The sequence below is a fragment of the Mucilaginibacter sp. A3364 genome (assembly GCF_059690715.1).
Map to the genome: position 1 here is coordinate 575,562 of NZ_JCAWED010000002.1, position 57,671 is coordinate 633,232.

General features: G+C 48.1%; 36 protein-coding genes (2 of these 36 cut by a window edge). 12 read left to right on the top strand and 24 right to left on the bottom strand.

Annotation, left to right across the window (positions count from 1 at the left end; genetic code table 11):
* The 5 genes in view from AC59JT_RS14935 to AC59JT_RS14955 are tightly spaced (at most 35 nt apart) and all read left to right on the top strand, a layout consistent with a single transcriptional unit that may run on beyond the window.
* On the top strand, positions 1-1,034 hold the 3' portion of the coding sequence (locus AC59JT_RS14935) for an ABC transporter permease (RefSeq protein WP_497400314.1). Its footprint begins 154 nt before the window's first position; 1,034 of the gene's 1,188 nt are visible here — the last part of the coding sequence; its start codon lies off the left edge, out of view; its stop codon occupies positions 1,032-1,034.
* A 26-nt stretch (positions 1,035-1,060) separates the two neighbouring features.
* A complete protein-coding gene (locus tag AC59JT_RS14940) occupies positions 1,061-1,456 on the top strand; it encodes a hypothetical protein (RefSeq protein WP_497400316.1) in 396 nt (131 codons plus the stop codon).
* A complete protein-coding gene (locus AC59JT_RS14945; RefSeq protein WP_497400318.1) occupies positions 1,457-2,830 on the top strand; it encodes a sigma-54-dependent transcriptional regulator in 1,374 nt (457 codons plus the stop codon). It abuts the gene before it with no gap.
* The gene (locus AC59JT_RS14950; protein WP_497400320.1) at positions 2,814-4,112 is read left to right on the top strand and encodes a sensor histidine kinase; all 1,299 of its coding nucleotides are present in this window, start codon (positions 2,814-2,816) and stop codon (positions 4,110-4,112) included. Before AC59JT_RS14945 ends, AC59JT_RS14950 begins: the two co-directional genes overlap by 17 nt.
* Before the next feature lie 35 nt (positions 4,113-4,147).
* Positions 4,148-5,473, top strand: a complete 1,326-nt coding sequence (locus tag AC59JT_RS14955) for a flavin monoamine oxidase family protein (protein WP_497401666.1) — start codon at positions 4,148-4,150, stop codon at positions 5,471-5,473.
* A gap of 147 nt (positions 5,474-5,620) precedes the next feature.
* Here the strand turns inward: AC59JT_RS14955 and AC59JT_RS14960 are convergent, their stop codons facing one another.
* The 6 genes from AC59JT_RS14960 to AC59JT_RS14985 form a co-directional block, all read right to left on the bottom strand.
* Positions 5,621-6,199, bottom strand: a complete 579-nt coding sequence (locus AC59JT_RS14960; protein WP_497400322.1) for a YdeI/OmpD-associated family protein — start codon at positions 6,197-6,199, stop codon at positions 5,621-5,623.
* Between the two features lie 110 nt (positions 6,200-6,309).
* Positions 6,310-6,873, bottom strand: a complete 564-nt coding sequence (locus tag AC59JT_RS14965; protein ID WP_497400324.1) for a DUF4256 domain-containing protein — start codon at positions 6,871-6,873, stop codon at positions 6,310-6,312.
* Positions 6,874-6,876: 3 nt separating this feature from the next.
* The gene (locus AC59JT_RS14970; RefSeq protein WP_497400327.1) at positions 6,877-7,248 is read right to left on the bottom strand and encodes a DoxX family protein; all 372 of its coding nucleotides are present in this window, start codon (positions 7,246-7,248) and stop codon (positions 6,877-6,879) included.
* Between the two features lies 1 nt (position 7,249).
* Positions 7,250-7,714, bottom strand: coding sequence for an SRPBCC domain-containing protein (locus AC59JT_RS14975; RefSeq protein WP_497400329.1), 465 nt, complete (start codon positions 7,712-7,714; stop codon positions 7,250-7,252).
* Complete coding sequence (locus AC59JT_RS14980) at positions 7,692-8,039, bottom strand: ArsR/SmtB family transcription factor (protein WP_497400332.1); 348 nt, start codon at positions 8,037-8,039, stop codon at positions 7,692-7,694. Before AC59JT_RS14980 ends, AC59JT_RS14975 begins: the two co-directional genes overlap by 23 nt.
* Before the next feature lie 208 nt (positions 8,040-8,247).
* Positions 8,248-13,782 carry a carboxypeptidase-like regulatory domain-containing protein gene (locus AC59JT_RS14985; RefSeq protein WP_497400334.1) on the bottom strand — a complete coding sequence of 1,845 codons (5,535 nt, stop codon included), beginning with the start codon at positions 13,780-13,782 and terminating at the stop codon, positions 8,248-8,250.
* Positions 13,783-14,204: 422 nt separating this feature from the next.
* Here AC59JT_RS14985 and AC59JT_RS14990 point away from each other — a divergent pair, with 422 nt between their 5' ends.
* Together AC59JT_RS14990 and AC59JT_RS14995 are read left to right on the top strand one after the other, a co-directional pair.
* Positions 14,205-15,752 carry a sulfatase family protein gene (locus AC59JT_RS14990; protein ID WP_497400336.1) on the top strand — a complete coding sequence of 516 codons (1,548 nt, stop codon included), beginning with the start codon at positions 14,205-14,207 and terminating at the stop codon, positions 15,750-15,752.
* Positions 15,753-15,874: 122 nt separating this feature from the next.
* Positions 15,875-18,295, top strand: coding sequence for an alpha-L-arabinofuranosidase family protein (locus AC59JT_RS14995; protein WP_497400338.1), 2,421 nt, complete (start codon positions 15,875-15,877; stop codon positions 18,293-18,295).
* A gap of 60 nt (positions 18,296-18,355) precedes the next feature.
* Here the strand turns inward: AC59JT_RS14995 and AC59JT_RS15000 are convergent, their stop codons facing one another.
* On the bottom strand, positions 18,356-19,948 hold the full coding sequence (locus AC59JT_RS15000; protein WP_497400340.1) for a glycoside hydrolase family 172 protein: 1,593 nt from the start codon (positions 19,946-19,948) through the stop codon (positions 18,356-18,358).
* A gap of 90 nt (positions 19,949-20,038) precedes the next feature.
* On the opposite strand from AC59JT_RS15000, the gene AC59JT_RS15005 reads away from it, so the two are divergent.
* The 3 genes from AC59JT_RS15005 (at position 20,039) to AC59JT_RS15015 (ending at position 24,311) form a co-directional block, all read left to right on the top strand.
* The gene (locus AC59JT_RS15005) at positions 20,039-21,121 is read left to right on the top strand and encodes a hypothetical protein (protein ID WP_497400342.1); all 1,083 of its coding nucleotides are present in this window, start codon (positions 20,039-20,041) and stop codon (positions 21,119-21,121) included.
* Between the two features lie 215 nt (positions 21,122-21,336).
* Positions 21,337-23,373 carry a glycoside hydrolase family 127 protein gene (locus tag AC59JT_RS15010; RefSeq protein ID WP_497400344.1) on the top strand — a complete coding sequence of 679 codons (2,037 nt, stop codon included), beginning with the start codon at positions 21,337-21,339 and terminating at the stop codon, positions 23,371-23,373.
* A 74-nt stretch (positions 23,374-23,447) separates the two neighbouring features.
* On the top strand, positions 23,448-24,311 hold the full coding sequence (locus AC59JT_RS15015; protein WP_497400346.1) for an AraC family transcriptional regulator: 864 nt from the start codon (positions 23,448-23,450) through the stop codon (positions 24,309-24,311).
* 4 nt (positions 24,312-24,315) lie between these two features.
* Here AC59JT_RS15015 and AC59JT_RS15020 read toward each other — a convergent pair whose 3' ends face one another.
* The 17 genes from AC59JT_RS15020 to AC59JT_RS15100 all read right to left on the bottom strand — a co-directional run bounded on the left by AC59JT_RS15020 (position 24,316) and on the right by AC59JT_RS15100 (position 53,701).
* Positions 24,316-25,269, bottom strand: a complete 954-nt coding sequence (locus AC59JT_RS15020; protein WP_497400348.1) for a sugar phosphate isomerase/epimerase family protein — start codon at positions 25,267-25,269, stop codon at positions 24,316-24,318.
* A gap of 75 nt (positions 25,270-25,344) precedes the next feature.
* Entirely contained in the window at positions 25,345-26,892 is a 1,548-nt protein-coding gene (locus AC59JT_RS15025) for a carboxylesterase/lipase family protein (protein ID WP_497400350.1), read from the bottom strand.
* A 27-nt stretch (positions 26,893-26,919) separates the two neighbouring features.
* Positions 26,920-28,302: a glycoside hydrolase family 30 protein gene (locus tag AC59JT_RS15030; RefSeq protein ID WP_497400352.1), complete on the bottom strand. Its 1,383-nt coding sequence runs from the start codon at positions 28,300-28,302 to the stop codon at positions 26,920-26,922.
* A 108-nt stretch (positions 28,303-28,410) separates the two neighbouring features.
* Entirely contained in the window at positions 28,411-31,812 is a 3,402-nt protein-coding gene (locus AC59JT_RS15035; RefSeq protein WP_497400354.1) for a ThuA domain-containing protein, read from the bottom strand.
* Positions 31,813-31,866: 54 nt separating this feature from the next.
* On the bottom strand, positions 31,867-32,616 hold the full coding sequence (locus AC59JT_RS15040) for a ThuA domain-containing protein (protein ID WP_497400356.1): 750 nt from the start codon (positions 32,614-32,616) through the stop codon (positions 31,867-31,869).
* A gap of 1 nt (position 32,617) precedes the next feature.
* Positions 32,618-34,291, bottom strand: a complete 1,674-nt coding sequence (locus AC59JT_RS15045; RefSeq protein WP_497400358.1) for a carboxylesterase/lipase family protein — start codon at positions 34,289-34,291, stop codon at positions 32,618-32,620.
* Positions 34,292-34,300: 9 nt separating this feature from the next.
* The gene (locus tag AC59JT_RS15050; RefSeq protein ID WP_497400360.1) at positions 34,301-35,842 is read right to left on the bottom strand and encodes an FG-GAP-like repeat-containing protein; all 1,542 of its coding nucleotides are present in this window, start codon (positions 35,840-35,842) and stop codon (positions 34,301-34,303) included.
* A gap of 120 nt (positions 35,843-35,962) precedes the next feature.
* Positions 35,963-36,565: a BT_3987 domain-containing protein gene (locus AC59JT_RS15055; RefSeq protein ID WP_497400362.1), complete on the bottom strand. Its 603-nt coding sequence runs from the start codon at positions 36,563-36,565 to the stop codon at positions 35,963-35,965.
* Between the two features lie 20 nt (positions 36,566-36,585).
* Entirely contained in the window at positions 36,586-38,262 is a 1,677-nt protein-coding gene (locus AC59JT_RS15060) for a RagB/SusD family nutrient uptake outer membrane protein (RefSeq protein WP_497400364.1), read from the bottom strand.
* 14 nt (positions 38,263-38,276) lie between these two features.
* Positions 38,277-41,186: a SusC/RagA family TonB-linked outer membrane protein gene (locus AC59JT_RS15065; RefSeq protein ID WP_497400367.1), complete on the bottom strand. Its 2,910-nt coding sequence runs from the start codon at positions 41,184-41,186 to the stop codon at positions 38,277-38,279.
* Positions 41,187-41,223: 37 nt separating this feature from the next.
* The gene (locus AC59JT_RS15070; protein WP_497400369.1) at positions 41,224-43,056 is read right to left on the bottom strand and encodes a RagB/SusD family nutrient uptake outer membrane protein; all 1,833 of its coding nucleotides are present in this window, start codon (positions 43,054-43,056) and stop codon (positions 41,224-41,226) included.
* A gap of 11 nt (positions 43,057-43,067) precedes the next feature.
* Positions 43,068-46,370, bottom strand: a complete 3,303-nt coding sequence (locus tag AC59JT_RS15075; RefSeq protein ID WP_497400371.1) for a SusC/RagA family TonB-linked outer membrane protein — start codon at positions 46,368-46,370, stop codon at positions 43,068-43,070.
* A 580-nt stretch (positions 46,371-46,950) separates the two neighbouring features.
* Positions 46,951-48,153 carry a glycoside hydrolase family 130 protein gene (locus AC59JT_RS15080; RefSeq protein WP_497400373.1) on the bottom strand — a complete coding sequence of 401 codons (1,203 nt, stop codon included), beginning with the start codon at positions 48,151-48,153 and terminating at the stop codon, positions 46,951-46,953.
* A 38-nt stretch (positions 48,154-48,191) separates the two neighbouring features.
* The gene (locus tag AC59JT_RS15085) at positions 48,192-50,018 is read right to left on the bottom strand and encodes a sodium:solute symporter family protein (protein WP_497400375.1); all 1,827 of its coding nucleotides are present in this window, start codon (positions 50,016-50,018) and stop codon (positions 48,192-48,194) included.
* 334 nt (positions 50,019-50,352) lie between these two features.
* The gene (locus tag AC59JT_RS15090; protein WP_497400377.1) at positions 50,353-51,552 is read right to left on the bottom strand and encodes an AGE family epimerase/isomerase; all 1,200 of its coding nucleotides are present in this window, start codon (positions 51,550-51,552) and stop codon (positions 50,353-50,355) included.
* Between the two features lie 3 nt (positions 51,553-51,555).
* Positions 51,556-52,707, bottom strand: coding sequence for an esterase (locus AC59JT_RS15095; RefSeq protein ID WP_497400379.1), 1,152 nt, complete (start codon positions 52,705-52,707; stop codon positions 51,556-51,558).
* Between the two features lies 1 nt (position 52,708).
* The gene (locus tag AC59JT_RS15100; RefSeq protein ID WP_497400381.1) at positions 52,709-53,701 is read right to left on the bottom strand and encodes a glycoside hydrolase family 26 protein; all 993 of its coding nucleotides are present in this window, start codon (positions 53,699-53,701) and stop codon (positions 52,709-52,711) included.
* A 342-nt stretch (positions 53,702-54,043) separates the two neighbouring features.
* On the opposite strand from AC59JT_RS15100, the gene AC59JT_RS15105 reads away from it, so the two are divergent.
* Together AC59JT_RS15105 and AC59JT_RS15110 are read left to right on the top strand one after the other, a co-directional pair.
* A complete protein-coding gene (locus AC59JT_RS15105; RefSeq protein ID WP_497400383.1) occupies positions 54,044-54,913 on the top strand; it encodes an AraC family transcriptional regulator in 870 nt (289 codons plus the stop codon).
* A gap of 1,178 nt (positions 54,914-56,091) precedes the next feature.
* On the top strand, positions 56,092-57,671 hold the 5' portion of the coding sequence (locus tag AC59JT_RS15110) for a DUF5060 domain-containing protein (protein ID WP_497400385.1). It continues 103 nt past the right edge of the window; only the first 1,580 of its 1,683 coding nucleotides appear in the window; its start codon is at positions 56,092-56,094; its stop codon lies beyond the right edge, outside the window.

A 57,671-nucleotide genomic window follows, 5' to 3' on the forward strand; every position in this document is an offset into this window, starting at 1 on the left:
ACGAGAAGGTGTGGGATATCAATATCAGTAACCCTACCCATTTTGACGACGCCGATTCGGCCATTACCTATTACAAGTATGTGCGGAACATCATAAAAGCCATGCCCGAGGTTGTTGAGGTAAGCTATAGCGGCAACAATTCGCCCTTTACCAGCAACGTGCAAAGTACCGGCTATACTTATAAAGGCAAAAAGATCAACTACGTTAATTATTTCAGGGCCGATGAGCATTTTAAAGATGCGTTAAAGCTGCAGTTGCTGCAGGGCCGTTGGTTTATCAAGGCCGATTTTAGCAGCTCGTTTAAACCAATAATTATTAATGAATCTATTCAAAAAGAAGTTTTCGGCACCGCCAACCCGTTAGGTAAATCATTTGACGATTGGGAGGGCAAACCATCTAAAAACCGCATCATAGGCGTAGTGGCTGATATTAAAGATAAAGGCGATTATAGAGCACCGGCCCTGGGCATATTTAATCTGCTTGATTCGGGTTCGTACAAATGGATGAACCGCATTATGATCAAGGTAGCCCCATCTGCCGATGCCGCTTTCGAGGCGCGCCTGTATAAAACCGTAGCCAACCTGATGAAAGAATCAACCATAGACATAAAACACCTCACCCAAATGCGCGACAACATGAACAAGGAGGCCTTAACGCCAACCATCATCATCATGATACTGGCCACTTTTCTCATCATTAACGTGGCGCTGGGTTTATTCGGCGTGCTGTGGTACAACATTAACAAGCGCCGCGGCGAGATTGGTTTGCGCAGAGCCATTGGCGCAACGGGCAACTCCGTATCATGGCAAATAGTGGCCGAATCAATGGTGCTGGCAACCTTATCATTAGCTATCGGGACATTTTTCGCGGCGCAGTTTCCGCTGCTAAACCTGTTCGACCTGGCTGCCGGTGTATACATTACCGCTATAGTTCTATCGGTAATTTTTATTTACCTGCTGGTGCTGCTGTGCTCCCTTTACCCGGGCAAACAGGCGGCAGCGGTTTATCCGGCCGTGGCTTTACACGAAGAATAATTTTATCATAATTAAAACAACCAATCATGAAATTCAGAATATTAATTGCTTTATGTTTATTGATAAACATGGGCTGCGATGCACGCCAAAAAAGCAGAACAGAATCTGTTAGCACCGATGAGATTAAGGTAACTCTTACAGAAAATGACAATGGCTACGAAATGTATGCCAAATTTGATCCGGAAAAAACGGATAAGATCCGAAAGTACATGACGGAAACAATAGCTAAAGGCTCAAGTACCGCGTTTACCAATACTACCGTTGATGCCGATATGCGCCTTGACAATGGCGCGTTCTTCCATGTGGTATTGAAACCCGGAAAATTGGAACTGAAATTAGATAAACGAAAAAATTCTGCCGAGATTTATGCACGCTTCAAAAAGATGTGTGAGGGCATAAAAAACATCATTGGCGAAAAATAAATGATATTAGTTATAGATGACGATATAGCCGTACGTACCTCGCTTTGCTTACTATTGCAAGGCGAGGGCTACGCTGTTACCCAGGCCGAAAAGCCCGTGGAGGCCCTGTCTGTCATCAAAAAAAAGCAACCCGACCTGATCATTCTCGATCTTAATTTTTCGATCGAAACATCGGGCAATGAGGGCATGACCCTGCTGGGCAAGATCAAACAAAACAATCCGCACATACCTGTTATTTTGCTCACCGGCTGGGGCAGCATTGAGCTGGCCGTGCGCGGCATGAAATTGGGGGCCAACGATTTTATTAACAAGCCCTGGAGCAACGACCACCTATTGCAAAGCGTGCGCACATTGCTTGATCTGCAAGATTCCAAAACCGTGCACCACACCCGTAAGCAGTTGGATGCCCAATATAATTTCCAACACATCATAGGGCAGGATGCTAAAATGCTGGATATACTGGAAACTATCGGTCGCGTAGCGGCTACGGATGCTTCGGTGTTGATCATGGGCGAAAGCGGTACGGGCAAGGAGTTAATTGCCGAAGCCATACACCATAATAGCCAGCGCCGTAACCGGGCTTTTATAAAAGTTAACCTGGGTGGGATATCAACCACCTTGTTCGAGAGCGAAATGTTTGGCCACGTGCGCGGGGCTTTTACCGACGCGCGCTTTGATCGTATCGGTCGTTTTGAAATGGCCAACAAGGGCACTATTTTTTTAGATGAGATAGGCGAATTGGATGCCGGCAGCCAAGTAAAATTGCTGCGGGTTTTGCAGGATAGAACCTACGAAGTACTAGGCAGCAGTCGCACCAAAAGTGTGGACGTACGCATTGTGTGCGCCACCAACAAAAACCTGCCCGATATGGTTACGCGCCACACCTTCCGCGAGGACTTGTTGTACCGCATTAACCTCATCACCATATACCTGCCGCCCCTGCGCGAGCGGCCAAAGGATATCCCACTACTGGTTGATTTCTTTTTGGGGAATTTGAAGGAGATCTATAACCGCCCTAAACTTTCGGTAGCGCCGGCGGCGATGAAATGGCTGCAGCAGCTGCCTTTGCCCGGCAATATCCGCCAGTTAAAAAATTTGGTGGAGCGCTCTATTTTGGTGAGTAGAAAAGATGAGTTGAGCATTGATGATTTCCGCTCGCAGTTGGATCTTTCGCCGGTTAAAACGGGCAGTCAGCAGTTGCCCGGTGTGGGCGCGCTTACGCTGGAAGAAATGGAAGTGGGGATGATCAAAAAGGCGTTGGAGCATCATCATAATCACATTGCCAAAACCGCCCGCTCGTTAGGCATAACCCGAAGTGCTTTGTACCGCCGCTTAGAAAAATACCAGATCCCATACGATGAAGCTGCGGACTAAATACCTGTTGTTCGTTATCATCCTGCACGGGCTGGCCCTTGGCCTTAGCTGGGTTATTTTTGAACAGGACCGTATTTATTTCATTATTGCCGAAGCGGTTATCCTTGTTTCGGCAGCCATATCCTGGAGTTTGTACCGCCAATTGCTGATGCCCCTGAAGGCCATGATGCAGGGCATTGATGCCATGAAGGACAAGGACTTTAACGTAAAATTCGTCACCACCGGCAGGCACGAAGTGGATAAGTTAATAGGCGTTTATAACCAAATGATGGACGAGCTGCGTACTGAGCGCACCCGCCAGCAGGAGCAGCATTTTTTCCTGGAGCAGTTGATATTGACCTCTCCCACCGGCATCATTATTTTAGATCACGATGGGCTTATTCAGCAGCTTAACCCCAAGGCTGCCGAGATAATGCAGGTGGACGTAAAAGCGGTGCTGCAGCAATCGGTAACCAATCTGCCTGATACTTTTGGCAATGCCATTGCCCCCCTTAAAACCGGCGACGCCAGGCTTGTTAAACTGCAGGGTGCCGCTACCTACAAAATTCAATGCGCGCATTTTATTGATCGTGGTTTCGCGCGTAATTTTATTATGATAGAGGAGCTGACGGCCGAAATACTAGCGGCCGAGAAGAATGTGTACGGCAAGGTGATCCGCATGATGGCGCACGAAGTGAACAATACCATTGGCCCGGTGAACTCCATCATACAAACCGCGCTTAAAACAGACAAGATCTGGGAGGGCCACGAGCACGATCTGCTGAAAGACGCCATGCGCGTAGCGTCAGACCGTAACCAAAACCTCAACCTTTTCATGCGCAATTTTGCCGACCTGGTAAAACTGCCATCCCCCAACAAAATACAGATAGACCTGTGTAACACGGTTAACAAAGTAGCGCAGCTAATGCACCTGCCAGCCACCGAAAAGCGCGTGGCGATCAACCTTGACCTGCCCGCACAACCACTCTACATCATGGCTGATGAGCAGCAGTTGGAACAAGCGCTCATTAACATTGTAAAGAACGCCATCGAAGCCATTGGCACCGATGGAAGCATTGATATCAGCATCAACACCAAACAACGCAGCCTGAGCATTACCGATAGCGGCAAAGGCATCAGCGCCGAGCAAAGTGCCCAGCTGTTCACACCTTTTTACACCACCAAAGCCGACGGGCAAGGCATCGGTCTGACACTGGTTCGTGAAATTTTAATGAACCATGGTTTTGATTTTTCTTTAAAAACTGTGGCGCCGGGGCAAACGGTTTTCCTCATCAGTTTGTAAATTGCAGTGCCGGGCAAAACCATCGCGTTAGCGCCCTGTTCTACCAACACACAACCATGAAAAACTGCGACGTACTCGTTATAGGCGCCGGCGCTGCCGGGTTAATGGCGGCTTATCAGCTGGCTATCGCCGGCAAACGTGTTATTGTACTAGAAGCGCGTGGGCGCCTGGGTGGCCGTATCCATACCCTTAACAACGAGTTGTTTTTTGAGCATGCCGAGTTAGGTGCCGAGTTTATTCATGGCGATTTGCCCGTAACTTTTGAGTTGCTTAAAACAGCAAACATAGCCATCGAACCCGCCGAAGGCGAAATGTGGCACTATGCCAACGGCGCTTTTGTAACCGATGACGACGCGGGGCCCAACTGGGGCCTGCTCATGGAAAAGCTTCATAACTTGAAACAGGATTGCAGCATAGAAAATTTCTTACAGCTTGAATTTTCGGGCGATGAACATACTGAACTACGCCATGCCGTGCGCCAATTTGCTGCCGGCTACGACACTGCCGATCCGCAGCAGGCCAGCGCGTTCGCACTTCGCAACGAGTGGGAACACGAGGGTGATAACAATCAGCACCGCGTAAAAGGCGGCTATTGCAGCATGATCAATTTTTTGGCCGATGAGTGTAAAAACCGCGGCGGGAAGATCTACCTTAACTCGCCCGTTACTGATATTTATCACGAGCAGGGGTCGGTACAGGCAAGTACTGCCGAGGGCGATGTGTGTACCGCGGATCAAATTATTGTGGCGCTGCCGCTAGGCATTTTGCAGACTACCAAGGGCGAAGGTGCTATAAGTTTTCATCCGCCAATACCACAGCAACGCACCGCGTTTAACGATATTGGTTTTGGTGCCATCATTAAAATATTACTGGAGTTTAACGCCCCGTTTTGGGAGGACGAAGCGATTGCCAAACTCACCGGCAAGGCCCCTAAAAGTATGGGCTTTTTAATATCCGACCAGGCTGTACCCACCTGGTGGGCGCAATACCCTAAGCAAAGCCCGCTGCTTACCGGCTGGCTGGGTGGTCCTGCGGCAGCCGCGCTTAAAGATGCAAGTGCCGAAGAATTGCTAAGCCTGGGCCTGCAATCGCTGGCTGCTATTTTTAATAAGGATGCTGCCGACTTGCGCGATCAGTTGGTGGCCTTTAACTGCGTAAACTGGACGGTTGACCCATACACCCGCGGCTCATATGCCTACGATAAAGTTGCATCGGCAGCGGCACGAAAAATATTGAGTGAGCCGGTAAACCAAACCTTGTTTTTTGCCGGTGAATATTTATATGAGGGCACCGCCATGGGTACTGTTGAAGCGGCCTTAACCAGCGGGCAGCAGGCCGCGGAGCGGATTGTTAACGGCTAATTAACCAATTGTCATTTCGACCAAAGGGAGAAATCTTATGCGAGCGAAAAGTAGCGAGGTGTATAAGATTTTTTCGCTACGCTCAAGAGAGTAGTTCTCCTCGTTCCTCGTCGAAATGACATTTTTTATATTATTCTGTATCGGGTATTAGTCGTTCAATCCCTTACCCGCTAAAATTTGAGGAATATATTTTTCGATGCGGGCCTCGCGGGTCTTCACCTGTTTGGCGGCCGAAAAATGCAGCAGGTAAGCCCTTTGCCTGCCGGGTGTAAGCGCTTCAAAAGCGGCTTTCAACGGCGCAAAGGCATCCAGTTCTTGCTGAAATTCTTCGGGCATGTTAAATTCTTCTGTTTTTTTGAGGGTGACTTTTAGCCCGGATTGCTCTATCGCTATCGCCTCAAAAATATGCGCCTTTAGTCGCTGCTCTTGTTCATCCACCTGGCCGGCGGATGTGAACCTGATTTGGCGGGCGGCCTGTACGTTCTCACTTTGTTGTACCAGGATACCGTATGTATCGGTTAGCAGTGCGCCTTTAAAAAACAGGTAGGCGCAGTATTCTTTAAACGTATGGATGAGCACAACGTTGGCACCATTCCAGGTGTAGCAGGGGCTACCCCATTTCAGCTCCTCGGTCAGGCCACAGGCCAGTGCTATAGTGCGCATTTTGTTGATGGCCTGTTGCCACTGGTCGGCTTTGTTAAAGTAGAAATCGGTTTTTGGATTCATGGTGGTTGATGATTAGCATACGCAGGGTCCCTTTCAGGAGACCGTGCTAAGACTTTCTTTTATTGTCCAAGCAGGGTCTCTCGCAGAGGACCCTGCGATAGGCGATTTACTTACACTTTTAACATCCCCCTAAAAGCCCTCGCTGCATAATATGATTCCGCGCCATTGTGATAGGTAAACACGGTATCGTATCTTCTATCGCAAAATAGCGCACCGCCAAGTTTACGGATAGGGGCCGGGGTAGCTATCCAGCTTGATGTTTTCAAGTCGAACTTACCAAGCGTTTGCAGGTGGCGGTACTGCTCTTCGGTTAATATTCCAATACCCATTTCGGCAGCGGCTGTCAGGGCATCGTTAGCGGGTTTATGTTCCTTGCGGGAATTGAGGGCCTCGCGGTCATAGCAAAAGCTGCGGCGATTTTTAGGGGTTTCGGCAGCGCAATCAACAAAAGTAAAATCGCCTGCGGCCTCATCGCCAAAAACAACTACGTCAGGTTCGCCGCCGGTAACTTCCATTTCATCCAACACCCAAAGTTTTTCGGGGTTGGCTTCCAGCTTGGTTTGCACATCGTCCCAGTTAATGCTCTTATGGCGTTCGGTGTTTTTGTTAAAACGGGCTTTCAGCGTGGCCAGTAGTTCGGCGTTTTGTTCGGGTGATAATATTTTCTTGCTCATGGCTTAAACAGTTTTTCTATCAGCGGGCCTGAAATACCAGGACACCACAGTTAATACAATTAATAACACGGGACCAAATAATTCCATTGCCGCATCATTGACGGCTATGTGCGAATATACAGCGCCCGTCATGGCAAAGACAAAGCCCGCATAGGCCCACTCTTTTACCAACGGAAATTTAGGAATTAAAATAGCAATCACCCCTAAAATTTTCCATATCCCCAACAGGGTTAAAACATACAACGGGTAACCCAGGTGCTGCATTTTTGTTGCTTCCTGTTTCATCTGCATCAGTTGCACCACGCCTGTGGAAGTCATGCCCAAGGCCAGCCACAGCGTGGACACCCAGTAAATAATTTTGTTGCGTTTGCTCATCTTATTTTAGTTTACTAACAATGTCTTCCAAGCGGTTATGTGCCCAGTTAATGCCTTGCACAAATGGCAGCTGCAGTATCTGGTTGCGCACATCAACGCTGCGGTATACTACGTGCATGTTGAGTTTACTGGTGGTTTCGCTCAGCTTTTCAAACTCTAAAAACTCCAGCTGCACACCGAAGGGCGTATTCTCCATCTCAAAGGTGCGGATGATGCGCTGGTTTGGCGTAAACTCGTGAATGGTGCCGCTAAAAGCGTGGATGTTTCCTTTCGAGTCTGTGGTTTCAAACTGGTAGCCGCCTTGCTTTCTATTCTCCAGCTTGAGTACTTTGGTGCCCATCCATTGTTCCACAATGGCAGCATCCTCATAGGCTTTAAAAAGCAGTTCAACCGGCAGGTCAAACTCGCGGGTGATGGTAATTTCCTGTTTGCCGTCAAGGGCGTTAACCTTTGTTTTCAGTTCCATTGGGATTGTTTTTTTGATAGGTTTTCATAATATCTTCCAGCTTGTTAAAACGGTCGTCCCACATCTGGCGGAAGGGTTCAATAAAATCGGCCACTTGTTTCATTTTTTTGGCGTTAATGTGGTAATGAATTTCTCTTCCGCTTTGCTCCTGGGCAAGTAGTTCGCATTCGGTCAATATTTGTAAGTGTTTAGATATGGTTGGCCTGGCCGTATCAAAGTTGGCGGCTATAGCCCCGGCGGTAAGCGATTGCGAGGCAACCAATAACAGTATGGCCCGGCGGGTTGGGTCGGCAATGGCCTGGAAAACATCCCTGCGTAAATTCATATATGTAGCTATTTGACTACAAATATAATATGTAGCTATTTAACTACGCAAATTTATTTTAAAAAAGCTGATGTAATATTTTACATCAGCTTCAAAACAAATGAAAAGGTTAGGTATTAGTATTTTTTCTTCAGGATCAACTCATTGATTTCATCACGCAGGGCTCTTTGTAAGAGACCCCGCTTAGACGAAAACAAAACAAAATATACTATTTCATAGCAGGTAATTTATACTGCAAACTACCTATATCGCCCCCGGTACTTTGCCCCTGCATGTTAACAGTGTAACCCGCAGGTATATCGGCCGAATAGAATGATACTTTGGCTTTGCCATTGGCATCGGTAGTAATATTAGGCTCCCAATAAACGGTAGAGCGGTAATCGGGCATACCGGTAGTTGTGGTTTTTACGGCATAACGCGGACTGTAAAACTGCTGCGGCCTGGTTACCGGTAATGGCCTGTAGCTAGCCGTTGCCGGTTTAGGACCGCCGTCATACCAGCCGGCGCCGCTTATGGTAGTAATAAATACAATGGCGCCCTGGGTTTGAATATCCCGGTAACGCACAGCGGTAAAGTTATTTAATAGTGGATCGAACACAGGGCGTACGGTATAGTCTCCGCTAAATGCAACCTCCAGCCCTTTGATGTTTGAAACCGGGATGTTGCGTAAGGCCTCAATTACGTCATCGATAGTTGGTGTGGTATTGGGCAGATCTAATCTTAAAGGCGCTCCATCCATCCTCATATCGCGTGCGTGTATCATTTTATCGCTTCCAAATTTAAAAACCGGTGTAAATGAGGTTCGGCCTCTTTCTTCCACTTCTACCACATCCCGAACCCATATACCCGGTATTTTCTGTAGCAGCAGGTCCCACAAATTGGTAACTGCCGATACCTTGATATCTTTTTGATCATAAACCAAATCGGCATTACCCGATCCATATATGTTTCGCGAACCCGGTATTATTTTTTTGGCTTTGATGCCAACCTCGCGCAGTAGTTTACCGCTGGCCTTAAAATTAGCATCATCGGCCATTTCGGCTTTGCGTTTTATGTAGTTAAGCTGCACACTATCCGGGTTAACATACCAGGGCATGATCTGGTCGCGCAGGGTTAAAGGCACCGATGGAAATGTTGTACGGTCGACAGTTACGGCGCCAAAACTCATGGCCTTGCCGTTTTTGTTAAGGCCCTGCAAAAAGAAAGCGGTCGAGTCAACCGGGGGTAGTTTATCAAAAACATAGCGACCGTTGGCATCCGTTTGCGCCTTTAGCACAAAATTGGGCTTTTCTGATGATAACAAAACTTCTGCATTCGCTACCGGCTTATTTGATAGGTTGGTGACCAGCCCGGTTAACTTCATGTCCTTTTCAGGTTGAAATTCAATTTTACGCGTGGCGGGATCAAACGCGTCTTTCCAGTCATAAGCTGTCCACCCCTGTGTAAGCAGCAAGTTATTTAAAGCCGCCCAGGCATCTTTATCCTTACGGTCAAGGTAATAGCCGGGTTCTTCAATATGACCTTTTAAATCCGAATTTAGCAGCAGGCCGGCGGCAATATTGTTATTGCCAAGGCTATCCGGCCGCACCTGCGTATCATCAGTGACAGCCAGCGAGAACGTGCCCTGCACCGGCATACCGGTTTTATCTTTCACCTCTATCTCCAAACCAATGCTATCGCGTTTAAGGTGATTACTTTTGTTGGGTTTCATGTTAAAGTTCAGTGCATCCTTACGGTCAATAAACACGATGCGCTCGTTAAGCGGACGCTGGCCCCTGAACAAGGTAAAACGCGCTATGCCCGAAGGGAACAAATTTTTAGGCACTGATACGCCCATCGGGTTCAGGTTCACTTTTTCGGAGTAATAAACTGTGCCGCGCGATGTGCCCACCAGGTAGTAAGCACTATCAATAACCAGAGCATTGCCGGCGCCGTTAACGCTGATACTTAAATGATCATCCTGCTCGTAATTGCTGATTTGCATCACCGTGCCGTCGGTATTTACTTTTGGCAATTCAAACATTTTGGTGGTTGGCTGTATGATCTTTACCGAATAGGTTTCGCCCGCTTTAGGGGTAAAAACAAAGGAACCCATGCCGTTATGAATGGACGCGAAATCGGCCACTTTAATACCTTTGCTGTCGCAGATCTCGCCCATGACGGCTGCGCCCTTGCCATCTTCATTAATAGCTTTAAACCCAACTACCGAGCTAAGCCCTGCCACCAGCTGGCCACCTTCGGGTAAAAACTGCACATCGATTCTTTGTGAGCGGATGATGTTAAGCGGCACCTGCATGGTTCTGTCGCCATCAGCTTTTTCAACACCGACGATCTGTACACGCATGCGCCGGCCGTCGGCTTTGTCTTTTAGCTGCTGGGTAATTTTCAGGCCGCCGTCAATGTCTGTCAGCATTTGCTCTTTGTAGATGTAATGGTGGTCTTCGGGCAGGTTTTTGCGGTGCAGATCTTCGTAAACCCTCACCTCTACCTTGTGCAGCCCCAGTGGTAATTTATCGGGCTTGCTTAGTTTTAAATTTACCTCCAGTTGATCCTTATCGTTGACGGTCTTGATCTCGGATTTCGAATTTACTAACCAGGCATCTGCCACCGGCACACCTAAATAAAAACGCTGGGTAAACACATAGTCTTCGCCAAAATTGCGCATCCAGGTAGTATAAGCCCGCAGGTTTACGCCGCCTTCGTGAAATATGTCTTTAATAAGCGGAATTTGCGCCCAGGCCGCGCCATTCTTTACCGGCACACTTATGCGGCGCACTACATGTCCGCTATCATTAGCCAGCTCAACATATAATAACTTGCTTATGGTTGATGGGGTAAGGTTGGTGCCATTTACCACATAACTTTTAAACCACAGCGTATCGCCAATATTGTAGTAAGGTTTATCGGTATGCAGGTATACCTTTTCAACCGGCAGCTTTTTGCGCAGGGTATCTAATGATGCGCTGATGTTTTTGGCCACCGCGTCGCGGTTGTCGGCCTGTGGCATAAATGAGGTAACGGTGGCTGCTTCCACATTATACCTGAACACCTGGCGGCCCAGTTCGCCATCGGCATTTAAACCTTCTACAGTTACTTTGTAGGTGCCAGGGCCATCGGCATTAAAATAGTTAAAGCTGGTTTGGCCGTTAGCATCGGTTTTTAGGTAGGGGTTCCAGTAAGCGGTGGTGCGCAGGTCGGGTACTAACTCGTCTTGCGGGTTGGTGTACTTTGGCATATAAAACTCGCGCGCTTTATTAAAACCTTTGGGCTTTACGTTAGCAATGTTAAAGTTGTTTTGCTTACGCATGTACGTGTTTTTGGTATAGATCATTAACGATGCGCCGCCCAGGTAACTCATCAGGGGCAGGCTGGTACGTATCACGTCAAGCTTAAGCACATCCTCGGGCTGCACGCCACCGTCTAAAACTTCCGATGCTTCCTCGGGCAGTAATTTCCGGCCGTTCAAAATAATTTGCATGGCACCGTTGTAACGCGGGTCTATCACGCTGGCTAAAGCCCCGGTATTAACCCGTACGGCGGGCAGCGTGGCCTGCAGGTAATGCGCCAGGGTTTGAAAACGCTCGGCTTCTTCGGGTCTGACAACCACGGTCCTGTCTGCCGACGATGAATTGATCCGGTACAAGCCCTGCGGCGCCATATCAACTATTTTAACGCGCTTCTCGTTTATCCGTACCTCGCGCAGGCGCTGCACTTTATCCAGCTGACCAAGCTTTTCGTAAAGGTCGTCCTGCTTTTTGGCATTGGCAATGTAATCCTTCAGCGTAGTGCTCATATTGGTACTTACGTCGGCAATGTTGCGGTTTTTGGCCAGTTTTACTTTGGGTATGCTGTCGATAAATATCAGTGCCTTATCTGTCCCCTTTGCGGTATTGGCCTGTATGGCAAAGTTGATACTGTCGGTAGCGAAGATCTTATCAAACTTAAACCTGCCAAGGCTATCAGCCTTGGTTTGCAGCACAACGTTAGCTTTTACAGCCATTAAGGTTACGTTAGCGCCCGGCATGGGTTTGTTGCCCAACGTGTGTACCTTGCCCGATATGGTGGTACCCAAACCCTCTATATCAAACAGCGGTTTAGCTTCCGTGCCGTTTATAATATCCTTCCATACAAAACGGCGATAACCCTGGGTAAGCATCAGGTTGTCCAGCGCCTTGTCAACTCCTTCGGCGTTGGTAAAGTAATAGTTAGGTTTTTCTATGTAGCCTTTCAGATCAGATGTTAGCAATATGTTGGAGAAGATGGTGTTCTCGGCACTTTCTTCCGCAGGCACCTTGCTCTCGTTAACCACGCTTACCGAAAAATTGCCGAAGGTAGGTTCGCCTTTGCTGTTTTTGGCGTTTAGCAAAACTTGTATCTGTTCCTTGCTTTTGTAGCTGGCTTTGGCGGTTTTAAGGCTTAGCTGTAAATGATCATTGTTTTTAATAAAAGCTATACGTTCGTTCAGCGGTTGGTTATTGCTATCAAACAAAGTGAACTGTGCTATGCCTGTCGGGAAATCTTTTTTAGCCAGCCATATGGATGTAATGCCCTTATCAATTTTAAACGATGTCGCTAACATATTGTCGCCGCCGGTTTGCGCTACCAGGCTTAGTGTTGGCTGGTTTTGCAGCTGTTTGGCCGCTGTGTTTACGCGCACCAAAACACTGTCTTTATTAGGCTGATAGATGCTGAGCACAAAACCATCATCCTGCGCTTTGGGCAGGGCCAGGCTTTTTGTTGAACCATCGGCAAAAGTAATTTTAGCGGTATAGGTTTTACCGGCTTCGGGATGTAAATTGAAGCTACCCATACCTGCATGCATGCTTTGTACCAGGGCAACTTCTTTACCCTCGTTATCGGTAACATTACCTTTGATCTCAACGCCCGCACCATTCACGCCCACGGCCTTAAAGCCTACCCGCGAGTTGATACCATTTACCAGGTTACCACCTTCGGGGAAAAACTGCACATCGCTTTGGGTTAGGTTGGCTACTATCGGGAAGTTTTTGTCCACCCTATCGTTAGCGTTATTACGGATGGTGGTTTTGATATAAGCCCCGCGCAGGTCAACATTATCTTTATTGGCTATACTCACCAGCAAATTTCCTTTATCGTCGGTTTGGGTTGATTTTGTCCAAACCACCTTGCTGTTTACCATAATGCGGTATTCTACATTTTTATTGGCGAGCGGTTTGCCGGCATCGTCTGTATAGGTTAAGGTAGCCTGTAGCTCGGGCTTGCTGCCTTCGGTTAAATACTGATAGTCTACCTTGCCGTTCACCCCTTGGTTAGCTACAGATGCAACGGCAATGGTTCTGTCGAAAAAATAATCCTCACCGGCATTACGCATCCAGCGCGTGTAGGCCCGCAGGCGGTAGCTTCCCTCCGTAAAATCATCCGCCAGTACAAAATCACCCATTACCATACCCGATGTTACCGGCAGTTTTAGCGACCGGATAACCGAGTCCTGCTCGGTAACCAGGTCAACATACAAAGCCCCGCTTAGCGCCGAAAGCTGGTGCTTGCTACCCGCCATTAAATAACCTTTAAACCAAATGGTATCGCCCAGGGCATAATACGGCTTATCGGTATGCAGGTAAATTTTTTCCTGCAGGTTTTTATCCGTCCAGCGTTGCAGGGCAGCAACAATTTTGTCGATCGGGTCATCTGCCTTTGGTTTAAAGGCGGCGAACAACAGTAATGCACAAAGCATTACGGCGCTAATTGGGAGGGCTTTTTTCATAGGTGATATAGGGTAGTTCTATTTAGGTAAAAGCCTTACTGTTGGGTGCGCGGTAAGGTATTAGGTTAATTGTATGATAAAGCTAGATAATAAAAATGAATGTTGCAACAAAAATTTGCAAAGTTGCTGCAACTTTATGCATTTTGTTGCATAAACGTTTAAGCAGGCCCTAAACAATAGTATTTACGCCCGAATAGTGCGAAATGTTAAATGATCCGTTAACAATTTGTAAATGTCAGACACAAAATCGTTGCCTATTTTTGCGCGTAAAACCGCGTTATCGAGAGATAATGTTAAAAATGTGCGACCCTGGCGGGCATCATCGCGAATGAGACGGAACGACGTGTTTTTGATCGGTTCACTGTCAATAAAAATAAATAACTTGTGTAACCCAAATTATAAACAAAATAGCATACTATACCATGAAATTTAAATTTGCTGTCGCGATAGCATTATCCGTTTGTGTTACGGCCCATGCTTCGGCTCAAACCGCGCCTATAAGTCAGCCCGGCGCTTCGCTAAAACTTATTAAAACCGGTACCGGCAAACCGCGTAACATTATATTTATCCTGGCGGATGATCACCGTTATGATGCCCTGGGATTTCTGCATGCGCAGGATTTTATCCAAACCCCCAACCTCGATCGTATGGCCAAAGAAGGCGCTTACCTGCCCAACGCTTTTGTAAATAACTCGTTGTGCTCGCCATCAAGGGCTACTATATTGACCGGCCTGTATTCGCATAAGCATACGGTTATCGATAATAATCACTCGGTACCCGCCAAACTGATATTCTTCCCGCAGTATTTGCAGGCAGCCGGTTACCAAACAGCCATGGTGGGCAAGTGGCACGCCGGTAACGATGGCGACGAACCAAAACGCGGCTTTAACTATTGGGTATCGTTTAAAGGACAAGGATCATACCTGCCCGAGAAGAACGGCCTGAATGTTAACGGCAAGCATGTAAAGCAAAAAGGTTATATCACCGATGAGCTGACCGACTATGCCCTTAACTTTTTAAACACCCGCAAAAAGGATAAACCCTTTATGCTATACCTGGCCCACAAAGGCGTGCATGCCGATTTTGTGCCGCGCGAACAGGACAAAGGCAAAGCCGATCAGTACACCTTTAAACCACCCCTTACTATGGACCCTGCCAACCTGAAAGGTTCGCCGATGTGGGTGCAAAACCAGCGTAACTCGTGGCATGGTGTTGATTTCCCTTATCACAGCGATTTGAACATCGGCGACTACTATAAACGCTATGCCGAAACCCTGTATGGTGTTGATGCCTCGGTTGGCCGTGTGATGGATTATTTGAAAAAAGAAGGCCTGCTGGAATCAACCCTGATCGTTTATATGGGCGATAACGGTTTCCAGTTTGGCGAACATGGTTTGATAGACAAACGCAATGCTTACGAAGCATCTATGCGCGTGCCCTTACTGGCCTATTGCCCGCAAATTATCAAACCGGGAACCGTTGTTAACCAGGTTGTATCAAACATTGACGTGGCCCCAACCTTGCTGGAAGCCGCCGGCCTTAAACAGCCGAAATACATGGATGGCCTGAGCTACCTGCCGCTGCTGCAAGGTAAAACCGTTGCCAAATGGCGCGATGGCCTGTTGTATGAATATTACTGGGAACGCAATTTCCCGCAAACGCCAACCATGCATGCCCTGCGCAACGACCAGTTTAAATACATCCACTACAACGGCATCTGGGATACCGACGAACTGTACGACCTGAAAGCCGATCCGGAAGAAACCACCAACCTGATACGCGACCCGAAATATACCGCCACCGTTAAAAGCATGAACACCCTGCTGTTTAAAATGCTGCAGGAATCGGGCGGTATGTATATGCCACTACAAACAGACGGCGCTGGTCAGCAAAACCTGCGCAGGAAAGCGGGATCGCCGGAGGCAAAATTTCCCGAGTACCTGATGCGTAATAAAAACGCACGCAATTAGCTGGCTGCCCAAAACTTAAGGGCAATGTTGTGATAAAATATATCAAATTTGTACAAGTATGGCGCTATCACAAGCGCCATATTTGTAAGCGATCAATTTATATATCAACCATAAAATCCCGTATGTTAACCAGCTCCCGCATTGCCTTAGCGAGTATAATTGCCATAGGCGCATTACCACTATGCAGCCAGGCCCAGCAAGCCCGCATTACTGTAGATGCCGCCAAAGTAACCAACACCATCCCACGCCTGCTATATGGCTCGTGCATTGAGGATGTTAACCACGAGATATACGGCGGACTGTATGACCAGCGCCTTTATGGCGAAAGCTTTGAGGAGCCAAAACCCGGCTCGCGCTTTACCGGCTGGAAAACCCTTGGCGGCGAGTGGACCAACATCCCCGACGGCGTACGCATAGGCCGCGGCGAGGGTTATAAACTGCTAAGCGATAAAGGCAACGCGGCAAACGGAACCATATCCACACAGATCAAATTCAACACACCTACGGGTACCGCCGGCTTTATTGTACGCGTAAGCAATGAGCGTATAGGTGCTGATAGCTTTAGCGGCTATGAAATTGGCCTTGACCCCGGCAAGCAAACCATGCTACTGGGCAAACACCGCGATAACTGGAACCTGATCAAAGAAGAAAAAGTCAGCTTTAACCGCAGCGAATGGAACACCATTAAAGTGCAATTGGATGGCGCCCATATCCAGATATTTCTGAATAACGATACCAAACCCGTAATTGATTATACCGATCCTCGTCCGTTATTAGAAGGCAAAGTTGGCCTGCGCACTTATGCTGCCGATGCCGATTTTCAAAACGTTACCATCAATGGCGATAAATTAACTTTCCCGGCCTTGCCATCGTTGGATCTGAGCGGTATATGGGATGATATCAATACCACCAAAACCGGCGTGCTTAAAATTGATGGCGCTAATGCCTATACCGGCAAACAATCGCAGATCATTCAGCATATGGGTGGCACGGGTAAAGTGGGCATTGTAAATAAGGGACTAAACCGCTGGGGCATCGGCCTGCGTAAAGGTCAGGTTTTCGCGGGGCGGATATATATTAATCCCGAGCAGGTTGGCGTGCCGGTTACGGTGGCTTTGCAAAATGCGACAGGCACCATTACCTACGGCACGCAAACTCTTCGCGCCGGCAAAAAAGGATGGAACAAATATGTGTTTAACCTAACCAGTAACGCTACCGACCCTAAAGCCCGCTTTGCCATATATCTTACCCAAAAAGGCAAAATATGGGTTGACCAGGCGGTGCTGATGTCTACCGGTAAAGATCAGTTTAAAGGCTATCCGCTACGCGCCGATATTGCTACCAAGATGCAGCAACAGGGCCTTAACTTTTTGCGCTACGGTGGCACGATGGTAAACGCGCCCGAATACCGCTGGAAAAAAATGATTGGCGACCGCGATAAACGCCCGCCATATAAAGGCCATTGGTACCCTTACTCATCAAACGGTTTTGGTATTGAGGAGTTCATACAGCTTTGCGAAGCCGCGGGCTTTGAACCGGCCGTGGCTATCAACATTGAAGAAACGCCGCAGGATATTGCCGATATGGTGGAATACCTAAAAGGCAGCATCAGCACTCCTTGGGGTAAAAAACGCGCGGAGAACGGGCACCCGGCACCATATAAGATCAATCACCTGGAAATAGGCAACGAAGAGATACTATTTAACACGCGCGATGAGGCCCAATACAAACATTATGTAGAGCGCTTTAACCTGCTGCACGATGCTATTAAAAGCAAAGACAAAGGCATCAAACTGATCAACGCGGTTTGGTGGCGCCCGGAATCAAAATTCTCGGAATACATTTTTAAAGAACTAAACGGCAAAGCCGATTACTGGGACCTGCACGTTGGCGGCGACAACCCGCGCACCGGCGAAGAGGTTGATCGCGACCTGACCCAAATGCATAACCTCTGGCTAAAATGGGACCCGAACACCAAAATGAAAGTCGCTATTTTTGAAGAGAACGGCGGCACCCACGGCATGGCCCGCGCGCTGGGCCATGCCTCAACTCTTAACGCGGTACGCAAGCACGGCGAGTTTGTAATAACCTCGTGCCCTGCCAACGCCCTACAGGCCCTGGGCCAAAATGATAACGGCTGGGACCAGGGGCAGATCTTCTTCACGCCATCGCAGGTATGGGGCATGCCCCCTTTCTACTCGCAGCAAATGGCGGCTGCAAATCATTTACCGCTACGTGTTTCCAGCGAAGCTGACAACGGCCTTGATGTAAGCGCCACCCGCAGCGAAGACGGCAAAACGCTCATCCTGCACATTGTAAACGCTGCTGAAAAAGAAGTAAATACATCGGTACAACTAGCCGGGTTTGATAAAGCCAAAACTTCGGTACAGGCAACTACGCTGGCTGCTGGTTTAAGGGAAGTTAATACACCCGAGCAACCTGATAGGATAAGCCCTAAGAAAACGACCGCACAGGTAAGTGGCGGACAGTTAAGTTATACTTTCGCTCCAACATCGTATACTATTTTGAAGTTTGAGCGCTAAGCTTCCATAAACAAAAAGAGCCGCCCGATAAGGCGGCTCTTTTTGTTTATACTATATGGACTACTTAGTTTCTACAGGCAAAGCCGTAGGCGTACTTTTATTGGCAGACGCGCTGCTCTTAGCCCCTGAAGCCCCATACCAATACGTAGTAGCCGCAAAATCGGCATCGCCGTTTTGCCAGCCCAGCATTTCAAGTTTGTAAACAAAGTTTTGTGTAAAGGGCACCGCATCCAAATTACGCGTACGGGTGAAAGTGTTATGGCCGAAGGAATCATTTTTATCAGCCCGCGGCGCGTTGGCAAACGGGGTTTGATACAGCACCACAGGCGCCCACGAGGTGTTATAATAATCTTCGGCACCGGTACCATATTCTGTTGGGAAGGTGGCGCCATCAACCCAAAGCTTTTGGTCGCCTTCGCCGTACCATTTGTGCATGTGGTTGTAAACGGCCAGGGCGTCGCCTACAAAAATGCCTTTGCCGGTTATACTGTTCAGCGTCCATTCTTTGGGGCCTTCTTTTTCTGCGTGTTTAATGGCTACGTTGTTTTCGGCTTTCCAGTCGGCGTGGAAGTAGAGGCTGTTCTTGTCCCATTTCCAGTCGCCGGTTACCAGGGTTATGGCTACGCGTACTTTGGCATCAGAGGGATTATCAACGGTAACCGTCACTTTTTTCTTGTACGGCATAACCCAGCGGCTTATCAACAAACTATCGGCGGTAATGGTTCTGTACCAGCTCTGCAGCGGTTTAGCCCCTACGCCCGCGCCGGCAAAATCGCCCACCGGGCACCAAACAGTTTCTTCGCCATCAAAAGAAATTCGCAATATCATGGAGCGCAGTAATTGCTCATAACCGGCTTGCTTTTCGGGCGTTATTTTTATGGCGAGGTATTTAACTGCACCCGCCGAACCGGCGCGTTCTACCGTTGCACTTGTTCCTTTTTCTAATACAAACGGCGACGGTCTGCCGGTTAAATTTTCGGGGGCCAAAAGTTTGTTATTCACCTTGTCGGCCAGTTCATGCATACTGCTAAAATCAGCCATGGTAAAAGTTTTCACTTTAGTGCCTTTGGCGTAGGTGCGATAATTTACCTGGTAATAGCGGGGCTGAAAGTCGGTATCCTTATCCTCAAAAGTTATTTTGCAGTGTTTGGCGTACGGCATGGGCAGGTATAGCGTGTTGCCGCCTTTTTCTTTAGGCTCGTAGCTGGAGTGTGGTTGCAGCAGCGCCTTGCCCAGGTTAAGGCCGCTTTGCATCAGGTCGTAAGCGGGGATGGTAATTTCGGGTTCGGCATTGCTGTCAAAGTAGATGCGGATGGTACCATTGCGTTTAAAGGTGGTAAGCCAAAACCTTACCACGGCGCCGGGGCCGTCGGCATCCATCATTACCTGCTCTTTGCGGCCGTTGGTGGTTTCGGTGCGAATGTATTGCGAGCGGTCATCATTAGCATACCATCCGGGCTGGTTTTCGTTAACCGATTTACGGTCATAACTGCTGGCCTGGTATTCGCGGTAATCAAACGCAGGCCATTTGGCCACAGCACTAATATCGCCCAGCTCAGTTAATAATGATTGTAGCGTTACGGTATTTTTTTGTGCGAAGCTATTAAACGCGACCGTGCATAAAAGCAGGGCAAGCAGATATGGATTTTTCATAATCGGTTTTCATAAAATTAGTAAAAGGCATTAACAAACCTTACATTTTTTTGCTGCGGATGTTATTGTGTAAATTAGCACAAACCAATTATGACGATGTTGAAACGCCTGCTGCTTTTTACCACTTTACTGATATCCGCACTAAAACTAAGCGCGCAAACCGCCGCATGGATACGCCCGGCGAATGCAAAGAGTCCGGCTGTTTGGGGTATTAAAGGCGGTTTGGTTTTTAGTATCTGGCCTTCGGCGATTGAGGGAGACAATCAAGATGCCGGCGGTCCGCGCGGATTGATAAGGGTGGGGTATGAAAAGGGCGGCAAGGTTTACCTGATCAATTTTTTGGCGATAGAACCCGTGGTTGATGGCAAGATGGAATTTAGCGAAATATCCAACTCGTTAATAGATAACCGCTGGGGTAAGTTGATGTGGGCGGGCGATAACGAAAACCAAAGCGAATACTTTGCCGGCGCCCATACCCGTGGCGTAATTTCGCATCCTGACAATGCGCATCCCGAAGTACAAGAACTATCCATTTACCTGTTCATCGAACGTTTTATGAACGGCGCGCACCCCTACTTTCGCCTGTCTATCCGCAGCGATAAACCGGGCGAACTGGGCATCCAAATTTTTAACCACAAAGGCAGCGCCGTAATGCAACGCTGCGCCATTAGCGCCACCATGGGTAACTATGGCCGCCTGCGTAATTTGTATTTGAAGGACGGCGTGATCAGCTCCAAAGATGTATACAAAGATTTTGAGGGCATAGATTTTATTGAAAAACCGGGCTATCCCGCCACACGCATGCTGCACGACAAAAACGGCAACCTGATAGCCATTGCCGAATCCGATGAAACGCTAACCCAACTAACAAGCTGGCCTCAAACCGAGGCCTACAAGGCTAAAGCAGGCTGGCGCTATCGCCCTAATTTTAAGCTTACGCAATATTGGCGTAAGGATGGCGGTAAGTTTGACCCGTCGCTGCACATACGTGTTAACGGTCGCGCTAAATACTGGGCGGTGGCCAGTCCTAATAAAAACGATTACGTGAACCTTCCAGGCGGACCGGCGTTTGAGAATTTTGAGTTGCGGGAGAATTATTACAGCGGGCAGCAGTTTTATTTTGGGTTGACAGAAATAGGGGTTGAGGGGTTGATGAAAAAGGATATTAAATAAAACATGCTCTTTTTTGCATTAGCGATAGCAGCGGATACCGGCCTCGCGCATAAGGCCTGCAGGCGTATGAGCAGATAGCGCGGGCCGCAGGTAATGCCAAATCAACAACAGCCTCTGTCAACCCTGTGCCAAAAACGGTTAAATTTGTTCAATAAATTACGGCGCTTAAAGTTCAATTTGCGGCATCCGATTTATACAACACATACACCAGCATTATGGCGCGTTTTAACAAATATTTTATCCCTTGTGTGATAGGTTTGCTTGGCTTTTCGGTAAGTGATACCGTAGCCCAAACCACCAAAATTATCAAACCCTTAAGCTTTGAGCAGGTGCGGGTTGACGACGCTTTTTGGAGCCCGAAACTAAAAGTTTGGAGCACCAAAACGGTTTATGATGTGCTGGATAAACTGGAAGGCAAATACGAACCCGACCGCCAGGACATTATCAACGAAAAAGCCAAATGGGGCCGTACGCGCAACGCCTTTTTAAACTTCGATCTGGTGGCGCAGGGTAAAAGTAATACTCAAACGCACGATGGCCCACCATGGTACGATGGTTTGGTGTATGAAACCATACGCGGCGCGGCCGATATTTTGGCCGAATACCCGGATAAGGCGCTGGAAGCTAAAATTGACGGCTATGTTGGCCGCATTGTCGCCGCCCAGGCTGCGGATAAGGACGGCTACATTAACACCTACACCACCATGATGCGCCCTACGCAGCGTTTCGGCACCAATGGCGGCGACGATAACTGGCAGCACGATGTTTATAACGCGGGCATGCTGATAGAAGCGGGTGTGCATTATTACGAAGCCACCGGCAAAACCAAGCTGTTAAATGTGGCTGTGAAGCTGAGCAATTATATGTGCCGTTTTATGGGCCCGGCACCCAAAAAGAACGTGATCCCCGGGCATGCCGGGCCGGAAGAGGCGATTTTGAAACTATCGCAATTGTTTAATGCCGATCCTGCCCTTAAAGCCAAAATGAGCGAACCCGTTAACCCCGATGCTTACTTTGCCTTAGGAAAATTCTGGATTGAAAACCGCGGGCATTACGAGGATATGAACGGCACCACCCGCCAAAACTTCAAAGCTTACGGACAGGATAATAAGCCGATGTTCGACCAAAAAACTATTGAGGGCCATGCCGTGCGTGCCACCTTGTTTGCTACCGGCGTCGCAGCCAATGCTTTGGCAACTAAAGATCAGCGATACATCATCACCGCCAACAACTATTGGGATAATATGATTGGCAAGCGCCTGTTTATTACCGGCGGCGAGGGTGCCATACCACAGGATGAAAAATTTGGCCCGGATTATTTTTTGCCCGAGACAGCTTATGGCGAAACCTGCGCCTCAATAGGCGCGGCCTTCTTTAGCGCGCGCATGAACGAGCTGCAGGCCGATGGCAAATACATGGATGAGTTTGAGCGGGTGTTGTATAATAACCTGCTGTCGGGCGTATCATTATCGGGCGACAAGTATTTTTACGAAAACCCGTTGATCTCGACCAACCACAAACGCTGGGCCTGGCATGACTGCCCTTGCTGCCCGCCCATGATATTGAAAATGATAGGCACTTTCCCTGAATATATTTATGCTACAGGTCCTAATGCAGTTTACGTTAACCTGTTCATCGGCAGCGAAGCGCAGCTGAACGTGGGCAAAATCAAAGTACAGTTAAAACAAGTTACCGGCTACCCTTGGAAGGGCAATAATACCATCACGGTTAACCCGGGTGTTACGGCTAGTTTCGCAGTAGATGTTCGGGTGCCGGGATGGGCGCAGGGTAAAGAAAACCCCTTCGATCTGTATACTTCTAACCTTAAACAAACCGTGAGCTTTAAACTTAACGGCCAAACCATTAAACCAAAAATAACAAACGGCTACGCCACAATCACCCGCACCTGGAAAAAAGGCGACCGCATTGAAATGATCCTACCCGTAGAGCCTCGTTTGGTTGCAGCGCATGATTCGGTGCAGGCCGTTAAGGGTAAGCTCGCTATTGCGGCGGGGCCGGTGGTTTATGGGTTTGAGTCGGTTGATAACCCGGGGTTGAAGGATTATAAGCTGAACGCTACCGCACCTTTAAAAATGGAATATAAAGCAGGTACGTTGAATAATGTAAATGTTATAACCGGCCAGGCTGTTGATGGCAGCGGCAAGCAGGTAAATTTTACCGCCGTGCCTTTTTATTCTTTCGGCAACCGGGAGCTGGGTGCACCTTACCAGGTTTGGATGACCACCAAATAGCTTTTTGTTTTTAGCCGATATATGTATACATTAGATGGCATCCGTGTTAAAGCCGGGTGCCATTTGCATTTAGTATGAGGATCTTCCGCGAAAACATTGTAAACCCCGACAACCTTATTGTAGTTAAGGAGGAGCGTTTTAAATACAATGATTTCCCCTTCCATTTCCACCCCGAGTACGAGATTATCCTGATACTGGAAAGTGCAGGCAGACGTATTGTGGGCGATAGCATTACCGAATATAGCGCCGTTGACCTGTGCATGTTCGGCAGCAATTTGCCGCATACGTTTATAACCCGCGGACTGAGCAATAACGAAGCCGTGCACCAGGTGGTTATCCAGTTTCATGAGAATTTTTTAGGCCCGGGATTTTTTGATCGCAAGGCTTTCCAGGCTATTAAAGAATTACTGCAACGTTCATCGCGCGGTATTGTGTTTGACGGGCTAACGCGACAAAACCTCACCAACCACATCATTAAACTGGCGGAAGCTACCGCGACCGAAAAGATCATCGGCCTACTGGATATTTTAAATACGCTATCCACCACCGCCGAGTACACGCTACTATCAAGCCCCGGCTTTATGCAAAGCCTTAGCATGGATAGCTCCAGCCGCATGAGTGTGGTTTATGATTACATTTTGCAAAACTACAAGCGCGATATTACGCTGGATGAGGTAGCCTCATTGGCCTTTCTTTCGCCTTCGGCTTTTTGCCGCTATTTTAAAAAGTTTACCCGCAAAACCCTATCTGAGTTTATGATCGACCTGCGCATTGGGCACGCCTGCAAACTGCTGCAAAATAACAGCATGGGGATATCGCAGGTAAGTGTGGAAGTGGGTTTTAATAATGTAAGCTACTTTAACCGCAAGTTTAAAGCTATAAAAGGCTTAACGCCGATGGAGTATCAGCGCCAATTTATAGTGCGGAAGGCGCATTAGCATTCTACAACAATTCATGCTTTTTTAAGAGCGATTTCAACACTGCTACATCCTGTTCCATGTGGCCTATAACCTCATTTTGCGCCATACTTAATTTAGTTGCGCCTTGGTCGACACCACCTAATGGGTATTCATAATGTAGCACTAGGGGGCCTTTAATATCGTACTGTTTCAGCAGCGAAAAATATTTGTCGAAATCTACCGCACCTTCGCTCAGCGGTACATTTTGCACCACCCATTTGTCTGCTTTTTTTACCCAGGTAAAATCTTTTATGGTGATGCAATTGATATACTTTTTAATAAGCTCCATATTTAGCGGCCAGGCTTTGGCACCATCAACCGTGGCATGGTTAATATCAAACTGGCAGCCGATGTATTTGGGATCAAGATCTTTCAACACTTCCCAAAGGTCCCATATCGAACCTCCAAACAGATCGGTGTGGTTTTCATAATCGCCATGAATGTTGTACCGGGCATTTAGTTCGGCCAATAGTTTAAAGTCTTTTTTAAACACATCGATATTAGCGACAGGGCTTAGTTTTTTATCGTAGCTATACCAGCCCATGCGGTAGTTTTTAATGCCCAGTTGTACCGCGGTGCTGAGTATATCGTCAGTGTATCTATCATTGGCATGCACAATGCCAGTTGTAAACGTGTGCACATTTAATCCCGCTTTTCTGATAGCTTCCACACAACGCGGCAGGTCTGTTTTCACCCGCTCGGGCAACACATGCCCGCCCGGGCGCACAGTTATGTCTATGCCATCAAAGCCCAACTTAGCCGACAGGGCAGCCATATCCGTATAGTTTAACCATTGTAGGTTTTTAGAGAAAATATTAATGCTGAAGTTTTTGTCGGCGTGCGTAGGCGTCGCAAACAAACTATTTGTAGCGAAGGGTACGGTTAGTAAACCCAGTGCCGATGTTTTAATAAAGTCCTTGCGGGAAATGTCTTCCATTTCACTAAAATTACCGCTAATATCCCAAACAAAAAAGCCCCGCGATAATCGCGGGGCCGGGTATAGCACAATTAACTACTTATTAAAAAACGTATCCATTAACACATAGCGTTTCAAATTCTTCTCCCCTTCCGAGTGGCTGTTGGCGTCGATCACCATCACCTTCGGTATACTGCTTTGCAAGCCGAACCATTTTGGCAGGCCATCGCCGTTGGGGTTGCCGTTCTTCACAAAATTTACAAAATAGTTTTGCATGGTTTCTGAGGCTTTGTAGTCGTCGGCTGTCCAGTTAAAGGCTTTGATGAGCGGCAGGTTGCCCAGCGCGTATTCAATGTCCGAAGCGTGAGTAGCGCCAAGATATTTATCAGTGGTTGCAGGCGCGCCGTTAGGTATCGGGCGTTTCTGCGCAAATAGGTAACGGTAAACCGGGTGACCGTTCGTTTTGCTATGCAAATCAATAAACTTCCAGGTAGCGTAAGCAATAAATCTGTCAGATGCCAGATCGGTAGCCACTTGCTCCACATCGGCTTCGGTGGCCGGGGCGTATGCTTTCAGCATTTCGTCGGCACGGTTGCCGTATAGTTTTTTAACGGCCGCGGTGTAGTTGTCCATGGTCGGCGCGTTCTTGTCCAACAGCGAGTGATAGTTTACTTCGGCGCTGTTCCAACCGGCTAACAACGGTATATCCATTTGTTTGCCGGTGGCGAATATTTGCTGTGGCGATTCGGGCAGGAAATAGCCGTCAACCGCTGTCGGAAAGCCATATGGCGTAGCCAGTTCCAACAATTTTTCAGCCGGAATTTTACGCAGATCAGCCAATGAAGTCGCCCCTATTTTGGCGGCAAACTGGCTGCCGCGTTCTTCCACTTCTTTTAATGGCGAGGGCGACAAATTACCCAACATCGATCCACTCTCACCAATAGCGCCTCTAAATAATCCTTTAGACAATGGTGAAGCCATCTGCGCGCAAACCGACATGGAACCGGCCGACTCGCCCGCTATGGTCACTTTATTCGGGTCGCCGCCAAAGGCCGCTATGTTTTTCTTCACCCAAACCAGCGCCTCATGCTGATCCATCAGTCCGTAATTGCCCGATGCTTTGTTGGGCGATTCTTTCGTCAGTTCGGGGTGCGCCAAAAAGCCGAACACGCCCAAACGGTAATTCACCGTCAGTGTAATAATACCTTTTTTGGCCAACACTTCGCCGTCGTAACGATACTCCGAGCCATCGCCCGCGCGTAGTCCTCCCCCATAAAAATAAACCAGCACCGGTAGTTTTTCGTTAGCGCTTTTGGCGGGTGTCCATACGTTCAGGTACAGGCAATCCTCGCTTTTGCCCGAACTTCTAAACAGCATGTCGGCCCATATAAATGGCTGCATAGCCTGGCCGCCAAATTTATCCGCTTTCTTGACGCCTATCCAGTTTTTAACCGGCTGGGGGGCTTTCCAACGCAGATCGCCAACAGGTGGCTGGGCAAAGGGGATGCCTTTAAACGAGCGCACGCCGCTGGCTTCGGTAACGCCTTGCAGCGTGCCGTTAGTGGTTTTAACCTGCGGCCCCTCGCCCTGCGCAAACGCCGCGAAACCGTTTATCATCAACAGTAAAAAACTGAGTCTTTTCATTATTATCTTTTTACTAAGCTAAAAAAATTACCATACATAAGTCGCTACAGACCTGTTAGGTAGCGTAGCGCTAAACGTTTTGCCGCCGCTGCTCACGTTAAAAGCTTGGTCGGCAGTGCCTTTGTTGGTTACTACCAGTACCGTTTTACCTTGCGGCGTTATAAAGGCCACATTGGCCAGGCCATCGGGCATATTACTTTCTATACGGGTTGAGCCATCGGGCACAAATTTAGAGAAGTGGCCAATGGTATAATAAGCCAGGTTGCGGCTTACATTATTGCCATCAATAGTAATAGCGCCCTGGCACGATCCGCAACCGCCGTTATCAGTATGTGGTTTGTTAAACTGGTCGGCAGCCAGGTTCCATAAAATTACATTGCGGCTCCAGTTGCGGGTGGCGCCTATGGCAATGCGCTCCACCGGGTTGGCAGTGTTAAAATCGTTGCGGCTAACGGCCATCATTTCGGTAAAATATAAACCTTTATCGGGGAAAGCCTCATGCACCTTGCTCAAAGCCGTAATTGGCCCGGCATACAGGTGAAAGCCCGAACCATCAATATATTTACGAGCTTCCGGATCAGTCAAAATAGAGATAGGATACTCAGGTGCGTCGCAGTTATGATCATACAAAATAATTTTGGTTTTGATGCCCGCCGCTTTAAACGCCGGACCTAAATTATCCCTGATAAAACGCATTTCTTCTTTCGCCAAAAATTGCATGCTCGGCGTGTTGCCGTCGTTAAAAGGTTCGTTCTGCACGGTAATGGCATCAATGTTAATGCCGTGCTTTTTCATGCCCTCCACGTACTTTACAAAGTATTTGGCATAGGCCGGATAGTATTCATCCTTTAGCCTGCCACCCTGGATGTTGTTGTTTGATTTCATCCACAAAGGCCCCGACCATGGCGAACCCAATATCTTGATCTTCGGGTTTACGGCCAGTATTTCCTTCATCACCGGTATCACATCCTTCTCATCTTCCGCCAGGCTAAACTTATCCATGTTCACATCGGTTTGCCCTGCGGGGATATCATCGTAAGAGAAAGTATGGTCGTTCAGATCTGACGAACCTATGCTTACCCGCAGGTAATTAATACCAACGCCATTGCCTTCGGTACTAAACAGTTCCTGTATCAATTGCTTGCGTTCGGCCGCGCCCATGCGTATCATATGCTGTGCGCTGCCGCCAGTTAGCGCAAAGCCAAAGCCATCCATGGTTTGGTAGCGTTGTGCCGGGTTTACAGTAATGGTTGCCTTTCCTTCTGCGGTTTTGCCGGTGGCGATGGCGCTTTGCTGTGTTAGCAGGCCCGTTTTATCATTGGTGGTGAGCCACCAGTTTACGGTGCCCTGCGCAAAGCTGCAATAGCCCGGCAACAGGCAAGCCAGGGCCAGTAATGTTTTTAATTTCATGTTGTTTTCGGGTTGATAATTGTATTTACAAATAAAGCCCGGACAAGGCCCGAGCTTTAATGTTTTATTTACATAATATGATGTTTTATTGCTGTAATGTCATTGTTACTATTCAAAACCCAGCCATTTAAATTTAATGAGGCCATCGTTAGGTTTGGTGCGTTTCATGGCATAAAAATATACATCGTGCCTACCGGTGATAAACTGGTTAAGTCTACCTTTAATTTCGGCAACCTTATCAAACGACCCGGTTTTGGCAAAGGCCACCGTGCTGATAACCGGCCCCGCGCGCGAATCCAGTCGCACTTCTATCTCCCCATCATACCTTGCGCCGTATTTATATACAAACTGACTGATACCTGTCAGGTCAATATTCTTCATCAACAAATAAGCTTTATTACTGCCATCAGAAAGCTCATCCCTGAATCGTGAAAAGCCAACATGCGCATCAACAAAAGCAGGGTTCAAACCCGCCTTACGCAAGCTAATAATGCTCGTACTTTTCAGCGGACCAACAACTTTTCCTCCCTTATCGGTATAAGCGGCAATAAAGGTGTATTCGCCCTGCGGCTCGGCCTCGTTATAGCTTAGGTTGATGCTGCCCTTTGCGGGGATATTAACAATGCTACTGGTCTTTTTATCCGTTAACGAAAAGATGTATCGCACGATCTCTTTCGCGTCGCTTACGCTGATCTGCGGGTGCGCGCTCATCACATGATCTTTGCTCCAGTTACCACCGCCGCCGGCGATAATTTTGGCCGCCAGTTTATCAGGCGAAGCCGGATCGGCTTTGTAGCGTGACGCTACCGCCATAAAACTCGGTCCAACAGCCGTAGCATTGAGTTGGTGGCAAGCCTTACAATCGCTGGCTGCCATCAAAGCCTTACCGGGGTAGTTCAATTCCCCAAAACCTGGTTTAACAATATCCTCAGCCGTAATATTTGCCGGGGTAGCGTTGTAAACATAAAAAGCTTTTACCCTGGCGGGATCTATCCGCCTATCTTCCTTATCGCTCACGTTTACCGCGTACTGAAAGGGTTTATCTTTCCAGTAAAACGATTGATTGCCCGGGCTGGTAAACTTGACCACCGGCGCGGTATTACCTACTTTGATGATCAACGTATCGCGACCAGCTAAACCTGCTTTGTCGGTCACTTTTAAAATAGCTTTGTAGATGCCCGGCGTGCGGTAAGTATAGTCGGCAGCCTGTGTTTTGGCGCCCGGTGTTTTACCATCAAAAAACCACTGGTATTTAACATCGTCGTTATCATCCAAATCGGCACTGCCACGGCCCGAAACACTTATTTTTAGAGGTGCCTGTCCGCTGATAGTTTTAAGTTGCGGTACGCCGAAATCGCTGGTTAAATGCGCACGGCGGTTCACCTCGGCTTCCACAGCGGTATCAATTATTGTGGCTTTGGCGATAGGCGCGCGGTTGCCACGATTGTAGGTGATCTTTACCAGCCGCGCATCCTTATTGGCCACACCATAAACCGAGCCATACTCCAACACATACAGAATACCGTCATTACTAAAAGCCATATCTATCGGCCTGCGGAAATCGCCGTTGGCAGCCATGAAAGGTTCGGTGCGGGTATAGTTTTCGTTGGCATCAAAACGCATGGCCATAACCCAATTGCGCATCCAGTCGGCCACAAACAAAGCGCCGTCGTAATAATCGGGGAAACGGCCCGGGTTGGTGCTGTTTTTATTGTAGCTATACACATCGCCACCAATGGCACAACGGCCACCCAAACCCAGCTCAGGGAATTGCGTAGATGCCGCGTAAGGATACCAAACCATAGGCGCTTGTGCCGGCGGCAGCTCATTTAAACCGGTGTTGTTGGGCGAATTATTTACCGGTGCTTTCGGGTCGAAATTAGGACCAGCTTTGCCGGTGGCGAAATCCCATCTCGCATAGGCAAAATTGTTGCCTACAAAATAGGGCCAGCCGTAATTGCCCGGTTTTTTGGCCTGGTTAAACTCATCATAACCACGCGGACCGCGAGGCGAATCATTACCGGCATCCGGACCAACCTCGCCCCAGTAAAGGGTATTGGTACGTTTATTTATGGCGATGCGATACGGGTTACGCGCGCCCATTACATAAATTTCGGGCAGGGTTTTGGCCATGCCTTTGGGGAACAGGTTCCCGTCGGGGATGGTGTAAGATCCATCGGCTTCAGGGTGGATGCGTAAAATCTTTCCTTTCAGATCGTTGGTGTTAGCCGCGCTGCGCTGCGAGTCTTCGCTATAGTATTTGGGGTCGGGGCGCTCATCCATTGGGGAATAACCGTTGGATGGAAATGGTGTTGAACTATCTCCTGTAGACAGGAACAAATTGCCCTTACCATCCCAGGCTAGTGAGCCGCCATGATGCGAACCGCTGTTTTTTTGCACAGGCACTTTTAATAACACTTTTTCGGATGCCAGGTCAAGCACATTGGCCGTGCTCAATTTAAATCGCGACAGCTGAAAATACAGAGGATCTTCGGTTTGGCCTGCCGGCGCATAGTATAAATACACAAAGCCGTTAGTGCTGAAATTAGGATCGAGCGTAAGGCCGATCAAACCGGTACCGCCAATGTTAGTTATCGGGAATTTATGGATCAACTTGCGCTGATTGGTTTTGGTATTGAACACCGAAAATTCGCCAAACAACTGTGTGTAAAATACCCGGCCATCATTTGCAACCGCCAGTTCCATCGGCGAATTGATATCACTGGTGAGTACCGTTTTTACAAAGCGGTTTTGTTCGGGCGTAACTTTCGAATAGGATTTGGAATAGTCTAGCGGTTTACCATCGCCCATGGCGTATTGGATACCGCCTTGCAGATGCTTTAAAAACATGGCTTCGCTATAGCTTTCGTCTGTATGCCCGCAGCCCGTGTAGAATGCCCTGCCGCCGTCATAATCATGATACCAGCTAATAGGGTGGTTGCTGCCATTGGTGCCGCCCTCGTAACTGTTCTCATCCAGATTGGCCAGCACTTTAATGCCTGAGTATAGTGAGCGATAGCTATACCATTCGTCGGTACGTTTCCAATGTTGGGGCAGGCCCGCGGTGGCGGGGTGCTTGTCGTCCACAATATCAACAACCGCTTCACGGATATTGGATGCATGCGGATGGCTTTCAAAATAGCCGCCAACCAGTTTGTTGTACCATGGCCAATCGTACTCGGTATCAGCAGCCGCGTGCACACCCGCATAGCCGCCGCCGGCCTGGATGTAACGCTCGAAAGCGGCCTGTTGCTCGCCGTTAAGTACGTTGCCGGTGGTGCTTAAAAATATCACCGCGCGGTATTGTTTCAGGTTGCTTTCGGTGAAGAGAGCAGCATTGGTTGTGGTATCAACCTTATATCCATTTTCGGCACCTAGTTTTTGGATGGCCGGGATACCCAAAGCGATGGAGTTATGATGATAACCCCTTGTTTTTGAGAACACTAAAATACGCGGGTTATCCACCGTTTTAGGATTACTCACAAACGAACTAAGCAATAAAATTGCCATGGCGGTTAAAAAACCGGCCCTATGATTTTTGAATAACATAAAGGATATATTAGGTTATTTAGTTTTCGCTTTGCTGTAATTTAGTTTGACGTTATTGCCGATGGCGTACAGTATACCCGCCCTTAAATGCTCCACAAAAAGCGGATCGACATAGGCCGCGTAAAAATGGCCAAGCCCGGTGTAAAACGAGCGACCGCCATCATAATCATGCCACCAGGCCAGCGGGTGGTTAGGGCCGTTGTTTCCGCCTTTGTAAGTGCTTTCGTCTGCCTTAAACAACACATGCAGATCGGGCTGGATCTCTTTAAAATTATACCATTCATCGCGCCAGGCCCAGCGGGCCGGGAGGTGTTTAGTAGATGCATGGGTGCGGTCGGTTACGTCAATAGTGCCCGCCTGCGGCTCGGGGTGACCGGTAAAAATAGCGCCCACTAGCTTGGTATACCAAAGCCATTCTTTTTCGGTTGATGAGGCGCAATGAATGCCCACAAAACCACCACCCGCTTCTACAAAGCGTTGCATGGCCAGCTTTTGATCAGGACTAAGCACATTGCCCGAGGTATTGCAGAAGATGATAGCCGCGTACTTTTTCAGGTTATCATCGGTAAAATAAGTGCTATCCGCGGTAGCGTAAATTTTAAAATTGTTCTCGCTGCCTATCTTTTCTACGGCCTTTACAGCCGCGGGTATCGACTCGTGATGATACCTTGCCGTTTTGGTAAATACCAGCACCTGTTTTACCGCCTGCGCGTTGGCACAAACAGCGGCCAGCAGGCAGCATAGCGTAATTAAATATCTTTTCATTTTAGGTTTCCTTGTTATAAAAAATTCGTTGTAAAAGTTTACGCGACTCGCCATCGGGGTCGTTCATCACTTCGCATTTATTGTTGAACACCATCATGGCGCCATTGACATCGCTAAAGGCCGGCCACTTGGGCAGGCCAGAGTGGTTAGGGTTGCCGTTACGCGCAAAGTTGATCCAGGCCTTGGCCACCTTGTCGCCCAGTTTGCGTGCCTCGGCGCTGCCGCCGGTGTAGTTGGCCGTTTTATCCGTATTGGCAAACGCGAACGGGATCTCGCTGCAATGAAACGAACGCGGCCGCCCATCCAACTGCGGCGTATGCCAGCTGAACATATACAGAAACACCGGCGCGGCATTTTGCGCTGCTTTTCTGCTCGCTTTTAAAAACGCCATCGGGTTTTGCGCGCCGATGAAGGATAATATCTCTACCGGTTTCACATCCGTGTGCGACTGACGCAGCACCCGGTAAACTTCCTCCCCTTTTTTGCCGAAGCGCTGGTTTATGCGCTCCTTCAGCATGTCCTCGGTCATATCTTCCGCGGCAGCATTATTGATACTTGCCGAACCTTCGTTACGTGTAGTGCCCACCATAAACGGCACATTAGCCGATTGCCCCGGCGCACCTGGGTCAAACGGATGCGTAGGCAAAACCTTACCATCTACAACAGGCTGCAAGCCCGCGCGACCAACATCCGCAGGTACTTTGCTACCCATCTTGCGTTCGGCGGCGAGGATGGCTTCTACCAGGCGTGCGGGGGTAACCTTACGCAAATCTTCTATTTTTTTAGGTTTTATTTTTAGGTCGTCCAATACCAGTTTGGTGATCTGCCTCGCATAGGCCGGAGTGGATACCTGCACTATGGAATTGCTTTGCGCGATAGCTTTATGAAACAAACCATTCGCCGAAGGCATAGCCATTAAAGTAATAACTTTAGTACCACCACCCGATTGCCCGAAGATGGTCACATTGTTTTTATCGCCGCCGAAGTTTTCGATGTTATCACGCACCCATTCTAATGCGGCAACGATATCCAGCATGCCTACGTTGGCTGATGAAGCATATTTATCCCCGTATTCCGAAAGATCCAAGTGTCCAAAAATATTTAAACGGTGATTGATGGAAACCACCACCACATCACCCAGTGTGGCCAGGTTCTCGCCGTCGTACGACGGATGCTCCTGGCTGGAACCTGTAGTGAAACCGCCGCCATGCATCCAGAACATTACCGGGCGTTTTTTACTATCAAGGGCCGGTGTCCAAACATTCAGGCGTAGGCAGTCTTCATCCTGAAAGCCGTCTATCCATTCGTACAAAAAGCCGTACTCTGCCTGCAGCCAGCCGGTGTTGGTGCGCTGCGGACAAATGGGGCCATAAACCAAACAATCCTTCACATCATTCCAGGCTTTGGGTTTTTGCGGTGGCATAAAACGGCTGTCGCCGCCGGTTGGTGCGCCGTAGGGTATGCCCTTGAAAGTGAATATATCATTGCGGGTATACCCGCGCACCGTGCCCGAGGTGGTTGCCGCAACGGCGGTTTTGGCCGAGGCTTTTACAGTATCTTTTTCGTCGGCATTTGGGGTGGCTGCATTGGCGGTGGCGGGCGCTATGTAAGCCAAACCGGTTGCCGATGCCAGCAAACCTGCCTTCTGTAAAAACCCTCTGCGATCGTTCTTCATGTGGTATTATTATTTAATTGGTTTATTCCGGAGGATTAAAAATAGTGGTTCTTTATGATTTGTGGTGCTATCGCTTGTATAATATCCGTTACCCAACGCCAGGTCGGGGCGACCGTCGCCGTCCAGATCGCCGGCATCTATGGTTATACCCTTTTGAAAAGGCGTACCCGGGGGCAGCGAATATGGCTCAAACTTCATCCCGCCTCGGTTATGCAAAAACACAAAAGCCTCCTCGGGCTGCGCCGATGAAGGATAAAAACTAATAGCCGCTATATCGGGCAAGCCGTCTCCGTCAAAATCGCGGATAATGGCTTTGTTACAGCCGTTGATGGGGTAAAAATATTTCCGCGCGAAATGGTTTTTGTCGTCGTTGATATAGATGTAAACACCGTGATAGGGTTTCAGCACCTGGGTAAAATCGCCGTTATCGCCGCAGGTGTAAATTATGTCGGGGTGGCCGTCGCCGTTCATATCCATCAGCTCAAACCCGGTAGAGCCGTAGGTTGGCGGGAAGCTTAGTAAACGCTGTTCTTCAAACCGCCCTTTACCTGTGTTGGTGTACAAAAATATGGCTTCATCGCCTTGTGCAAACTGAGCGTAAATATCGGGCAGGCCATCGTGATTATAGTCGTAAACTATGGCACCTAAAGCCCCCGGGGCTTTGCGTAATAGATGCTTTTGGTAATTGCCGTCGCCGAGGTTTTCCATCCATGACAGGTCGCCTACCAGGTTGCCAAATTGGGGAATGATGTAGTCGGTTTTGCCATCGTTATTTAAATCCGCAGGGATAGTTTTTACCGGTCGTGCCAGCTTATTGAACAGGGGTTTGCCTGGTAAAACCTCGTTGTTTTTGTTGATGCTGATAGGGATCACCTCGCCATCCATCCTGTTATTAGCTTCAAGATTTTTGCCAATGCTGGTAGCCAGCAAGCCGTCTTTACCGAAGCTTACATCAACAACAGGTCCATTGGTGGCAAAGCCGTTCAGGAAGTTGAGTTGGGTGTCCAGCAAAATAAAACGCTTGTTAATGCCGTCGTTCACCATTATGCGGTGCGGGATAACCGTGGTATCAATTTTTATGTACGAGGTCATGGAGGTAGTGCCATAAAAAAACTTCGACCTCGGCAGTTCTACTGTAAAAAAAAGCAGTTCTTTTTTGATCGCCGCGGGTTTGGTTTGCTCGGGTAATACATCGGGCGCGGCGGTCATAAAGTATTTTACGATATCGCTCCACTCCTGTTCGGTCACTATCGGCTGCGCCGGAAAGTAAGATGTTGATACATCATTAGCCCGGTAATAGGGTTTGCCGTCGTGAGTAACAATCCCCAAAAAAGGCCCCATATGTGGCAGCACGCCTTCGTCCCACATGGCTTTGGGTAAGAGCGCCGGGTCGGGCAGTTGATGGCAGCCGGTGCAATACCGCGCGGCCAGTTGCTTGCCGCGCTGCACGCTTTCTGTTTCCGCTTTGCGGGATGTTACATCAACCAAAATATAGGTACCAATTGCCAGCACTACAGCAGTTACGATTAAGCTTTTTTTGTGTTTTATCAATTGGTTAAACATTGGTTTCGCGTGGCGATATTTTAACAAGATAGGTATTAAAAAATATTGCCGCCGTATTTACACGGCAGCAATACATTCATTATTTACCAAATTTAACCAAACATGATGTTAGGGTAGTTTTAACGCGTCAACATCAATAATGATGATGATCCTGGCGTTGGTGGCGCTCAGCGTATATTTTGTTGGGGCGGCCAGCGCAAAACTCAGGGCTACTTTTTTGCCCGCGTAAGTTTTTAGCGTAGGCATATCAATAACCAGGTTAAAGTTTTGCTGATAACTGCCCTCGGCCACCGAAACCGCGGATGGAATAGTATAAGCCGATGCCGGCAACAACTCCACCGTTTTGGTTGGGTTGGGGTTAACCTTGATCGTCCCGGCGGTTATCATTTTACCAATGGTATCCGGCTTGGCTACTACGTTTACGGTATAACCTTCGGCTTTGGCTTTGCCTGATCGGGCTACGCCTAAAAATACGTTCACCTTGCCGGCGGCTTTATCAATTTTAAAGTTATAAGTGGTCGAGTCCATGCCCGATGGCACCAGGTAATTCTGGTTTACGTTGCCCGATTGGGTAGACTGCGGGATAAATATGGCAGTGTTGCCAAAAGCCTCGTCGCTATCTACCTTGGCGCAGCCAGCTAAAAAGCTGCCCAGGGTAAGCGTTAGCGCTACCGCGCCCGCAAGCTGTTTTATATGTTGTTTAAATTTCATTGTCTATCAGTTTAAATAAATTAATAGCCCGGGTTTTGTACCAGCGTACCGTTTGAGTTGGCAATTTCTGACTGCGCGAACGGATAATAATAGTTAGCCGAAGCTTTGAATACCCGTTGTGCAACCGTTATTGGCGTGTACACATAGTTAGCGCCCGGTTTGGTTACCTGCACACCACGGATAGGTTGGTTTAATACCGTTTCGGCATCTTTCCAGCGTAGCAGATCCCAGTAACGGTGATCCTCAAAGGCCAACTCAATGCGGCGCTCGTGCTTCAGAGCGTTCCTGAAATCGGTAACCGAGGTAGCGGTAACCACAGGCAATAAATTGCTGGCGCGATTACGTACCATGGCCAAGGCCTGGCGGGCCGACATTGGGAAACCTGCCGGCGTTGCATCTGCACCATAGGCTTCATTCATGGCTTCGGCATAGTTTAATAAAATTTCCGCGTAGCGATAAACCACCCATTGGTTTTGCGCCGTACCGCCTTGTACCAGGTTCAGGTTATCGGTCAAAAATTTCTTTAAATAATAACCGGTTTTGCTGGTGTTGGCTTTGGTCATATCATCAACCCCACCTGGTGACATTACAATGGTACGGTTGTTCCAGGTGCTGCCGTTGGTTACTATACTGGCCGCCAAACGAGGGTCGCGGTTTGCATACGGGTTTAATGGGTCGGCTGCGCCGATGTATTCATAGTCTGATACCAGGTTCTCCGACGGAGCTACACCGCTATTACCACCCGGCGTACCGATAGGATAGTTAGCCGTTTCGGGCGTATTATTAGCCGGACGACGAACAACAAATATCGACTCGTTACTAGTGAGCGGATTGGCGCCCTGGAAGTACGCCTGGTACCCCCCTGTTGACAGGGCCAGGTTTAAGCCGGCCTGCGTGATCACATCGCGCGAAGCTGCCGCGGCGGCCTGCCATTTGGCAATATCATTGGTTGGGTTGTTAAGCGGACTAGCGGCATACAACAACACCCTGGCCTTAATAGCCAATGCCGAACCTAACGAAAAACGACCGTCATTACCCGAAAAGCTACTGGTTTTCCAGTTTACCTGCAGGGCGGCTTTGTTGTTATCAATTTCTGATACGATGAAGTTAACCACATCGGCATAACTTGATTTAGGTATGTACAGCGAAGTCGCGTTCTGCATAGTGCTGTTAATTATCGGCACACCACCATAACGTTTGATCAACTCGGCATAGTAGTAGGCCTTAGCCACATGGGCCTCGGCACGTAACCAGCCAAAGTTTTGCAGGTCGTTTTTATAGTTAACCGCGTCAAACAAAGTATCGCGGTTAAGCGATAAAAGGGCGCGGGCGTTTTTAGAATAATCTAAAAAGAAATTCGCGGCGCGGATACCATCGTAGTAGTTTTTATACCAACCGCCATCGGGGTTAATGTTTGGGTTTATACCGCCCTGGTTAAATATCTGCGCGTTTGATACGGGCGCGGTTTGCTGCGCTTCGTCGCTCACGGTAGCAAAAAGGTTATTATCTATAGCGGTAAAACCATATTGCAGCGAGGTGTAAAACGCGTTACCAAACTGGAACAGCGTAGCACGGTCTGTAGCCGCCGCTTCGGGCGTCCGGAAGGTATCTATCTTGGTTTCCAGGAAATCCTTTTTACAGCCGGCAAGGACAATAAAGGCACCAGCCGCAAGCGTAAGTATATATCTGTATTTCATATTCATCAGGTTAATTATTTGAAAGTAGCGGTTATACCAATGTTCACCGATTTAAGCGCCGGGTAACCGTTATACACGCCGTTGTTGGTAGCGCTGTAGCTTTCCGGGTCGATGTTATTATCGGTCATCAGCTTGCTCCAGGTTATAGGGTTAACCGCGTTTGCATAAATGCGCAGTTTTGACAGCATTAGCTTATCGGCCACCGCCGTACCAAAGGTGTAACCCAGTTCGGCATTACGCACACGCAGGAAATCGGCATTCTTGATCCAGAATGAGCTTGGGCGATAGTTATTATTATTGCCTTGGGTAGTCAATCGTGGATAGGTTGCCGTAGCACGGGTATCAATACCCTGGGCCGGGTAATAGGCCCAGGCACCCTGCGCATTGGCATACGCGTTACCGTTATTTACAAAAGCTACTGTTTGCGGGTTAAGCGTGGTGTTTACCGGGCTGCTGTAAAGCGTATTTACCGTAGCGCCGCCGGTACCTTGCAGAAAAACCGACAGGTCAAAACCTTTGTAATTGATGCTACCACCAAATGAATACGTTAGCGTTGGATAAACAGAGTTACCGATCTGGGTAACGTCGGTTTGGTCTATTTTACCGTCGTTGTTCAGGTCCTGGTATTTCAGATCCCCGGGTTGTACTTTGCCAAAGGCGGGTACCGGGTTGCCTGCTTTTAAGCTACCATCCGGATTAAAATCGCCGAGTTGATAAAAACCGTTTGACTGTAAACCTATCTGTGTGCCGTAAGGGCGACCTGTTTGCGCATTGTAAGCATAAGCCGGTGTTACCTCGGCCTGGTAATCAATAGTGTTTTTGTTGTATGATGCCATGCCGGTTAAGTTGTAACCTAAAGCGCCGCTGTTATTGCTGTAGCTGGCGGTTACTTCAAAACCTTTGTTGGTCATTTTACCTACGTTGTTAAAGTAAATGTTGTTACCAAATGATGCAGGGATAGAATTATCCAGCGTGATTATGTTGCTGCGTTTATCCATAAAGGCATCCACTGTAACGTTTAGGGCTTTAAACCAAACCATATCTAAACCCACATTGTATTTAAGGCTTTGTTCGGCAAAAATGTTAGGGTTAGCTATGAACAGTGGTGCCAGAGTACCAGCCTGCGTTGGCGTACCATTACCCTGGTAAAACACACCCGTTGAACCGGTGTAATACTGCTGGTAAAGGAAACGACCGTTTGAACCAAACGTTGACAAGGCATTACCCGACGAGTTTGAATCGGAATTACCGGTTTTACCTGCCGATACACGCAGCTTAAAGTAGTTAAGCGTAGTGTTGTTTTTCAGGAAATCTTCGTTTGATATTACCCACGCGGCAGACAAGGCCGGGTAAAATCCCCAGCGATTACCAGGTGCGTAGGAATCGGTACCGAAGTACGAGAAACCAAACTCGGCAATGTATTTGTTTTTAACGTTGTAGTTGGCTCTACCGGCAATGTTTTGGTAGTGGTAGATGTAACCAAACAGGCCATCGCCCCTAAAATCACTTTGATGATAGTTTACGGCGGCGGTCAGGTGGTTTTCACCTAGTTGCCTGTCGTAGCCCAAAGTCAGGGTCATCTGTTTCCAGTCTTCCTGCGATACCGGGTTCAAGGCGCTGGCCACAATTGGTGTAGTGGTAGCCGTGGTAGTGGTAGTACCGCCAAAGTAACGCGCGTAGTTTGAAGTTTTGTTGTATGAGCTTAACGAGTAGCTGTTGAATGACACCGCTTCGTCTAAATACAAGCCCGGGGTGATAAAATCTAACCTTTCTTTCAGCCCAAAATTACCTTGCAAAATTTTGGTATGGGTTGATTGCCAGCCCAAGGCACGCGTTGATGCATAAGGGTTGTTTGGATACAATGACGTACCCGAATACTGGGTAGCGTTTTGCATAACCGGGTAAATGTTTGACGGGTAGCTGGCCAGATCTGTAAATAACTGCGCCGATGAATAGTTTGGCGATTTACGATCCTCTAAACGGCCACCCAAATCAACCCTTGCTTCAAACATCCTGAACAGGTTAAAGTTTAAATTGGTGCGCAGGTTATACTTTACAAAGGTTTGGTTTTTGGTGATATCATTAGATGCCACATTGTACAAACCTTTTTGATTGGCGTAGTTAAACACCACGTTGTAACGTGCGGTAGTATCGCCGCCGTTGAAGATCAGGTCTCCATCAGTATAGGGCGTGTTATTGCGCAATACCTCTTTGTAAAAATCAACATTAGTGCCGGTGCCATTTTGGTAAGCGGCCAGCTGCGCATCAGTATAACGTGGCGCCCAGGTCATGTTGTTATCATTGCTGATGGCCTGGTTGTACAGGTTGGCGTAATTATAAGCATCAAAAGGCTTATTCAACCTGGTAGGGCTTTGAAAACCGGTACGGGTTTGAAAGCTGATGGTAGCCTTACCCACTTTACCGCGTTTGGTAGTAACCCAGATCACGCCGTTGGAGCCGCGCATGCCGAAGGTTGCCAATGATGCCGCGTCTTTCAACACGCTTACGCTTTCAATTTCGGCAGGCGACAGGTAGTTAAAGTAGTTGGCATTGGTTTCAAAACCATCAACAAAATACTTAAACGTGTTGTAGCCGCTGGTGCTGCCGCCCACGCCGTAGGTGCCCACGCCGCGTATGCCCAGCAGGGCCGCGTCGTTACCCGGTTCGCCGGACCCTTGCCCTACGCTAAGGCCGGCTAAACGACCATAAAGCGTGTTGGTTAAGTTAGGGGTAGGAGTTTTGTACAGATCGTCTCCGCTAACGGTTGATACCGCCCCGGTATTACTGTTTTTGCCCGGGTTAAAGAACCTGCCCGGCACGGCGCTGCTATCAGCCTTACCGCCCGTTTGAGCCATTAATGGCCCCGCGGTTGCGGTAAGCATGGTGCCCAGGAGCAAGCTTTTTATGATATATCTTTTATTCATTTTTCTCTTCTATAATTAGTGATAAAATCGGGTGGCTTTAGTAGCCCGGGTTTTGTATTACAGCCAGCTTGTTCACCTCGCTTTGCGGAAACGGCTCCAGGTACATTTTATCTGCCCAGTATGCTGTGTAAGCAACCGCGTCATAATATTGCGTGGTTAGTATAGAGCTACGCAGGTTAATGTTTTGAGGCTTGCTGGTATTGTTGTTCGGGAACATGAACACAAACTCGCGCATCTGGCCGCCAATAATGTTGTTTCCTGCCGGAAGTTTCCAGTGTTTCACATCGTAGTAGCGGTGGCTCTCGTTGTAATACTCAACCGCCCACTCGCGTTGTATGATGGTGCGCAGTTTATCTTTATCGGTTTCGGTAATGGTTGGTAAGCCCGCACGGTTGTGCACCTTGTTCAAATTCTCCAATGCTTTGGTCGAATTGCCTACCTCATTATAAGCCTCGGCCAGGTTCAAATAGGTTTCCGCTACGCGGAACAAAGGGAACTCAAACCATAAGCGCGAACCTGCTTTGTAATAATACTTGGTAGTTTGCGCGTCGCCAATATCGCCGGCAGGGTTAGGGTAAACGTTGGTGTTTGCCATACCGCGGCCCCAACCATTGGTGCTCCAGTTGTTATCGCCGGGGTTGTTGGCTGCATCAAAACCGGGACCTAAGTGGTCGGCCAGGAAGCGTGGTTCCATCTCTGCAATCCTGTTCAGGTAGTCAGATCCGGGGCGCAGTGGCTCACCCGGCAATGGCCAGTTTTGGTCGCCGCCATTGGCTTTGTAATAGTTAGGCAAAAAGTTGCTTAACACACCGCTGTTATCCGTATCGTATCGGTTTGAAGTAAAGTATGGCGAAAAGTTGAACCATTTTGAAGCGGTACCACCGTCGCTGTTGTTATTGTTATCGTTTTTGTAAGCTAAAATAACCTCTTTATTGCCAGGGGTTGATGTTGCCGTAGCGTAATCGTCAAAGGCATTAGGGTTAGGGCCGTTAGTTACGCCACCGGTATTAATTAAACCGTAACCATTGGCGGTGGCCCAGGTTAACACGGCTTCGTTAGCGGTAATGGCTGCGGTCCAGCGGGTCTGGTCGGCGCTGCCAAAGCAAATCAAATTCGCGTTAGCAAAAGGCAAATATGGCGTAGCCGAATTGAACAGCGGCCTTGCAGCATACATTAAAGCCTTAGCTTTTACGGCCATGATGGCGCCTTTGGTTAAACGCCCGGTTTGATCGCCACCGGTTGAGTTTGGCGCCCATTTATCCGGTAGACCGGCAATAGCGGCATCGCATAGGCCTAAAGTGAAATCTAAAGTCTGTTGCAAAGTAGCGCGCGGGGCGGCCAGGTCATCCGTAGGCAAATATGCTTTCTTGATCAGTGGCACACCACCATAACGGATAAACATACCCATATAGCGGTAAGCTAACAGGCCCTGCACTTCGGCCTTAACCCAGGCTTTGTTGGTGGCGTCCATATCAGGCACCTTGTCAATATTCTCGCTTACCAAATAGGCCGCGCGGATATTGGTAAAGTTGGCTGCAAAGTTATCCGCACCGGCATCAGACCCGCCTGCGCCGTTAGGTGTTAAGCCGGTGGCCGCAATGGCATAGCTACCGTGCCAGGTATATCCACGGGCATGCTCGCCTGATATACTGGCCAGCGCGCCATGTGCATAACCTATACCACCCGGCCATCCCTGTATCAGCGAACCGCGATAGCATTGCAGCAAAGCTGATACGGCGTTAACTGATGATGAATAAACGGTTTCCAAAGATGCGGTACCGGATGTATCAGGTTTTTGAAGGAAAACTTTCTGACAGGAGTATAATGCTACCAGCAGTATGCCTGTTATTAATGTCAATATCTTTTTCATATCTGTACTATTTAAAATCTGATGTTTGCACCAAAGCTGAATACTCGTGTAAGCGGGTAGATGTATGATGATCCGTCGGCGCTTTCAGGGTCAATACCGTATTTTTCAAGGGCATTATCCCAGGTCATTAAGTTGTTGCCGTTGGCGTATATTCTTATCGAACTGATCTTAGCGCGTTTCAGGAAATTATTGTTGCTGAAAGTGTAACCGATCTCGGCATTCTTAAGGCGCTTAAAGTTGTTTGATACCAGCCAGAAATCGCTCGTCAGGAAATCATTTGCACTGCTTGAACCATTGATGGTTGGCGCAGGGTAAGTGATCTTTTCGCCCGATGCTGCTTTTGATGGCGTCCACCTTCCGTCGTATTGCCATTTCCAGGCGTTACCGGCATTTTTAAAGAATGGAATAGCCAAACCCGAGTTAATGTAGTACGAGCCATTAGCCGTACCGTTAAACAACAGGTTAACATCAAAGCCTTTATAGGCCATGGTAATACGCATGTTAAACGCATACTGCGCCAGGTTAGGGAAACCTATAGGGGCAACGTCTCGGTTATCAATTAAACCATCGCCGCTGATGTCTTTGTAGCGGATACTGCCCAGGTTGGCCTGGTTGCTGGTGTAGGTATTGTACGGACGGTTAGCCAGCTCCTGCGGGGTATTGTAAAAGCCATCGCTTATCAAACCATATTTTTGGTTGATAGGGAAGCCGGTAGCATACATCCAGTAGTAAGGTTTTGGCGCTTCGGCGTTGTAAACAATTTTGCTTTTGGCGTAGCTGACGGCACCGGTTATGCCATAGGTGAAGTCTGATACCTTATCGGTATAGCCCAGCAATACCTCGTAGCCTTTATTGGTGGTTTTACCCACGTTAACCGGCGGAACCGAGCCTGACGACACACCGTAAGTAGCCGGGATGGTACCCAAAGCGGTAAGAATGTTATCGCGGTCCTCTTTAAACAAATCAACCGTTAAGCTCAATTTGTCTTTCAGGAAACGGGCCTCTAAGCCAATATCGGTTTTCTTGGCGCGCTCCCAGGTTACATCAGGGTTACCAATGGCGCCCTCGGTAGTACCCGGGTAATAAGCGTTTTGTGCCGAACCGTTGCTGTTACCCAAATAGTAACCTTGCGTACTGTTAGGGTTGCTCAGGTTTTGGTTGTAGGTGTTTGGCAGATACAAATACCTGCGGATAGTACCGCCAAGGTTAACCTGATCGTTACCCACAACACCGTATGATCCGCGGAACTTTACGAAAGTAACCACATCATTTTTGGGGAAAAAGCGCTCGCTGCTTGGCACCCAACCTGCCGATACTACAGGAAAGAAACCAAAGCGTTTACCCGGCGCAAATTGCTCGGTGCCGTTATAGGCACCATCAAAGGCGGCCAGGTATTTGTCTTTAAAGGCATACGTAACACGTGCCGACAAACCCTCAACACCCGATGGGGTACGGTTGGCGTCGCCCGGCATGGTATATAACAATGCCTTGCCCAATATTAAACCGGTTACAGCATGACTGCCAAAAGTGCGGTTATAATCTAAACCAGCCTCGAAATAGGTTTTGCGCCAGGTATAGTTACCACTTGGTGTAGCGTTAAATGTGTTGGTACCTACAGCTCCACCATAAAAATCAAGGTTATTGGGGTTTAACGGGCTACGGCGCACGGTATAACTTGGCAGTGCCGGGTTATAGGTAACTACTTTATTGTAGTTATCATCATAAGCTGCCGTAGCGTGTGCTGTTAAGCCTTGCGTAAGGTAATCCAACGTATGGTTTATGCGGATGTTGCTGGTTAACAGGCTGGCATAAATGGTTTGTGTACCGCTTATCAGCAAGTTGTAAACCGCGTTCTGGTTACCTATCGAGCTGCCCGATTTTATACCCAGCGGGTTATCCAACGTACCGGCAACGCCTGCAAAACCGCTTACCAGTTTACCGTCAATCAAACCCGGACTAATAAACGGGTTACCGTCATAAATATATTGCTCTATCAGTTTGTAGCGTGTGCCCAGGTTGTATGGGTCGTTACCGTTACCGCCCGGGCCCTTGCTGGTACCAAACTCGCCGGCAATATTTACCGCTATACTGATATTTTTAGTGGCCTGGATATCAAAGTTCGAACGGAAGTTATACCTGTCAAAACTTGAACCGGTACTGGCACCTTTGTAGGTGGTATTATTTAAAATACTGCCCTGGTTAAAGTTACCTAAGGATACATAGTACTTCACTTTTTCGGTACCGCCGCTTACGTTTAAATTTAACTGGCGCTGCGGGCCCGTACCACCAAACTGCTCTTTATACAGGTCATGACTGGTATAATACAATGCCGGGCTGTTGGCCAGCTGCGCTTTTTGCGCATCGGTTATGGTAAGGGCCGCAATTTGTGCGGCGGTATAATCACGGTTGTTCTGGAATTTCCACAAGTCGTCCGCGTCAAATAAATAAGCGTTGTAGGTGTTATTACCGTAAGCACCTATAGCGGTGCGGATAGCCTCGTTACGCATTAAAGCATATTCGTACGATGTTACGCCCTGCTGCAGGTTGGTAGCTTTGGTAAAACCAAAATTGCTTGAAAGGCTCAACTGCGGCTTGCCCACTTTACCACGTTTGGTGGTAATGATAACAACACCATTAGCACCACGTATACCGTATACCGCGGCCGATGCAGCATCTTTTAGTAAAGATATGCTGGCTATATCGTTTGCGTCCATCGAGTTTAGCTGATCTACCGAGTTTTCGGTAGGTTGCTCAATACCGTCAATAACAATAAGCGGGTTGGTGTTACCGTAAGTGGCCACGTTACGTATCTTAATGGTCGAGGCATTCTGACCTGGCTCACCGCTGTTTTGTATAGCGCTGATGCCTGGGGCCGCGCCCACCAAAGCGTTGGTAATGTTTGATACCGGGGTTGCCACCAGGTCTTTACCACTAATGGTAGAAATAGCGCCCGTAACGTTAATTTTCTTTTGTGTACCAAAGGCCACAACTACTACCTCGTCTAATGCCTTAGATGAAGTTTTAAGTGCTACGTTTATGGTAGCTGTTGCGGCGGCACGCTCCACATTTTCAAAGCCGATAAAGCTAAATACCAACACCGAAGCGGCCGAAGGTACATTGATGGTGTATTTACCATCCAGATCGGTCAGGGTGCCGTTGCTGCTACCCTTAACCATTACAGTTACACCGGGTACGGTTGCACCCTTGTCATCGGTAACTGTGCCTTTAATTATTCTTTGCTGTGCCAGTACCGAGCCGGTATTAAGCGCAACAAAAAATATGCACATCATAAATGCGCGTAGAAGTTTTTCCATGCTAATAATTTTATTTAAATACTGGGTTTAACCGGTTTATAATTGTATAACAATATTAGCTGATGGACACGCCTACTTATTAATGTTATTTTAACAATATGTAATATTAAAACTAAATTTTAGCCCCTTTTTGGCCATCGGTGGTGAAAAAGAGGCCAAATGTCTGCCAACGGGTAACAATTTTGATAAAAAACCGGTGGTGGTTTTGGGGTGAAAACGACATGTCTTGGCGGCACATATTGCCCCCAACCTCAACCACTTAGCCATTAAAAATTTGTGGGTTTGCTGTCGCGATTTTGGGTTGAAGAATACAGGCAATCGGCCTTCATAATCCCTTTTGATATTGTTAAAGGCACATTTTTGTTTTTTGCTGCGCGATGGTATCGATTTAGCAGAACTAATGAGATGGCGCTAAAAACAAACCGGTCGCCCTTTCAAAAAAGACGACCGGTTAATTATTTGTTGATGTTAAAATACTACACACCCCGAAAGAATGATACTATTTTAACCTATGCTGATAGCACATAGGAGTTTCACCACTTCCAGTGCAGATTGATTGATAGTATTTTACCAAAGCTTTTTAGGCCTTCGCCGCCAGCATTTCGCGCTCGCTTAAATATTGTTTGTTGCTTTTGATCAAACCAATAACCTGCTTCACCGACGAGTCTGATGTTAAACCATCTTCAGGTGTGTTTACCACATAGTCAACCAACCTGTCCAAAGTAGAAGTGGCCACATGCATGCGCGTATCTGACGATGCATAGTAAATGAAAACCGTACCATCATCATCCAATATCCATCCGTTTGAGAATACTACGTTTGATACATCGCCTACGCGCTCTTCCCCCTCCGGGGCCAGTAAATAGCCTGCCGGTTTGTGTATCACTTTGGTAATATCTTCCAGGTCGGTCATGAACATGTACAGGGTATAGCGCAGGCCCGCGGCAGTGTTACGCACGCCATGTGCCAGGTGCAGCCAACCTTTTTCTGTTTTTATAGGGGCCGGGCCTAAGCCGTTCTTCGCTTCGTAAATGGTGTGGTAAACTTTCTCGTCTATCACAATTTCCTGCGGAACAACGGGGTTCAAAATATCATCAACCAAACCAAAGCCTATACCGCCGCCGCTTCCGGCTTCAATAAAGCTATCCTGCGGACGGGTATAAAAACAGTACTTTCCATCCACAAACTCCGGGTGCAATACCACGTTGCGCTGTTGCGGCGATGGGGTTATCAAATCGGGCAGGCGATCCCATTTTTTCAGGTCCTTGCTGCGCACCAAACCACATTGTGCAATAGCGGCAGATTGGTCGCCTTTTGGCGCGCTTTCGTCACGACGCTCGGTGCAGAAAATACCGTAGATCCAGCCATCCTCATGCTGTACCAGGCGCATATCGTAAATATTGGTATCGCGGTCGGCAGTTTGGGGGATAATGATCGGCTCATCCCAAAAAGTAAAGCCAATGCCATCGGCACTTTCCGCCACGGCAAAAAACGATTTACGGTCGACCCCCTCTACCCGCGCCACCATTAAATATTTACCGTTCCATTTAATGGCGCCTGCATTAAACACGGCGTTAATACCGAAACGCTCCATCAAATACGGGTTGGTTTCGGGGTTCAGATCGTACTTCCAGTTTAGGGGCACATGGGCAGCAGTAAGTACCGGGTATTGGTATCGCTCGTAAATACCGTTGCCATCGGGCAATACGGCATTTGGCCGGGCAATAAGTTCGTTATATGCTTTACGCAGATTATTCAAGCGCTCGTTAAATGCACTACTCATGTTGTTGTATTTGGATGTAAATTTTTAAATCTGTTTTGTTAATCTTCCAGCCTGTCCCACCAGGTACGTTTTAATATAAAGCCTATAACGGCCAGTATAATTACCACAACCAGCAGCTCCATATTCATGTGCGTAATGGCGTACATGGGCAGTATGGTTAAGCATAGCTGCGCGATGGTGCCTATCACCACGTTAAACATATCCAGTCTGAAATTTTTATTGGCTTTAAACCGCGGATCATCGGCCACTACCAGCTCATGTACCGGCTGCCAGAACCCCCATGGGCGCACTGTTTTGTAAAATGATTTGAGCACCACCATATCTGTAGCCGACGCGGCGTAAGTACCCACCACACTAGCAGTCATTGACAGGGCGAACAGTACCGGCCACCAATACAATGGCAAGCCTGTGGTAACATAAGGCATCACCAGCGCAGCCACTATACCAACCACCATTCCCCAAAAAAAGCCGTTGGCATTAAAGCGCCACCAAAACCATTTCAAGATGTTGGCTGCTACGTAACCTCCGTATAAGCCGCCTACTATCCACTGCAAAATATCATTCACGTTGCGGGCCATAAAGCCAAACACAACGCCCACAATAACCACCACCACACCGGTAGCGTAATTGATGTACAGCGTGCGGGTATTGCCGGCGTTAGGGTTAATGTATTTTAGGTAAATATCGTTTACAATGTAAGCCTGCGCCGCGTTAAGCGTACCGCTAAAAGTGCCCATAAAAGCGCCCATTAAACCGGTTAATACCAAACCCAGTATCCCGACAGGTAAAAATGTGTTGATTGATGCCGGCAGGATACGCTCAAAATCGGCTACGCCATCCGGTCCTTTAATGTTGATCTGGTTGTAGTAAAGCAGCGCCAATACCGTTAACCCGATAACTAGTGAATAACGGATAGGCAGCAAAATAATGCTCACAAAGCCGGTCATTTTACTAGCATCCTTAGGACTGCGCGTGCTCAGCACTTTTTGCATATCGTAGTTAGGCGCCGGGCCAGCCAGCGAAGCGAACACCCCTTTCAGCAACATCATGATAAAGAAAATGCCGAACAGGCTAAAACCATCGTCTACTATCTTTTTGTTAGCATCGGGCACAATGCCTTTCCAATCAAGGTCGAGCTTCCAGCCGAAGAACGGGTTTGCCCAGCCCGATGGCGTGTGCAGGGTTTGCCCATCCATATGCTGCCAGGCGATAAAACCTACCGAAAGACAAGCCACTATCATGACCATGTACTTGATCACATCGCCCAACACAATACTGTGCATGCCCCCTAAAATGGAGTACAGCATGGCAATAATGGTGAATGTGATGCCATAGAAATGCGGCACATATTTGGCGCTTACCTCAAACGGCACATAGCCTTTTACCAAATCCCACGGGATGAAGATCTCTACAAACTTACCCAGGCCAATAAAGCCATAAGCCATAAAGCCCAGGCAGCCTATAAGCGCGAAAGCGATAACAATGATGTGCGAGGCTTTGATGCCGGCACCCGTAACACCAAAACGGGTTTGCAGCCACTCGGCACCGGTATTGGCATTGCTGCGGCGCAGCCATTTGCTTAAAAACATCATCATAAACACCTGGTTAAACACCGGCCACAGCCAGGGTATCCAGATGCTTTTAAAGCCGTAAACAAAGCACAGCGCCACCATCCACATGGTGCCGCTAATATCAAACATGTCCGACGCGTCGCTTAGCCCCAGCATGTACCAGGGCAGGCTTTTGCCGCCCATTAAATAGCTATCCTTATTTGCAGCGGCCTTTTTGCGCAGCCAGAAACCAATAAAGATCATGGTTGCCAGGTAGGCCAGCAAAATAAGTACGTCTATGAGTTGTAGTTTCATGTATATCTGGTATATAATTGGTTGGCCCGCGGGCCTTTTCTGTTTTACTTAAGGCGTGCATTTACATGCGGGTCCCATCCCCCTTAAGCCTAACAGCTTATTAATATTATTTTATCGATCAAGTTGCGTTCGACAAGTGGCGGAAGTATCCTTTCGCTTGGTGAACACCCCCCTGCAGCCGCACTGCCCTTCGCGCCCCCTCTCAAGAGGGGAACTGAATAGAGCTTGACTAGTGTTTCCTGCAATTAATTAATGTCTCCAAAAATAGAGCGCTGCAATCCATTGCCGTTAATACTATTTTAACCAAAGATCGTATTAAGGTTACACCTTGAATTTATTTCAGGCGCGTTATCATTTCCATGCAGGCACGGCTGTTATGGTAAGGGCATTTCCAGAACCCGGCTTTGCCGTAACCCGGCATTAAACTGCCATCGGCATTGCGGCCCCAAAACCATTCGCCCTTTTCAGAATCAATGATGTGGCCGCGGGTGTAGCCCCATATGTTGAGGGCCTGCGCTAAAAATTGTTCGTCACCACTTATCTGGAAGGCATTGTAAAAACCCACCACCGCTTCGGCCTGTACCCACCAGTGGCGTTCGGCCATGAGGTGATCAGTATCCGGTTCATATTCGTAGTTCATGCTGCCGTCGCTATTTAAGCCTTCGGCAGATGCGCGGGCGATGTTTACGGCGAGTTGTTTGATCTCAGCTATCAGCGCTTCGTCATGCAAAATCTCCGCTGCTTCCAGCAATAACCACGATGCCTCGATATCATGCCCGTAGGATATGGTGTTGGCCTTTGACTGCCAGTCCTCGTTAAAAAACAGTTTAAGGTGATGGCTTTCGGCATCAACAATATGCTCCGTAAATTTTTTGATGAGGCCACGGATCTGCACGGCCAAACCTGCATCCGGCCAAACGCGGTAAAGCGTGGTGTAGGCCTCCAAAATGTGCAGGTGGGTGTTCATGGTTTTCTTTTCGTTGGCGTCCTTGTCGCTTAGGCGCAGGTCGGCAATGGGCTGCCAGTCGCGGGTGAACGCTTCCAGGTAGCCACCGCGGGTGGTATCAAAGCTGTGCTTTTCAATATCATTGTACAAGGCAATGGCCAGTTGTAAAGCTTCGTGTGTTTTGCTGGCGCGATAATATTCTGCCAGGCCGTAAATGGTAAAAGCTATGGCGTAGATCTGTTTTTTGGTATCCACAGGTGCACACTCAGCCGTTACCGACCAATACACCCCGCCCATTTCCTTATCCACAAAATGCGCGCGGATATAGTCAAAAGCACGCTTTGCCAAGGGCAGATAATCAGCATCGCCGGTAACATTATGCCCAGCCGAAAAACTCCACAATATCCGCGCGTTAAGTATCGAGCCTTTCAGCGCGCGGGGGATAACCTGGTTATCATTCGTTAGTTCGCCGTAAAAGCCGCCTTGCTCGTGGTCTACGGCATGCATGGCCCAATAGTTCAGGATGTTGTGCAGCTCGGTGGTGAAACCGGTTTGCAGGGTGCGCTTATCTATAGCGATGTTGTTCATCAATTATTTAAATAGCTTTTGTAAAAATTGGGCCAGCTCTACGCGCCATACCTTCCACTCGTGGCCACCCGGCGTTTCATGGAAAGTGTTTTTGATTCCTTTTTTATTCAGCGCGTCAACCAGCAGCACGTGGCCGGGGTAGCGCGGATCATTTTGACCGATGCCTATCCACAGCAGTTTTAGTTTGGGGTTGATGTTGTTAGCCGTCATGATGCCGGGCAATAACTCATCCACTTTAAAATCTTTGTCGCTCATCAGTCCGGCGCTAAATTCGCCTATGTAGGCAAACTTATCCAGGTTATGCAAACCCATTACAAAAGCCTGCCCGCCCCCCATGGAAAGGCCGGCAATGGCGCGGTTCTGTTTGCCGGGCAACACGCGGTAATTCTTTTCAACCAGTGGAATCACATCGACCAATAACTCCTGTTCCAAAGCTTTCATAGCCTCTGGCGTGCTGCCACCGGCCCAGGTGCCATCGGTAAGGCCGTTGGTCATCACAATGATCATAGGCGTAGCTTTTTGCTGCGCGATGAGGTTTTCTAAAATTACATCGGCTCTGCCGGCGGCTTGTGTCCAACTAGTTTCATCATCGCCCCCGCCATGGCGTAAATACAACACCGGGAATTTGCGGTTTGGTTCACTTTGATATTGCGGCGGCAGATAAACGTTCAAGCCGCGCAGCCTTTTCAACGAGGTTGAATTATACCGGTGCACCTGCATTACACCATGCGATACGTTCTGCACTTCATCAAAGCGCGCCGGCGCGCCGGGAACTTCAACAATGCTGCCATAGATCTCGGTGCCAATTTTGGTTACCGGGTTGTGCATATCCAAAGCCTGCACGCCATCAATACTAAACACATACGAATACACATCAGGCTGCACCGGTTTTATGGTGATACTCCAAATGCCCGTGGTATCTTTGCTTAGTGGCTGAGGTTTGATATCCCATTCGCCAAACAACAGATCAACCGTGTTAGCCTTGGGCGCCTTCACCCTAAAGGTTATCGACCTGTCCGCGTTCACCACCGGCGAAAACGGCGGTGGCGGCGGCCCCCACCAGGCTTTTATGCTGTAGGTGTTAGCGGGTAAGGTTTGCGCCTGCGTGCTGGCTGTCGCCAGTAATACCAGCGCGGTTATCAATAGCTTTCTCATCTTATTTACCCCAGCCCGGCATTTGGTTTAACTTAATTGTATTTGGCGCGGCGTAAACGGCTTTGATCTCGCTTTCAGTGTTTTTCTCGAAAGTCAGTTCCGACCAGGTCATGAAGAAGGTCCACTTTGGCTGCTCCTTCAGTTGTTGCGCCGATGGCAGTTTCTGGCACTCGCCAATGGCGATGGGCTTGCCATTGCTTACTGATACCATCACATCATATTTCTCCTTGCTGAAACCGCTTTTATCGTCGTAAATATCCAGCGCGGCTACGTCCCAGTATTTGTCGCCGGGGTTGTAGGCTTTGGCGTCTTCGGCCAGGGTTTTAAAATCCTGTATGTCCCAAACCCAGATCAGGTTGGTTAATTTTTTCTTTTCGGTCATGTAGTCGTGCATCATCTGGTACAGCTTCAGCGTACCCTCCGGCCCCGGGCGACCGCCCCACCAGAACACCTTCTGATTCATCTCGTGCATCGGCCGCCAAAGCACTTCTACGCCTTTGTCTTTTAACTGCTGCAGGTATACGCAAACCTCGTCAACCCGTTGTTTCCAAGTGGTGTTGAGCGGGGTGCCGTCGGTGGTCATTTCTTTCCATTGCTCGTCGCTTAGTTTGCTTAATACACCTTGCTTGTCCCAGCCGCAGGGTTCTAACAAAGCCGGGTTGCAGGCATGCCACATAATATTCACTACCGATCCTTTTTTCCATTGCTTCACGGCCTCGTCAATCATGATCTGGCGGTTATCAATATTATCGCGCTGAAACAGAAAGTCGCCGCTCCACAAGCCGGGGAAGGCGCCGGTGAGGGAATCTATTTTATTCGTCCATTGCGCGGGCTTGGCGTTAGGTTCGCGATTATGGATGCCGGCAATAGTTTTCTTGCCCGAAACGCTGTTTAGGTAATTCAGCATTTTAAAGCGCGACTTTTTTTGCGCCTCGGCAGTAAGGGTTAAAGTTATCAGGGCAAGCGCGCTTAGCCATGCGGTAGTTCTTCTCATAAAATTCAATTTACATTATTGAAAGCAATGTGCCAAAGCCGGAGACGGCCGGGCACACCGGTTTATTAATTGATACCGCCAAAGCTACGCCCGGTAGCACACTATTATTAATACTTTTTTAACCTTTGTTTGTACTAATGCGATAAATTTTATCAGCTACGCTAAAACACACATTTCACCGATCTGCATTTTTATACTTAAAACAGGTAAAAATCAAACTTTTATCACCCTAACTTATACTTACCGGCCATTTGCCACGATTTTTGTTTTTATAATTTTATTTTAACATTTGTATTGAACAAACCCAATTATAAGCACTTGCTTATCTAAATTTTTAGGATTATGGATATTGTAAGAGAGATAACTCCTTTAACGCAAAACGACTGCTTCACCATTTTCTCGCGCGAGAAATCGGAGTTTGATTTCCCGTTGCATACGCACGATGATATGGAGCTTAACCTCATCCTGGATGCCCCCGGCGCCCAGCGCATTGTAGGCGACCATATTGGAGAGATCGAATCCTGCGAACTGGTTTGTGTTGGCTCGAACGTAGCCCACGGCTGGTTCACCCACAACTGCACCAGCAAGAACATTAAGGAGGTTACCATACAGTTCCACAAGGACCTGTTCGACGAGCGTTTCCTGAAGCGTAACCAGCTCATCAACATCCGCAACATGTTCGAAAATTCCAAGCGTGGGGTATCGTTCTCCAAAGCAACCATCGAGGCTATTACCCCCCGCATCCTCAACCTGAGCAAAAAAAGCGGGTTCGATTCTATATTGGAGCTGTTGTCTATTATTCATGACCTGTCTATTTCGCGGGATGTGAAACTCCTGTCGGATTCTACGTTTACGGTAGAGCAGTTTAGCTATAACAGCCGTCGGGTTGAGCGCGTGTTTGAGTTTATGAATAACAACTTCAGCAAGCAAATTACCCTGGCCGATGTAGCTAAAATTGCCAACATGCCCGAAGCGTCTTTTAGTCGCTTTATTAAAAAGCGTACCGGTTACAGTTTTGTGGATAGCCTCACCGAGATCCGCCTGGGCCACGTATCGCGCATGCTGATAGACACTACCCAAAGCATTGCCGAAGTGGCCTTTAAATGCGGCTTTAATAACATGGCTAACTTTAACCGCACCTTTAAAAAGAAAAAGGGTTATACGCCGAAGGAGTTTAGAGAGAATTATGTAGGAAAAAGGATATTTATTTAGTCCTTCTGCACTAGCCTCGCTTTTATGTCGCTTTGTTAAGCCCTTCACGCACGTACCTTGCCCCGCTCTTGGCCGCGGGGGCCGTTACTTTTGTCATAGCCACAAAAGTAACCAAAAAGGCCTAGTTGGCCGAAAGGCTTCTGCGCGCAAGGCCACATCGCACAGCGGGCAGAAGCACGGGCTGCATTATTTGCCCGCTCGCGCTTTTGCCTTGCGCGCATGGGCAAACAACGCTATGCCCTTCCCGCCGCACGGCCCACCTTCTTCTGCCCGCTTCGCCCGAAGCTCACTCGGGCAACGATTTCGGTGCTACCCGAGATCTCGGAAATAATGAGAGTCAAAAAAGAGCGTAAAGGCCTGCCAGGGTGCGCGGCCGGGTGTCTGGCCTGTGTCGTGGCAGCGATCAGCCTGGCTTGATTTTTTTTGTTACTTTTTTGTATCAAGACAAAAAAGTAAAACGCCTCCGCGGCTATGGAGCGGGGCAAGGTGCGTGCGTGAAGGGCCTAACCGCGCGCAATCCAACGTGCAGGGCCTTAACAAGCGATAAGCCAGCCGCAAGGTATCCACAATAAAATTCAAGCTAATCCCAAAATCCCATAAATCATGGTCTCAAATAAAGTGGGAGGCGGTTGGGAGCCGCCTAGCCACTTAACCAATTTATGCACTTAGGGACTAAGTATCTTTAAGGCCCGTAAAATTCCCAAGGCCGTTATTTCATTATTTTGTTGCGCAGGCAATTGCTGTCGCGCTCGTCGAACCGTATTTCTGCCAGTAAAACCTGTCTTAGTAATTGCGTTATCCGGGTTTGTTTAGGTAGCTCTTAATCGGCTCTGCAATACAATATTAACTACTAAATAAATAGGTAGTATAAAAACAGCAAAATAGTATCACAAAAGGATAAAAAAGGCTCATTAAAGCGCTTTTTTAGGCCATTTTGATCAAAAAATATCGCTACTGGTATACTTTGTTTGTAACATATGTATGTACTACATGTATAGTATAAATTAAACTATATACAAAGCAAACTCACAACAATGTTTTTTATTGTGCCTCAACATTGTAACTTATTTGTTGCCGCATTTAAAACACATGTTTTGGTTAATAAAGTATTAATACCGGCGCCATTCCGGCCAATATCTTTGGTGTTATTATAACCCTAAAACAAACCATCGTTTACAATGAAGAAATTTTGCATGGCAATGTTGTGCCTTTTGGCCGCACACACTTCTATCGCCCAAATAAAAAAAGCTACCCTTATAACCGATAAGCCCACCCAATACCGCAAGGCCGAGTGGGAGATCCTCATCAATGGCACCTGGGATAACCCCTACCTGAAACAGGATGTTACGCTGGATATGTTCATCACCTCGCCATCCGGCAAAAAACTGGAGCTGCCCTGCTATTTCGAAACCGGCGAAAGCGGCAAGGAAAGTTTATGGAAAGCCCGTTTCGCGCCGCAGGAAATGGGTAAATACACCTACTTTTTCCGATACAGCAAGTTTGGGTCAAATTTAAATGAGTCGGCACCCGCTACTTTTGTGGTTACGGCATCTACATCCAACGGCTTTTTGCATGCCAAAAACAAATGGGAGTTTCAGTTTGATAATGGCAAGCCCTTCCGTGGTATTGGCGAGAACATTGGCTGGGAATCGCGCGCTAATGACGACTCTAAATATTTTAAAGCCCTGCACGAGCAGCCTAAGTATAATTATGAATATATGCTGCGTTCGCTGGCTGCGCATGGGGGCAATTACTTCCGCACCTGGGTATCGGCGTTTAACTTGCCTATCGACTGGAAACGCGGGTTCAACAGCAAACGCTACCAGGAAACCGACCAGTATTTTAACCCCAGCGCCATTAAAAAAATGGACCGCATGGTTGAGCTTTCTGATTCGTTGGGGCTGTATGTAATGCTGACTTTAGGACAGGGTGCTTCGGGCTTGCGCGATGGCGGTTTCTCGCCCAATTCGGCCGATTTCTTTGTTAATCCTAAATCAAAAGAACGCTACCGCAACCGCCTGCGCTATTTTGTGGCCCGTTGGGGATACGCCACAAGCATTGGTGCCTGGGAGTTTTTTAACGAGGTGGATAATGTACAGTTCAACAATCGCCCTAAACCTATCAGTGCCGATTCTATCACCGCGTGGCACGATGAAATGAGCACTTATTTAAAAGAGATCGATCCCTACCATCACCTGGTAACCACCAGTATTTCGCACCGCGATATCGGGGGTATGAACTCGCTTAAAAACATTGATTTTAACCAAAAACACGTTTACCGCAACACGGCTTCACTGCCTGCAACCATCATCCGTTACGAGGCCGATTATAAAAAACCATACGTAATTGGCGAGTACAGCTATGAGTGGGACTGGAGTAAAAACTTCGACGATTTTGCCCCGCAAATGGACAGCGATTTTAAGCGCGGTATGTGGTACGGCCTGTTTGCGCCAACCCCTATTTTGCCGCTAAGCTGGTGGTGGGAATACTTTGATAACCGTGGCACCGATGTTTATTTTAACCGCATCCGCCAGATATCTGATAAAATGCTGGCTGCCGGCAGAGGTTCGTTTGAGCAGGTGGCTGTTAGCGGTGCCGATACTTCGGTAGTTACCTACGGCGTAAAATGTGGCGAGCAAACTTTTGTGTATGCCTACAACAAAGGCGCATCGGCACAAAACTTTACTTTACAGTTTGCTGGCGCTAATAAGGCTAAAAGCAGCTTGACCATTTTTGATTGCGAAACGGGCAAATACAG

Excerpts from the sequence above, each read along its gene's own strand:
- AC59JT_RS14940 (WP_497400316.1), top strand. The coding sequence starts at position 1,061 with ATGAAATTCAGAATATTAATTGCTTTATGTTTATTGATAAACATGGGC.
- AC59JT_RS14945 (WP_497400318.1), top strand. The coding sequence starts at position 1,457 with ATGATATTAGTTATAGATGACGATATAGCCGTACGTACCTCGCTTTGC.
- AC59JT_RS14950 (WP_497400320.1), top strand. The coding sequence starts at position 2,814 with ATGAAGCTGCGGACTAAATACCTGTTGTTCGTTATCATCCTGCACGGG.
- AC59JT_RS14960 (WP_497400322.1), bottom strand. The coding sequence starts at position 6,199 with ATGAATCCAAAAACCGATTTCTACTTTAACAAAGCCGACCAGTGGCAA.
- AC59JT_RS14965 (WP_497400324.1), bottom strand. The coding sequence starts at position 6,873 with ATGAGCAAGAAAATATTATCACCCGAACAAAACGCCGAACTACTGGCC.
- AC59JT_RS14970 (WP_497400327.1), bottom strand. The coding sequence starts at position 7,248 with ATGAGCAAACGCAACAAAATTATTTACTGGGTGTCCACGCTGTGGCTG.
- AC59JT_RS14975 (WP_497400329.1), bottom strand. The coding sequence starts at position 7,714 with ATGGAACTGAAAACAAAGGTTAACGCCCTTGACGGCAAACAGGAAATT.
- AC59JT_RS14980 (WP_497400332.1), bottom strand. The coding sequence starts at position 8,039 with ATGAATTTACGCAGGGATGTTTTCCAGGCCATTGCCGACCCAACCCGC.
- AC59JT_RS14985 (WP_497400334.1), bottom strand. The coding sequence starts at position 13,782 with ATGAAAAAAGCCCTCCCAATTAGCGCCGTAATGCTTTGTGCATTACTG.
- AC59JT_RS14990 (WP_497400336.1), top strand. The coding sequence starts at position 14,205 with ATGAAATTTAAATTTGCTGTCGCGATAGCATTATCCGTTTGTGTTACG.
- AC59JT_RS14995 (WP_497400338.1), top strand. The coding sequence starts at position 15,875 with ATGTTAACCAGCTCCCGCATTGCCTTAGCGAGTATAATTGCCATAGGC.
- AC59JT_RS15000 (WP_497400340.1), bottom strand. The coding sequence starts at position 19,948 with ATGAAAAATCCATATCTGCTTGCCCTGCTTTTATGCACGGTCGCGTTT.
- AC59JT_RS15005 (WP_497400342.1), top strand. The coding sequence starts at position 20,039 with ATGACGATGTTGAAACGCCTGCTGCTTTTTACCACTTTACTGATATCC.
- AC59JT_RS15010 (WP_497400344.1), top strand. The coding sequence starts at position 21,337 with ATGGCGCGTTTTAACAAATATTTTATCCCTTGTGTGATAGGTTTGCTT.
- AC59JT_RS15015 (WP_497400346.1), top strand. The coding sequence starts at position 23,448 with ATGAGGATCTTCCGCGAAAACATTGTAAACCCCGACAACCTTATTGTA.
- AC59JT_RS15020 (WP_497400348.1), bottom strand. The coding sequence starts at position 25,269 with ATGGAAGACATTTCCCGCAAGGACTTTATTAAAACATCGGCACTGGGT.
- AC59JT_RS15025 (WP_497400350.1), bottom strand. The coding sequence starts at position 26,892 with ATGAAAAGACTCAGTTTTTTACTGTTGATGATAAACGGTTTCGCGGCG.
- AC59JT_RS15030 (WP_497400352.1), bottom strand. The coding sequence starts at position 28,302 with ATGAAATTAAAAACATTACTGGCCCTGGCTTGCCTGTTGCCGGGCTAT.
- AC59JT_RS15035 (WP_497400354.1), bottom strand. The coding sequence starts at position 31,812 with ATGGCAATTTTATTGCTTAGTTCGTTTGTGAGTAATCCTAAAACGGTG.
- AC59JT_RS15040 (WP_497400356.1), bottom strand. The coding sequence starts at position 32,616 with ATGAAAAGATATTTAATTACGCTATGCTGCCTGCTGGCCGCTGTTTGT.
- AC59JT_RS15045 (WP_497400358.1), bottom strand. The coding sequence starts at position 34,291 with ATGAAGAACGATCGCAGAGGGTTTTTACAGAAGGCAGGTTTGCTGGCA.
- AC59JT_RS15055 (WP_497400362.1), bottom strand. The coding sequence starts at position 36,565 with ATGAAATTTAAACAACATATAAAACAGCTTGCGGGCGCGGTAGCGCTA.
- AC59JT_RS15060 (WP_497400364.1), bottom strand. The coding sequence starts at position 38,262 with ATGAAATACAGATATATACTTACGCTTGCGGCTGGTGCCTTTATTGTC.
- AC59JT_RS15065 (WP_497400367.1), bottom strand. The coding sequence starts at position 41,186 with ATGAATAAAAGATATATCATAAAAAGCTTGCTCCTGGGCACCATGCTT.
- AC59JT_RS15070 (WP_497400369.1), bottom strand. The coding sequence starts at position 43,056 with ATGAAAAAGATATTGACATTAATAACAGGCATACTGCTGGTAGCATTA.
- AC59JT_RS15075 (WP_497400371.1), bottom strand. The coding sequence starts at position 46,370 with ATGGAAAAACTTCTACGCGCATTTATGATGTGCATATTTTTTGTTGCG.
- AC59JT_RS15080 (WP_497400373.1), bottom strand. The coding sequence starts at position 48,153 with ATGAGTAGTGCATTTAACGAGCGCTTGAATAATCTGCGTAAAGCATAT.
- AC59JT_RS15085 (WP_497400375.1), bottom strand. The coding sequence starts at position 50,018 with ATGAAACTACAACTCATAGACGTACTTATTTTGCTGGCCTACCTGGCA.
- AC59JT_RS15090 (WP_497400377.1), bottom strand. The coding sequence starts at position 51,552 with ATGAACAACATCGCTATAGATAAGCGCACCCTGCAAACCGGTTTCACC.
- AC59JT_RS15095 (WP_497400379.1), bottom strand. The coding sequence starts at position 52,707 with ATGAGAAAGCTATTGATAACCGCGCTGGTATTACTGGCGACAGCCAGC.
- AC59JT_RS15100 (WP_497400381.1), bottom strand. The coding sequence starts at position 53,701 with ATGAGAAGAACTACCGCATGGCTAAGCGCGCTTGCCCTGATAACTTTA.
- AC59JT_RS15105 (WP_497400383.1), top strand. The coding sequence starts at position 54,044 with ATGGATATTGTAAGAGAGATAACTCCTTTAACGCAAAACGACTGCTTC.